Annotated in this window: 53 protein-coding genes and 2 pseudogenes (1 of these 55 only partly in view); 29 read left to right on the top strand and 26 right to left on the bottom strand. The window is 71.4% G+C overall.

Features of this window, described 5'->3' with window-relative positions:
• The first annotated feature begins 380 nt into the window (after nucleotides 1-380).
• A complete protein-coding gene (gene asnB, locus KHP12_RS01010; RefSeq protein WP_086881767.1) occupies nucleotides 381-2,213 on the top strand; it encodes an asparagine synthase (glutamine-hydrolyzing) in 1,833 nt (610 codons plus the stop codon).
• 52 nt (nucleotides 2,214-2,265) lie between these two features.
• On the opposite strand, the gene KHP12_RS01005 is transcribed toward asnB, so the two are convergent.
• The gene (locus KHP12_RS01005; protein ID WP_086881727.1) at nucleotides 2,266-2,961 is read right to left on the bottom strand and encodes a TetR/AcrR family transcriptional regulator; all 696 of its coding nucleotides are present in this window, start codon (nucleotides 2,959-2,961) and stop codon (nucleotides 2,266-2,268) included.
• Nucleotides 2,962-3,133: 172 nt separating this feature from the next.
• Between KHP12_RS01005 and KHP12_RS01000 the strand changes: the two genes are divergently transcribed.
• The 3 genes from KHP12_RS01000 to KHP12_RS00990 are packed head-to-tail and all read left to right on the top strand — an operon-like array spanning nucleotide 3,134 to nucleotide 5,539.
• Complete coding sequence (locus KHP12_RS01000; protein ID WP_086881726.1) at nucleotides 3,134-3,763, top strand: MSMEG_1061 family FMN-dependent PPOX-type flavoprotein; 630 nt, start codon at nucleotides 3,134-3,136, stop codon at nucleotides 3,761-3,763.
• A gap of 23 nt (nucleotides 3,764-3,786) precedes the next feature.
• The gene (locus KHP12_RS00995; RefSeq protein ID WP_086881725.1) at nucleotides 3,787-4,695 is read left to right on the top strand and encodes a PDR/VanB family oxidoreductase; all 909 of its coding nucleotides are present in this window, start codon (nucleotides 3,787-3,789) and stop codon (nucleotides 4,693-4,695) included.
• A gap of 52 nt (nucleotides 4,696-4,747) precedes the next feature.
• Entirely contained in the window at nucleotides 4,748-5,539 is a 792-nt protein-coding gene (locus KHP12_RS00990; RefSeq protein ID WP_244202771.1) for a siderophore-interacting protein, read from the top strand.
• A gap of 10 nt (nucleotides 5,540-5,549) precedes the next feature.
• On the opposite strand, the gene KHP12_RS00985 is transcribed toward KHP12_RS00990, so the two are convergent.
• From KHP12_RS00985 to KHP12_RS00975, 3 genes are all read right to left on the bottom strand, one after another.
• Nucleotides 5,550-6,152 (bottom strand): DJ-1/PfpI family protein, encoded by a 603-nt coding sequence (locus tag KHP12_RS00985; RefSeq protein WP_086881723.1) that lies wholly within the window; start codon nucleotides 6,150-6,152, stop codon nucleotides 5,550-5,552.
• A 103-nt stretch (nucleotides 6,153-6,255) separates the two neighbouring features.
• Nucleotides 6,256-6,678: a tautomerase family protein gene (locus tag KHP12_RS00980; protein WP_086881722.1), complete on the bottom strand. Its 423-nt coding sequence runs from the start codon at nucleotides 6,676-6,678 to the stop codon at nucleotides 6,256-6,258.
• A 64-nt stretch (nucleotides 6,679-6,742) separates the two neighbouring features.
• Complete coding sequence (locus tag KHP12_RS00975; protein ID WP_086881721.1) at nucleotides 6,743-7,444, bottom strand: SDR family oxidoreductase; 702 nt, start codon at nucleotides 7,442-7,444, stop codon at nucleotides 6,743-6,745.
• A gap of 191 nt (nucleotides 7,445-7,635) precedes the next feature.
• Here KHP12_RS00975 and KHP12_RS00970 point away from each other — a divergent pair, with 191 nt between their 5' ends.
• The gene (locus tag KHP12_RS00970; protein ID WP_086881720.1) at nucleotides 7,636-8,265 is read left to right on the top strand and encodes a TetR/AcrR family transcriptional regulator; all 630 of its coding nucleotides are present in this window, start codon (nucleotides 7,636-7,638) and stop codon (nucleotides 8,263-8,265) included.
• A gap of 65 nt (nucleotides 8,266-8,330) precedes the next feature.
• On the opposite strand, the gene KHP12_RS00965 is transcribed toward KHP12_RS00970, so the two are convergent.
• The 5 genes from KHP12_RS00965 to KHP12_RS00945 all read right to left on the bottom strand — a co-directional run bounded on the left by KHP12_RS00965 (nucleotide 8,331) and on the right by KHP12_RS00945 (nucleotide 13,316).
• Nucleotides 8,331-9,365: a PfkB family carbohydrate kinase gene (locus KHP12_RS00965; protein WP_211831249.1), complete on the bottom strand. Its 1,035-nt coding sequence runs from the start codon at nucleotides 9,363-9,365 to the stop codon at nucleotides 8,331-8,333.
• Nucleotides 9,362-10,855, bottom strand: coding sequence for a purine-cytosine permease family protein (locus KHP12_RS00960; protein ID WP_211831248.1), 1,494 nt, complete (start codon nucleotides 10,853-10,855; stop codon nucleotides 9,362-9,364). Before KHP12_RS00960 ends, KHP12_RS00965 begins: the two co-directional genes overlap by 4 nt.
• 61 nt (nucleotides 10,856-10,916) lie before the next feature.
• On the bottom strand, nucleotides 10,917-11,924 hold the full coding sequence (locus tag KHP12_RS00955) for an ADP-ribosylglycohydrolase family protein (RefSeq protein ID WP_086881717.1): 1,008 nt from the start codon (nucleotides 11,922-11,924) through the stop codon (nucleotides 10,917-10,919).
• A gap of 91 nt (nucleotides 11,925-12,015) precedes the next feature.
• On the bottom strand, nucleotides 12,016-12,783 hold the full coding sequence (locus KHP12_RS00950; RefSeq protein WP_086881716.1) for a GntR family transcriptional regulator: 768 nt from the start codon (nucleotides 12,781-12,783) through the stop codon (nucleotides 12,016-12,018).
• Nucleotides 12,784-12,932: 149 nt separating this feature from the next.
• Nucleotides 12,933-13,316 carry a hypothetical protein gene (locus tag KHP12_RS00945; RefSeq protein ID WP_246644221.1) on the bottom strand — a complete coding sequence of 128 codons (384 nt, stop codon included), beginning with the start codon at nucleotides 13,314-13,316 and terminating at the stop codon, nucleotides 12,933-12,935.
• On the opposite strand from KHP12_RS00945, the gene KHP12_RS00940 reads away from it, so the two are divergent.
• Nucleotides 13,309-13,761, top strand: coding sequence for a WYL domain-containing protein (locus KHP12_RS00940; RefSeq protein WP_308016622.1), 453 nt, complete (start codon nucleotides 13,309-13,311; stop codon nucleotides 13,759-13,761). The two genes, KHP12_RS00945 and KHP12_RS00940, sit on opposite strands and share 8 nt — an antisense overlap.
• A 38-nt stretch (nucleotides 13,762-13,799) precedes the next feature.
• Here KHP12_RS00940 and KHP12_RS00935 read toward each other — a convergent pair whose 3' ends face one another.
• Together KHP12_RS00935 and KHP12_RS00930 are read right to left on the bottom strand one after the other, a co-directional pair.
• A complete protein-coding gene (locus KHP12_RS00935; RefSeq protein ID WP_372455151.1) occupies nucleotides 13,800-14,843 on the bottom strand; it encodes a D-cysteine desulfhydrase family protein in 1,044 nt (347 codons plus the stop codon).
• Nucleotides 14,844-14,872: 29 nt separating this feature from the next.
• Complete coding sequence (locus tag KHP12_RS00930) at nucleotides 14,873-15,397, bottom strand: winged helix-turn-helix transcriptional regulator (RefSeq protein WP_086881714.1); 525 nt, start codon at nucleotides 15,395-15,397, stop codon at nucleotides 14,873-14,875.
• A 99-nt stretch (nucleotides 15,398-15,496) separates the two neighbouring features.
• Here KHP12_RS00930 and KHP12_RS00925 point away from each other — a divergent pair, with 99 nt between their 5' ends.
• Nucleotides 15,497-16,276: an SDR family oxidoreductase gene (locus tag KHP12_RS00925; RefSeq protein WP_086881713.1), complete on the top strand. Its 780-nt coding sequence runs from the start codon at nucleotides 15,497-15,499 to the stop codon at nucleotides 16,274-16,276.
• A 128-nt stretch (nucleotides 16,277-16,404) separates the two neighbouring features.
• On the opposite strand, the gene KHP12_RS00920 is transcribed toward KHP12_RS00925, so the two are convergent.
• Complete coding sequence (locus tag KHP12_RS00920; RefSeq protein ID WP_244202770.1) at nucleotides 16,405-17,454, bottom strand: 2-hydroxyacid dehydrogenase; 1,050 nt, start codon at nucleotides 17,452-17,454, stop codon at nucleotides 16,405-16,407.
• A 245-nt stretch (nucleotides 17,455-17,699) separates the two neighbouring features.
• On the opposite strand from KHP12_RS00920, the gene KHP12_RS00915 reads away from it, so the two are divergent.
• The 7 genes from KHP12_RS00915 to KHP12_RS00885 all read left to right on the top strand — a co-directional run bounded on the left by KHP12_RS00915 (nucleotide 17,700) and on the right by KHP12_RS00885 (nucleotide 25,075).
• Nucleotides 17,700-19,295: an ABC transporter substrate-binding protein gene (locus KHP12_RS00915; protein WP_211831247.1), complete on the top strand. Its 1,596-nt coding sequence runs from the start codon at nucleotides 17,700-17,702 to the stop codon at nucleotides 19,293-19,295.
• A 1-nt stretch (nucleotide 19,296) separates the two neighbouring features.
• On the top strand, nucleotides 19,297-20,226 hold the full coding sequence (locus KHP12_RS00910; RefSeq protein ID WP_086881711.1) for an ABC transporter permease: 930 nt from the start codon (nucleotides 19,297-19,299) through the stop codon (nucleotides 20,224-20,226).
• A 14-nt stretch (nucleotides 20,227-20,240) separates the two neighbouring features.
• Complete coding sequence (locus tag KHP12_RS00905; RefSeq protein ID WP_086881710.1) at nucleotides 20,241-21,200, top strand: ABC transporter permease; 960 nt, start codon at nucleotides 20,241-20,243, stop codon at nucleotides 21,198-21,200.
• Nucleotides 21,197-22,210, top strand: a complete 1,014-nt coding sequence (locus KHP12_RS00900) for an ABC transporter ATP-binding protein (protein WP_086881709.1) — start codon at nucleotides 21,197-21,199, stop codon at nucleotides 22,208-22,210. The genes KHP12_RS00905 and KHP12_RS00900 overlap by 4 nt, the downstream gene beginning before the upstream one ends.
• Entirely contained in the window at nucleotides 22,203-23,264 is a 1,062-nt protein-coding gene (locus tag KHP12_RS00895) for an ABC transporter ATP-binding protein (protein ID WP_211831246.1), read from the top strand. Before KHP12_RS00900 ends, KHP12_RS00895 begins: the two co-directional genes overlap by 8 nt.
• A complete protein-coding gene (locus tag KHP12_RS00890; RefSeq protein WP_086881707.1) occupies nucleotides 23,261-23,746 on the top strand; it encodes a TSUP family transporter in 486 nt (161 codons plus the stop codon). The genes KHP12_RS00895 and KHP12_RS00890 overlap by 4 nt, the downstream gene beginning before the upstream one ends.
• A 129-nt stretch (nucleotides 23,747-23,875) precedes the next feature.
• Nucleotides 23,876-25,075, top strand: a complete 1,200-nt coding sequence (locus KHP12_RS00885; protein WP_211831245.1) for an MBL fold metallo-hydrolase — start codon at nucleotides 23,876-23,878, stop codon at nucleotides 25,073-25,075.
• A 59-nt stretch (nucleotides 25,076-25,134) separates the two neighbouring features.
• On the opposite strand, the gene KHP12_RS00880 is transcribed toward KHP12_RS00885, so the two are convergent.
• From KHP12_RS00880 to KHP12_RS00870, 3 genes are all read right to left on the bottom strand, one after another.
• Nucleotides 25,135-25,467, bottom strand: a complete 333-nt coding sequence (locus KHP12_RS00880; RefSeq protein WP_086881706.1) for a hypothetical protein — start codon at nucleotides 25,465-25,467, stop codon at nucleotides 25,135-25,137.
• 53 nt (nucleotides 25,468-25,520) lie between these two features.
• A complete protein-coding gene (locus KHP12_RS00875; RefSeq protein ID WP_086881705.1) occupies nucleotides 25,521-26,216 on the bottom strand; it encodes a DJ-1/PfpI family protein in 696 nt (231 codons plus the stop codon).
• Between the two features lie 157 nt (nucleotides 26,217-26,373).
• Nucleotides 26,374-27,405, bottom strand: a complete 1,032-nt coding sequence (locus KHP12_RS00870; RefSeq protein WP_086881704.1) for a LacI family DNA-binding transcriptional regulator — start codon at nucleotides 27,403-27,405, stop codon at nucleotides 26,374-26,376.
• A 108-nt stretch (nucleotides 27,406-27,513) separates the two neighbouring features.
• On the opposite strand from KHP12_RS00870, the gene KHP12_RS00865 reads away from it, so the two are divergent.
• The 4 genes from KHP12_RS00865 to KHP12_RS00850 are packed head-to-tail and all read left to right on the top strand — an operon-like array spanning nucleotide 27,514 to nucleotide 31,566.
• On the top strand, nucleotides 27,514-28,692 hold the full coding sequence (locus KHP12_RS00865; protein WP_086881703.1) for a phytanoyl-CoA dioxygenase family protein: 1,179 nt from the start codon (nucleotides 27,514-27,516) through the stop codon (nucleotides 28,690-28,692).
• A 16-nt stretch (nucleotides 28,693-28,708) separates the two neighbouring features.
• Nucleotides 28,709-29,485: an SDR family oxidoreductase gene (locus tag KHP12_RS00860; RefSeq protein WP_086881702.1), complete on the top strand. Its 777-nt coding sequence runs from the start codon at nucleotides 28,709-28,711 to the stop codon at nucleotides 29,483-29,485.
• A gap of 57 nt (nucleotides 29,486-29,542) precedes the next feature.
• On the top strand, nucleotides 29,543-30,547 hold the full coding sequence (locus tag KHP12_RS00855) for a Gfo/Idh/MocA family protein (RefSeq protein WP_086881701.1): 1,005 nt from the start codon (nucleotides 29,543-29,545) through the stop codon (nucleotides 30,545-30,547).
• On the top strand, nucleotides 30,544-31,566 hold the full coding sequence (locus tag KHP12_RS00850; RefSeq protein WP_086881700.1) for a Gfo/Idh/MocA family protein: 1,023 nt from the start codon (nucleotides 30,544-30,546) through the stop codon (nucleotides 31,564-31,566). The genes KHP12_RS00855 and KHP12_RS00850 overlap by 4 nt, the downstream gene beginning before the upstream one ends.
• A gap of 83 nt (nucleotides 31,567-31,649) precedes the next feature.
• On the opposite strand, the gene KHP12_RS00845 is transcribed toward KHP12_RS00850, so the two are convergent.
• Nucleotides 31,650-32,252, bottom strand: coding sequence for a TetR/AcrR family transcriptional regulator (locus tag KHP12_RS00845; RefSeq protein ID WP_086881699.1), 603 nt, complete (start codon nucleotides 32,250-32,252; stop codon nucleotides 31,650-31,652).
• Nucleotides 32,253-32,503: 251 nt separating this feature from the next.
• Here KHP12_RS00845 and KHP12_RS00840 point away from each other — a divergent pair, with 251 nt between their 5' ends.
• From KHP12_RS00840 to KHP12_RS00815, 6 genes are all read left to right on the top strand, one after another.
• Nucleotides 32,504-33,061, top strand: coding sequence for a (2Fe-2S)-binding protein (locus KHP12_RS00840; RefSeq protein ID WP_037957040.1), 558 nt, complete (start codon nucleotides 32,504-32,506; stop codon nucleotides 33,059-33,061).
• Nucleotides 33,058-34,050 (top strand): FAD binding domain-containing protein, encoded by a 993-nt coding sequence (locus KHP12_RS00835; protein WP_086881698.1) that lies wholly within the window; start codon nucleotides 33,058-33,060, stop codon nucleotides 34,048-34,050. The genes KHP12_RS00840 and KHP12_RS00835 overlap by 4 nt, the downstream gene beginning before the upstream one ends.
• On the top strand, nucleotides 34,047-36,197 hold the full coding sequence (locus KHP12_RS00830; protein ID WP_086881697.1) for a xanthine dehydrogenase family protein molybdopterin-binding subunit: 2,151 nt from the start codon (nucleotides 34,047-34,049) through the stop codon (nucleotides 36,195-36,197). The genes KHP12_RS00835 and KHP12_RS00830 overlap by 4 nt, the downstream gene beginning before the upstream one ends.
• Before the next feature lie 206 nt (nucleotides 36,198-36,403).
• On the top strand, nucleotides 36,404-37,288 hold the full coding sequence (locus KHP12_RS00825) for a DNA/RNA non-specific endonuclease (protein ID WP_086881765.1): 885 nt from the start codon (nucleotides 36,404-36,406) through the stop codon (nucleotides 37,286-37,288).
• A gap of 159 nt (nucleotides 37,289-37,447) precedes the next feature.
• Entirely contained in the window at nucleotides 37,448-37,981 is a 534-nt protein-coding gene (locus KHP12_RS00820) for a ferritin-like domain-containing protein (protein WP_086881696.1), read from the top strand.
• A 20-nt stretch (nucleotides 37,982-38,001) separates the two neighbouring features.
• A complete protein-coding gene (locus KHP12_RS00815) occupies nucleotides 38,002-38,709 on the top strand; it encodes a pentapeptide repeat-containing protein (protein WP_211831244.1) in 708 nt (235 codons plus the stop codon).
• Here KHP12_RS00815 and KHP12_RS00810 read toward each other — a convergent pair.
• Complete coding sequence (locus KHP12_RS00810) at nucleotides 38,667-39,011, bottom strand: hypothetical protein (protein WP_211831243.1); 345 nt, start codon at nucleotides 39,009-39,011, stop codon at nucleotides 38,667-38,669. The two genes, KHP12_RS00815 and KHP12_RS00810, sit on opposite strands and share 43 nt — an antisense overlap.
• A 252-nt stretch (nucleotides 39,012-39,263) precedes the next feature.
• On the opposite strand from KHP12_RS00810, the gene KHP12_RS00805 reads away from it, so the two are divergent.
• Nucleotides 39,264-40,130, top strand: coding sequence for an AraC family transcriptional regulator (locus KHP12_RS00805; RefSeq protein ID WP_086881693.1), 867 nt, complete (start codon nucleotides 39,264-39,266; stop codon nucleotides 40,128-40,130).
• A gap of 63 nt (nucleotides 40,131-40,193) precedes the next feature.
• Here the strand turns inward: KHP12_RS00805 and KHP12_RS00800 are convergent, their stop codons facing one another.
• Together KHP12_RS00800 and KHP12_RS00795 are read right to left on the bottom strand one after the other, a co-directional pair.
• Nucleotides 40,194-41,630, bottom strand: coding sequence for an APC family permease (locus KHP12_RS00800; protein WP_211831242.1), 1,437 nt, complete (start codon nucleotides 41,628-41,630; stop codon nucleotides 40,194-40,196).
• Complete coding sequence (locus KHP12_RS00795) at nucleotides 41,624-42,427, bottom strand: carbon-nitrogen hydrolase family protein (RefSeq protein WP_086881691.1); 804 nt, start codon at nucleotides 42,425-42,427, stop codon at nucleotides 41,624-41,626. The genes KHP12_RS00800 and KHP12_RS00795 overlap by 7 nt, the downstream gene beginning before the upstream one ends.
• Nucleotides 42,428-42,586: 159 nt before the next feature.
• Here KHP12_RS00795 and KHP12_RS00790 point away from each other — a divergent pair, with 159 nt between their 5' ends.
• The 3 genes from KHP12_RS00790 (at nucleotide 42,587) to KHP12_RS00780 (ending at nucleotide 46,512) form a co-directional block, all read left to right on the top strand.
• Complete coding sequence (locus KHP12_RS00790; RefSeq protein ID WP_208652983.1) at nucleotides 42,587-43,348, top strand: FadR/GntR family transcriptional regulator; 762 nt, start codon at nucleotides 42,587-42,589, stop codon at nucleotides 43,346-43,348.
• A gap of 298 nt (nucleotides 43,349-43,646) precedes the next feature.
• A complete protein-coding gene (locus tag KHP12_RS00785) occupies nucleotides 43,647-44,927 on the top strand; it encodes a YeeE/YedE family protein (protein WP_086881689.1) in 1,281 nt (426 codons plus the stop codon).
• A 154-nt stretch (nucleotides 44,928-45,081) separates the two neighbouring features.
• A complete protein-coding gene (locus KHP12_RS00780) occupies nucleotides 45,082-46,512 on the top strand; it encodes a DUF3616 domain-containing protein (RefSeq protein WP_211831241.1) in 1,431 nt (476 codons plus the stop codon).
• 50 nt (nucleotides 46,513-46,562) lie between these two features.
• On the opposite strand, the gene KHP12_RS00775 is transcribed toward KHP12_RS00780, so the two are convergent.
• Nucleotides 46,563-47,351 carry a hydrolase gene (locus KHP12_RS00775; protein ID WP_211831240.1) on the bottom strand — a complete coding sequence of 263 codons (789 nt, stop codon included), beginning with the start codon at nucleotides 47,349-47,351 and terminating at the stop codon, nucleotides 46,563-46,565.
• Nucleotides 47,352-47,669: 318 nt separating this feature from the next.
• On the opposite strand from KHP12_RS00775, the gene KHP12_RS00770 reads away from it, so the two are divergent.
• A complete protein-coding gene (locus KHP12_RS00770; protein WP_086883291.1) occupies nucleotides 47,670-48,077 on the top strand; it encodes a RidA family protein in 408 nt (135 codons plus the stop codon).
• A gap of 67 nt (nucleotides 48,078-48,144) precedes the next feature.
• On the opposite strand, the gene KHP12_RS00765 is transcribed toward KHP12_RS00770, so the two are convergent.
• From KHP12_RS00765 to KHP12_RS00740, 6 genes and pseudogenes are all read right to left on the bottom strand, one after another.
• Complete coding sequence (locus KHP12_RS00765; RefSeq protein WP_086883290.1) at nucleotides 48,145-48,525, bottom strand: winged helix-turn-helix transcriptional regulator; 381 nt, start codon at nucleotides 48,523-48,525, stop codon at nucleotides 48,145-48,147.
• Between the two features lie 65 nt (nucleotides 48,526-48,590).
• Nucleotides 48,591-49,353 (bottom strand): annotated as a pseudogene (locus KHP12_RS00760) (alpha/beta fold hydrolase).
• 211 nt (nucleotides 49,354-49,564) lie between these two features.
• Nucleotides 49,565-49,630 (bottom strand): annotated as a pseudogene (locus tag KHP12_RS53125) (TetR/AcrR family transcriptional regulator); the annotation flags it as partial.
• A 118-nt stretch (nucleotides 49,631-49,748) separates the two neighbouring features.
• The gene (locus tag KHP12_RS00750) at nucleotides 49,749-50,753 is read right to left on the bottom strand and encodes an ACP S-malonyltransferase (protein ID WP_086883289.1); all 1,005 of its coding nucleotides are present in this window, start codon (nucleotides 50,751-50,753) and stop codon (nucleotides 49,749-49,751) included.
• Complete coding sequence (locus KHP12_RS00745; RefSeq protein ID WP_086883288.1) at nucleotides 50,750-52,186, bottom strand: class I adenylate-forming enzyme family protein; 1,437 nt, start codon at nucleotides 52,184-52,186, stop codon at nucleotides 50,750-50,752. The genes KHP12_RS00750 and KHP12_RS00745 overlap by 4 nt, the downstream gene beginning before the upstream one ends.
• Before the next feature lie 130 nt (nucleotides 52,187-52,316).
• Nucleotides 52,317-55,110, bottom strand: the 3' portion of a protein-coding gene (locus KHP12_RS00740) for an SDR family NAD(P)-dependent oxidoreductase (protein ID WP_372455150.1). Its footprint extends 4,118 nt past the window's final position; only the last 2,794 of its 6,912 coding nucleotides appear in the window; its start codon lies beyond the right edge, outside the window; its stop codon occupies nucleotides 52,317-52,319.

Genomic DNA, 55,110 nt, shown 5'->3' with positions numbered 1-55,110 from the left:
CCCCCGGCCATCCGCACCACGCGGGCCCCCGGCACGGCTTCCGCATGCTCGCCGAACAACACGCAGGCTCATGGCCCCCGCCGCCGCCCATGCGCCGCGACCCATCGCGGAGAGCCGGGGCCGCCACGGAGCCGTTCCTTCTCTTTCGTATACCGCCGGTCATTCCTTGATGAATTACGACGCGGATATGAGACGTAAAATAGCGACTTAGTGGGCGTCGTTTTTCGGACAGCGTTCATGATGAAACTCACTATTAACAGGAATTTACCAGTGAGAAATACCACCCACCCGGAGATCAGCGCCCGGTAGCGATCCCCCTCCGGAGAGGTAGATGGTTTTCACAGGCAACCATCTCCCGCTGAGTGAAAGGGATGATCACTGTGTGCGGCATCACCGGCTGGGTCTCCTACCGTCGCGATCTGACCTCCCACCGCCAGGTCCTCGACACCATGACGGAGACGATGGCCTGCCGCGGCCCGGACGCGGCAGGAGCGTGGGTGACCGGCAGGGCGGCGCTCGGGCACCGGAGGCTGGCCGTCATCGACCTGCCCGGCGGGGCGCAGCCCATGGCCGTCGACACGGCCGACGGCCCCGTGAGCATGGTCTACTCCGGTGAGGCGTACAACTTCACCGAGCTGCGCGACGAACTGCGCCGCAGGGGCCACAGCTTCACCACCGACTCCGACACCGAGGTCGTGCTGCGCGGCTATGTCGAGTGGGGCGAATCCCTCACCGAGAAGTTGAACGGCATGTACGCCTTCGCCATCTGGGACTCCCGCACCGAGAAGCTGGTGATGATCCGGGACCGGATGGGCATCAAGCCGTTCTACTACTACGAGACCGACGACGGCGTCCTCTTCGGATCCGAGCCCAAGGCCATTCTCGCCAATCCGCTCGCCGCCCCCGAGGTCGGCCTGGACGGGCTGCGGGAGATCTTCTCCTTCGCCAAGACCCCGGGCCACGCGATCTGGAAGGGCATGAAGGAGCTGCGCCCCGGCCACATCGCCGTCGTCGACCGCAATGGGCTTCGCGAGCAGGCGTACTGGCGTCTGGAGGTCTCCGAGCACACCGATGACCAGGAGACGACCGTCGCCCATGTGCGGGAGCTGCTGGAGGACATCATCGCCCGTCAGCTCGTCGCCGATGTGCCCCGCTGCACCTTGCTCTCCGGGGGGCTCGACTCCTCGGCCATGACCTCGCTCGCCGCCCGCAAGCTCGGCGAACACGGCGAGACCGTCCGCAGCTTCGCCGTGGACTTCCCCGGGCAGGCGGAGAACTTCCGCGCGATCGACGTGGCGCCCAGCGTCGACACGCCGTATGTGCACGCCGTGGCCGAGCATGTGAAGTGCGACCACCGGGACATCATCCTCGACGGCTCCGCCCTGTCCGACCCGGCCGTCAGGCAGGCGGCCATCGCGGCGAGGGATCTGCCCATCGGGCTCGGCGACCGGGACAACTCGCTCTATCTGCTGTTCAAGGCCGTTCGCGAACAGTCGACCGTGGCCCTGTCGGGCGAGTCGGCCGATGAGGTCTTCGGTGGCTACCCGTGGTTCCACGACGAGCGGCGCGAGGCCGACACCTTCCCGTGGCTCGCCGGAGGACTGACGCTCGGCGACACCAAGGGCCTGCTGTCCGAGGACCTCACCGAGAAGCTCGACCTGGACACCTACCTGCACGACCAGTACCTCAGCGCCCTGGACGAAGTCCCACTCAAGGACGGCGAGACCGGTCTGGAGAAGCGCATGCGGCAGGTCTGCTATCTGCACCTCACCCGCATGGTCAACACCCTGCTCGACCGCAAGGACCGGATGAGCATGGCCGTCGGGCTGGAGGTCAGGGTGCCGTTCTGCGACCACCGCCTCGTCTCCTACGTCTTCAACACGCCCTGGTCGCTGAAGACGTTCGACGGGCGGGAGAAGAGCATTCTGCGCGAGGCCACCCGTGATGTGCTGCCCGAGTCCGTGGCCAACCGCAAGAAGAGCGGTTACCCCGGCAGCTTCGACCCCGCCTACCTCGCCGCCATCAGGCGCCAGGCGGGCGACCTCATCACCTCCGGACACCCGGCCCTCGAACTGTGCCGCACCGAGACGCTGAGGGAGGCGCTCGACGCACCGGCGGAGGTCATCACCACTCAGCAGCGCGCCACCATCGAACGCGCCCTCGACCTGGCGACATGGTTCGACCTGCGCAAGCCCATCATCACGATCGACTGACGCCCGCGGTCCGCATCACGCGATTCACACCTCACACCTCACACCTCACGCATCACGAGGGGCGGGCACCTGGGTCACCGGGTGCCCGTCCCTCGTTCCGTGGCCGCTCAACCGCGCCTCCCCCGCCCGGCGCGGCCGTGAGATAGCTGGTGATCATCGCGACCAGTTCGTTCTCCAGCCGGGTGGTGTCGACGGAGTCCGGCGCCGCGATGAGATGGTGGACGACGAGCTCGACCGTGGACACCACGAGCCGGGCGGCGACGTAGGTGTCCTCGACCCGGACCTCGGGATGGCGCTCGAGCAACTCCTGGGTATAGGCGATCCGTTCGCGCTCGTGCCGGGCGATCTTCTCGAGCAACTCGGGCGACCGTGGCCCGTGTTCCATCATGACGCGGAGCAGCTGCGGGTCGTCGAGATGGTTCGCGATCACGGGGCGCGCGAAGCCGCGGATGATCTCTTCCAGGGAGTCGGGTTCGTCCTCGTCCTGGCGGCTCCTGATGGCGTCGCCCCCGGTGTCGAGGTGACGGATCAGCAACTCGGCCAGGATCGCATCCTTGTTCGGATAGTACTGATACAGCGAGCCGATCGAGATCCGGGCGCGCTCGGCGATGCGATTGGTGGTCCCGGCGGCATACCCGTACTCGGCGAAAACGTGAGCAGCGGCGGTGAGGATGCGCTGCCTGGTGAGCTCGGCCCGGGCCTGGCGTGGCTGTTTACGTGGCTGAAGTCCGCGACGGCCGGTCGTCATGACACCTCCTGCACAGCGCCTCGAAAGCGAGTGGCGCAAGACCTGAGTAATTGCTCACAATAGTGCCATGAACTGCGGCGGAGCGGTGAACCACCGTCGTCGGCCGAGGCGCGGGAGGCAACCGGAACGGGTCTCCGCGACCGCTGCTTCGCCCCTCCCGGAAGGAGTCCTCATGACGCAGACCAGCGCCCGCCCCCGGCGGTTGTCGCCGGCCGAGGTCCACGCCCTGCTCGGGGAGCCCGAAGCCATGGTCAAGGGCAAGATCCAGGACCGTATCGACAAATACTTCCGCCTCTTCATCGCGCACTCCCCCTTCCTGTCCATGGCCACGGCGGACGCGGAGGGGCGCGCCGACTGCTCCCCCCGTGGTGACTACCCGGGGTTCGTGAAGGTCCTCGACGACCACACGCTCGCGATTCCCGACCGCCCCGGCAACAAGATCGCCGACTCCTTCCGCAACCTCGCCGAGAACGACGGGATCGGGCTGCTCTTCCTCATCCCCGGGCTGCGGGAGACCTTGCGGGTCAACGGCCGCGCCTACCCCACGGACGACCCCGATGTGCTCGCCAGGATGCAGACCGAGGCCAAGGACCCGGTGCTGGCGATCGTCGTCGAGGTGGCGGAGGCGTACTTCCACTGTGGTCGCGCGCTCATCCGCTCCCGGCTGTGGGATCCCGCGAGCCAGGCCCTCGCCGACGAGATCCCGTCGGTCGGCGAGATCGCCGCCACCCAATTCGGGATGGACATCGACCCGATGGCGCTCACCCACGCCCTCGAAGAGGGCTACCGGAAACTCTACTGACCACGGCACAAGGTGAATCAACGATGCAACAGACCGTCGTCGACCACATCGAGCGGGTCGCCGAAGACGTCGTCTCCCTCGTCCTGCGGGGCGCCACCGGCCCGCTGGCGCCCTGGGAGCCGGGCGCCCATATCGACCTGGCGCTGCCGAACTGGCTGACCCGGCAGTATTCGCTGTGCGGAGACCCGGCGGACCGGGAGTCCTACCGCGTCGCGGTACGGTACGACCGCCTCAGCCGGGGTGGTTCGGAGTACATCCACCGGTTCCTGCGCCAGGGCCGCGCCCTCGATGTGTCGCTGCCGCGGAACCACTTCCCGCTGCTCCCCGCGCCGGAGTACCTCTTCCTCGCCGGTGGGATCGGCATCACCCCCATCCTGCCGATGCTGCGGGCGGCGGCCGCGTCGGACGTCCCGGCGTCGCTCGTGTACCTGGGGCCGTCGGTGGAATCCATGCCCTTCGTCGACGAACTGCGCTCCTGCTACGGCGATCGGGTGCGGATCGTCGCCACGCGGCAGCAGGGCAGGCCGGACTTCGCGGCCCTGGCATCCGCGCTGAGCCCCGGTGCCGTGGTGTACGCCTGCGGCCCCGCGCCGATGCTCGCCGCGGCGGAGGAGGCGTTCCCCTCGGGGCGGCTGTACGCGGAGCGGTTCCGCCCGGCTCCCAGGTCGTTCGCGCCCAACACGGCGTTCGAGGCGGTGTGTGCCCGGTCGGGGCGGACGGTCCAGGTGCCTGACGACGAGTCGCTGCTGGACGCCCTGACCCACGCCGGATTCCCCGTGGCGTCCGGATGCCGCGAAGGCGTCTGCGGCAGCTGCGAAGTGGCCGTGCTCGACGGCGAACCCGAGCACCGGGACGACATCGGCGCCCCCGCGGGCCGGATGTACACCTGTGTGTCCCGCGCCCTGTCCCCGCGGCTCGTCGTGGACCTGTGACCAGGCGGCGAGCGGCCCCCAACGCAACGCGAGGAACGACATGTTGCCCAAGATGCGCACGCCCGAATCACGGCAAATGATCACGCTGGAGGTGCGCCGGAACACTCGGCTGACACCCGCCTTCTCGACCATCACACTCGGCGGACCCGAACTGGAGCATCTGAAGCCGATGGGCTTCGACCAGATGGTACGGCTGTTCTTCCCCCGCGAGGGGCAGGACGGGCTGAGGATGCCGAAGCTCTCCAGCGACGCGTGGATGGCGGAATTACTCCTGCTGCCGAAGTCACGCCGACCGTGGGTGCGCAACTTCACCATCCGGCGCGCCCGGCCCGAACTCGGCGAGGTGGACATCGAGTTCGCGCTGCACGGCGACACCCCGGCCTCCACCTGGGCCCGGCACGCCCGGCCCGGAGACCCGGCGGGCATCTTCGACATGGGCATGAGCTATCTGCCACCGGCCCATGCCGAATGGCAGCTGCTCGTCGGGGACGAGAGCGCCGTGCCGGCGATCCTCGCCATCCTCGAGGACGCTCCGGCGTCGCTGGTGGCGGAGGTCTTCCTGGAGGTGCCCGGGACCGTCGACATCCGTGACGACATCACCGCCCCCGAGGGCGTACGAGTGCGGTGGCTGGCCCGGGACGGGGCGGACACCCTGCCCGGCGGGCTGGCCCTCGACACGGTCCGGACGTCGTCCCTGCGACCGGGCCGGTTCTACACCTGGGTCGCCGGGGAGGCCGGACTGGCCACCGGGCTGCGCCGCCATCTGGTGCGCGACCGCGGTGTGCCCAAGCCGGACATCGCGTTCTTCGGATACTGGCGGCACGGCCGCTCCAGCCCCGGCTGAGAGCCTGTGCTCACACCGGTGGCCGCGGGTCGTACTGGATGCCACGCCGCACCTGACGTGCGCGCTCGGGGGAGGTCAGCCTGGCGACCAGGTGAAGGGCCATGTCGATACCGGCCGAGACCCCCGCGGAGGTGATCAGGTCACCGTCGTCGACGAACCGCTCTTCGGGCCGTACGTCGATCGTCGGGTCGAGCTCGGCGAGCCGGTCCAGCGACGCCCAGTGCGTGGTCGCGGGGCGCCCGGCCAGCAGTCCGGCCGCCGCGTAGACCAGCGAGCCCGTGCACACGCTCGTCATCAGGGGAACGGATCGCCGCTGGGCCCGGACCCACTCCAGGTGCTGGTCGTCCCCGAGCTGCGGCCGGGTCCCCTGGCCGCCGGGGTGCAGCAGCACATCCAGCGCGGGCAGATCGGCCATCGCGTGATGGGCCGCGACGGTGAGCCCCTTCGCGCAGGTCACGGGGTTTCCATCGGCGGAGAAGCAGAACACCTGCCATCCGTCCTCCGCGAAATTGCGGGTCCAGTAGGACAGCACCTCCCATGGTCCGATGGCGTCGAGCTCCTCCACGTCCGGGAACAGCAGGATTCCGATCTTCCGCGTGTCTTCCTGGGCCATGCCGCGATCCAATCAGACCCCTCCCCCGCCCGCCACGGATTTCGCCGGGGGCGAGGCCGCCGACCGATGCCGACGGCCTCGCCGTGCCGCGATGCGGCCGCGGTCAGTACGCCACCGGGCGGTTCTCCCGGGCCCAGAGCTGTTCGGCTTCGCTGCGCGCGGGAGGCGGCCACATCCCGTCGATCATCCAGAGATCCCGGGGAGTCTCGTCGACATGGAACTCGCAGTGCAGCCCGCGGTCCCGGGTGTGCGGGGCGAGCAGGCGGTTGAGCCCCTCGGTGCCCTTCTTCCGCGCCTCGGGGTCCGTCAGGTGGCGGGCGATGTGCTCGACCACGACCCGGACGGTGTTGTCCGACGGCTCCCCGCCGACCAGGAACGAGGACTCGGGGACCTCGTGGAAAAGGGTGACGACGTAGAACTTCGGCAGACCGACCCGGGTGTAGTACGCCGTGACGTCCGCGGCGAACTGCCGCTTCTGCTCCGCGGAGTAGGCGCCGACCGGATGGTAGACGTGCCACAGGGGCATTGCTCTCTCCTTCAGGACGAGTGAAGTCGAACGGTGGTGACGAGCGGGTGTCCGCGGCGGGCGGTCAGCGTCCGAGGAGCAGGGTGAGGCCCTCCACCGGCCCGGCGAGCGCCGCCTTCATCTGCCGGGTCACGTCGTCGACGAGCACCTCGTCGGCGCCGCTCTCGACGCCGTCCAGGACCGCCTCCACGACCTCGGCCGGGGAGATCTTCTGACTCGGTATCCCGGCGACCATCTCGGTGTCGGCGAGTCCGAGGTGCACCCCGACCACCTGGGTCCCCTGCTCCGCCAGCTCGATGCGGAGAGAGTTCGTGATCGACCACAGGGCGGCCTTCGAGGCGCCGTAGGCGGCCGCGCCGGCGCCCCAGGACAGCACGGAGTGCATGTCGACCAGCGCACCGCCACCCCGCGCGGCGAGGACCGGGGCGAACGCACGGGCCACCCGGAGGGGTCCGAAGACGTTCGTCTCGAACGTGGCCACCACATCGGCCATGTCCGCCGTCAGCAGCGGCGAGGGCAGGAGGACTCCCGCGTTGTTGATGACGATGTCCACATCCGTGGCCCGGGCGGCGAGGGCGGCCACCGCGTCCGCGTCGTTGACATCGAGGGAAACGGCCTCGACCCGCGGGTCCTCGCTGGGGGCGGGCTTCCGCGCCGTCGCGTAGACCTTCGCCGCTCCCCGCCGGAGCAGTGCCTCCACATACGCCTTCCCGATGCCGCGTTGGCCTCCGGTCACCAGCACCACGGAACCATCGATCGCAACCATGCCGGGCCTCCCTGTCGAACGTGTCGAATCGCGCACACCAACCGGCGGGGACGGCGGCCCATGAGGCCGTCGCCCCGCGGTGCGCTGGAATAGATTATTAGCATCATCTAAAATGGGCCGCAAATATCATCGACGCGGTACCGGCGTCCGGTACCCCAGTCCGGCACCACACGCAGAAGGAAGTACCGACCATGCCCCGAGCATCCCGAGCCGAGGCCGAACGCCACCGCGAGCAGGTGATCGCGGCCACCGCGAAGCTGGTGCGCACCCACGGCGCCGACAAGGTGAGCGTGGAGCAGGCGATGGCGGCGGCAGGTCTGACCCACGGCGGCTTCTACCGCCACTTCGCCTCGAAGGACGACCTGGTCGCCCAGGCGTGCTCGGCCGCGTTCGCCGAACGCCTCGCCGACATGACGGAAACCCCCGAGGGCGGGGACACGAGCGGCGCCCGGGCCGCCTTCCTGGCCACCTATCTGTCCGCCCGGCACCGCGACAACCCCGGGCTGGGGTGCGCCGCCGCGGCACTGGCGGTGGACGCCGCGCACGCGGAGCCCGGCGACCCGCTCAAGGGGGCCTACATCGAGGGTGTGCGCAATCTGATCGACGGGATGGAACGCAACGCGAGGGCGTCCGGGAGCACGGCGGCCGACGAGGAATCCGTTCTCGTCGAACTGTCCACCATGGTCGGGGCGTTGGTGCTGTCACGGGCCTGCGCGGGCGACGATCTGTCGGACCGCATCCTGACCGCGGTGCGCGACCACGTCCTCGCCGCGTATGAGCACACCCCTGACGGGAAGGACGGGTCCGAAGCCGCCGAGTGAGGCGTGCTCCCGTCAGGGGTTCGGACTCACCTGGGCCCGCCGCCGGCGGCGGGCCCAGGAGCGGACTACCGCCCGAGCGCCGAGGACAGCCGCGCCGCGAGCGGCTCGCCGTCGAGGAGATCCAGCAGCTCGCCGACGGTCGGCCCGGTGGCGGGGCCGTGGCGGGTGACCGCGAAGGCGGCCGCCGCGTTGGCACCCTCTACGGCGCTGCTCAGGTCCAGCCCGTGGCCGAGGAGGGCCAGGAACGCTCCCGTATGGGCGTCGCCGGCGCCGTTGCTGTCGACCGCGGTCACCCGGCGGCCGGGGATGTGCGCGGGCTCTCCGCCGGGCGGGACCAGCCAGCAGCCGTCCGCGTCGGCCCGCAGCAGCACACCGGTGCGCGGGCCCAGCCGGGCGGCGAGCGCGGCCGCGGCCTCCCGGGCGTCGTCCCGGCCGGTCAGCAGCCGCCCCTCGCGCTGGTTGCAGCTGACCCAGTCGCAGCGCGCCAGAACGGCCTCCAGCACCTCCTCCGGGATCTGGTCGGCCAGCGGGCCCGGGTCGAGGAAGACCCGGGTGTGCTCCGGCAGCCGCGCCACGAGCGAGGCCAGGACCGGGCCGTTCACCGGATAGGCGAGGCCGTATCCGGAGATCTGCACCAGGTCGCCGGGGCGCAACGCCGCGAGCACGGCCCTCGCGTGGGCCTCCGTCAGCCGGGCCTCGGCGCCGAGGCTGGTGGCGAAGGTGCGCTCGCCACCGCCGTCGACGAAGGCCACACAGAACCCGGTGTCCTCCTCCGCGACCGGATCCAGCGGCACCTCGATGCCCTCCCGGGCGAGGTCCGCCCGCACCCGGTCGCCGAACGGCCCGGTGCCATGGGCACCCGCGTACACGGCCGGAAGCCCCAGGCGGTGGGCGGCGGTGAGGACGTTGAATCCGCCGCCCGTGGTGAGGGTGGTGTCCTGGGAGATGATGTCGCCGCCGCGCTCGGGCAGTGCGGGCACCCGCATCACCAGGTCGACGATGGCGTTGCCGAGCAGGACCAGCCGACCGCCCGTGGCCTCGCCGGAGGCGCCGGGGACAGCGCCGTGGGAGGCGCCGGGGGCGCCGTCGTGGCCGCTCATGAGAGCTCCCGCGCGGCCGGGGCGGGCAGCACCTGCTGCTGGGGCGGCTGCGCGGACGCCTCCTCGCGGACGGTGCCGTCGAGCCGGCGCAGCAGGGCGTGGACGACGGCCGCGAGCACCAGGGTCACCACCCAGCCCAGCCCGTTGGACCCGATCCAGCTGTGGGCGAGCGGCCCGGAGAACCACACGTCGGTGGCGCTGGTGCTGGCCTCGGTGAACAGCAGGCCCACCACGATGGCCGCCGCCCAGGCGATCATCGCGGCCCAGGCGACCCCGCCCCGGAACCAGTAGCGGCTGGAGCGGCCGACGTCCATCAGGGCCGCGCCGTCGTAGGACCGGCGGAGTATCAGGTCGACCGCGAAGACGCCCACCCAGGCGGTGATGGGGACGGCGAGGAGGGTGAGGAAGGTGATGAACGGGCCGTAGAAGTCCTTGGCGATCAGGATGAAGTAGATCCCGCCCGCGAAGGTGACGACCACGTCCAGGCCGACGGCGAGGGTGCGCCGGACCCGTATCCCCAGGGTGATCATGGTGAGTCCGGCCGAGTAGACGGACAGGTGGTTGGAGAGCAGCAGTCCGCCGAACGCGGCGATCAGATACGGGATGGACATCCACGACGGCAGCATCGTGTTGATCGCCGAGACGGGGTCGGAGGCGGAGGCCAGGTCGGGTTCACCCGCCGCGAGGAGCGAGCCCAGCGAGATCAGCACCACCAGCGGGATACCGGCACCGAAGGCGGAGGCGGCCACCAGCCTGCCGCCGGGGATCCGGCGGGGCAGGTAACGGGCGTAGTCGGCCCCGGTGTTGGCCCAGCCGATACCGGTACCGGCGGCGATCATGCCGACGCCCACGACCATCGAGCTCACCGGCCCGACCGGGGCGTGGAAGACCTTGCCCCAGTCCACGGTGGTGGCGAGAAAACCGATCACGACGAGGTTGAGCAGACCGAAGACATAGCTGGCCCACCTGTTGATCCACATGATGGTGGCGTGGCCCAGGCCACTGATCAGCAGGGTGCAGCCGATGAAGACCAGCAGGCACACCACCGTGAGGACGGTGTTCCGCCGGATGCCGAAGGCGGCGTCGAGCAGCGCCAGCAGGGCGAAGGCGGCCGTGGTGGTGTTGATGGTCTCCCAGCCGAGCCGGCTCATCCAGGTGACCAGCGTGGGACCGGCGTTGCCACGGACCCCGAACACCGCGCGGGAGAGGGTGAGGGCGGGCGCTCCGCCCCGCTTCCCGGCGATGCTGAGGGCGCCCACCAGGGCGAAGGAGCCGAAGGACCCGAGGATGGCCACGACGGCCGCCTGCCAGATGTTCAGGCCACGGAAGCTGACCAGCGCCGCGCCGAGCGGCAGACCGAGGATGCTGATGTTCGCGGCGAACCAGGTCCAGAACATCTGGCTCGCGTGGCCGTGGCGCTCGGCGTCGGGAACCGGTTCGATGCCTCTGGTCTCGACGGAGCCGACGCGGTCGTTCTCTGAAGCCGCCATGGTGGTACCTGTCTTTCTGTCCGGGGGCGCTCCGGTGCGGATGTGGGGGCGGAGGTGTGTGTCATTCGGCCGTGTCGGCGCGCAGCGCGAGGAGGGCCTTGGCCAGCGGTTCCAGGTCGAGGTCGTTGACCGAGCGCAGGGTGGCGAGGGCGTCGTCGGGCAGGGCGGAGGCCCCGCTGACGGCACCGGCTATCGCTCCGGCTATGGCGCCGATGGTGTCGCAGTCGCCGCCGAGGTTGGCCGCCAGCAGGCAGGCCCGCCATGGCTCGCCCTCGGCGAGGGCCAGCACGGCGAAGGCGGCGGGGACCGACTCCTGGCTGGCGACGCTGGTGCCGACCAGGTCGCAGACGCGGTCCAGGGCCTGCCGCTCGGGAGTTGCGCGGACCAGGTCCACGGCCCAGCCGATGCGGGCGGCGATATCGGCCCCGGCGACCCAGTGGCCGCGCTCGGCGCCGGCCGCGGCCGCCGTGATCGCCGCGCCGAAGGCGTCCTCCAGATTCCCGCCGCCGATGCCACGGCTCACCGCGGCGGCCACGGCGGCGGCGGAGGCGATGCCGATGGTGGTGTCATGGGTGACCTGGCACGCCTCAGCGACCCGGTCGAGGAAGGGCTCCAGCGGTGTGTCCGGGAAGGCGACCCCGACGGGGGTGATCCGCATGGCCGCGCCGTTGGTGGCACCGGCCTTGCCCGCCTCCTCCGGCGGCACGCCCGCCGACACCGCCTCCAGTGCGGCCTTGGTGGAGGGGCCGAGCAGGTCGAAGGAGCCCTTGGCCTTCATGGCGCGCTCCCACTCCAGGAGCTCGTGCGCGAGCCGCAGCGGATCGATCCGGCCGCCGGACCCGGTCAGCAGCCGGCCGACGATGACGGCCTGATCGGTGTCGTCCGTGACCGAACCGGCGGGCATTCCGGCGCTCACCGGGTTGTCCTCCGGGCCGGGTTGGAAATCGGTGACGGTGCCGAACCGGGCGACGATGGATCGCCGGGACATGATCTGGGTGGGCATACCGAGGGCGTCGCCCATCGCCAGGCCGTAGAGGGCGCCGAGCGCGCGGTCGTGCTGGTGGTTCATCGGGACTTCCTGTCAGTGCGCGAAGGCGGTACGTCGGGCGGGGGCGGGCTGCCCGTCGCGGGGCACGGTGTGCGGTCTCATCGGGGCTGCCTCATCGGGGCTGCTTCCTCACGGCGGCCTCATCGCCGCTGCCCAGGGCCGTCTCGTCGGGGCTCTCGCCGAAGCCGAGGTGCAGCTGGAAGCGGGCGGGGTCCAGGAGGCTGGTCACCTGCTCGACGATCCGGCCATCGGCCCCGCGGCTGACCCGGCGGGTGTTGAGCCAGACCTCTCCCACCTGGCGGCGGAGCAGGGTCGCCTCGTCGGTGGCCAGTTGGCGCACGGACGCCCACTCGTCCCCGTGCGTGGCCCGGATGCCGACCGCGGCGAGGGTCTTGGTCAGCGAGCCGTCGAGGAGCCCGCCTACGGGGATGTCGGCCAGCGCCGGGACCATCGGAACCCGGCTGCGCTCCAGCGCGACCGGAGTGCCCTCCGGCAGCACCCGCAACCGGTCGAGCGCCATGAACTCGGCCCCCTCGATGCCGAGTTCACCGGCCAGCCGGGCGTCGCGCACCGCTTCGAGGCGGAGCACCTCGGTGGTGACCTGGGCTCCCTGGTCGGCCAGCGCCCTGGTCCACCCCAGCCGGTTGTCCAGCAGTCCGCCGTCGAAGGTGACGAACGAGCCGACGCCCGCGTGGGTGGAGATCAGCCCCTGCTTGCTGAGCTCGTCCAGCGCCTGGCGGACGGTGGCCCTGCTGACCGCGAAGCGCCGGGTGAGCGCGTGTTCGCCGGGCAGCCTGCTGCCCGGCTCCAGGGCGCCGCTGTGGATCTCACGGGCCAGGACGCGGGCGATGCGCTGATGCTTGAGGACCTGTCTAGGCATGTCCGGACGTTAGCCATACATGTTCAGTCCTGTCTAGAGTCGCAAGCACTCGAATCCTGGTCCGGGAAAGCCGAGGCAGCGGGAAGGCCAATGGCACGGCCCGCCGCGCAGCGGGCCGTGCCATCAGCGAGCGACAGCCAGGGGATTCGTCAGGCCATGTCGTGCAGGATCGCCGCCAGCTCGCCGGACCGGTCGAACATCGGCCAGTGCCGGCCGGGCAGCTCCCGGTACGCCCCGCCCTCGGTCGCCATATGGCGGAAGGCCGGAACGACCCCGACCCGCGCCCGGACCTCCGCCACCGGGAAGCTGCACAGCACATGCAGCCGCGGCAGCTTCTCCCATGCCTCGGTCAGCCGGACCGGTGCGGTGGCGGTGGCCCACGGCTGCGGGGCCGACAGCCGCACCAGCCGTTCGAGCGTGTCGTCCGGCAGCCCGGGCACCTCGGCGGCCAGCTGCCGCCACGGCGGGGGCGTCGCGCACTCCGGGCGCTGGTAGGTGACGGGGGCGGGCTCGGCCAGCGGCGAGGTGCGCACGTTCCGGCTGGACCGGATCGAGACGGCGTCGGTGCTCCCGGGGTCGTTCGATGTGCCCGAGGGGTTCGATCCGGCCGCGCGGGTGCTGTCCGGGCCGGCCGGGGTGCCGTATCCGCACGAGGTGTCGCTGCGGGTCCGGGGCACGGCCGACCAGGTCCGCCACCGGCTCCCGCCCGGGCTCGCCACCGTACGGGAACTCCCCGCCGAACCGGCGCGGGACGCCGCCGTCTCCGGGGAGGGGGAAGGCGGCGCGTGGGTGCGGGTCGAGCTGCGGGCCGAGCGGCTGGAGTGGGTGCCCTCCGTACTCGCCTGGCTGGACCTCCCGTTCGTGATCGAGTGTCCGGACGCCCTGCGCGACCATGTGCGCGCCCTGGCCGGCCGGCTCGCCACGTGCGCCGACGCGGTCGTCGATGCCGCCGAGGGAGCGGAGCCCCGCGCGGAGTGACACCGGATCGTGCGGGCACGGTCGTGCCGGTGCGACGCTCAGCCGCGGGGCCACCGTACGGCGGTGTCGGCCACGGCGGAACGCGCCCGCTCCAGGGTCTCGGGGTGTCCGAACAGACCCGGCAGTCCGCCGGTGTGCACGAAGACCGTGCGCTGCCCGGGGCGCACCTGGCCGTCGTGGACGGCCGCGATGAGACCGGCCAGGGCGCGGCCGGTGTAGATGGGGTCGAGGACGATGCCTTCGGTGCGGGCCGCCGTGGTGATGGCGTCCATGACCGGTTCGGTGAGCGCGGAGTAGCCGGGCCCGACCTGATCGAGGCGCAGCCGCAGGGAGGTGGCCGCGGGCTGTCCGGCCAGCCCCTCGACCAGGTCGCCGACGGTGTGCTCGGGATCGGCGACGGCTCCGCAGTGCACCCCCAGCACCCGCTCGGCGCCGAGGGCGTGGACGAGACCGGCCATGGTGCCGCCCGATCCGACCGCCACCACCGCCGTGGTCAGGTCCGGGTCCTGCACCAGGAGTTCGGTCCCCGCCGCGACATAGCCCAGGGCGCCCAGCGCACTGGACCCGCCGAAGGGGATCATCGCGGGCCGGGCGCCCCGCTCGCGCAGGTCGCGGGCCACGTCCTGCACCGCCGCCGCGAGTTCCGCCTCGCTCACCTCGCCCGCCCATACGACGCGGGCGCCGAAGAGACCGTCGAGCGCGATGTTGCCCGTCATGCCCTCGGTCGGCGCACCGGCGAGGACCAGGACCACGTCCATGCCCAGCCGGGCACCGGCCGCGGCCGTCAGACGGGCGTGGTTGCTCTGGGCGGCCCCGCTGGTCACCAGGGTGGTGGCGCCCTCGGCGCGGGCGGCACCGGCCGTCCACTCCAGCTTGCGGACCTTGTTGCCGCCGCCGCCAAGGCCGATCAGATCGTCACGCTTGACCCACAGATCCTCGGGCTCCAGCCCGATGGCACGGGCCAGGCGGGGCGCGGGCTCCAGCGGTGTGGGCCGACTCATCAACTCGGCCCGCGTGATGTCCTGACCCCCCGTCTCATCCTGGCCCTGATCCTGTGTGGTGTCCTGACGCTCTTCTGACACGATCGCCGCCTTCCAGCCAGCCTGTTTCTCTACTCGGACGCGGAAGTGCCGGGCGCGGGCCGCTGCCGCTCGAGTTCGACATAGCGGGCGCGCATCGCCTCGCTCGCGGCCGGGCCCGCGGTGAACACGTATATCTCGCTGTCGTCGAGGCTTCGGCCGGTGCGCGCGTCCACCACGACGGGTTCGGCCTCCTCGCCGGTGCGGGCGTCGACCAGGATCATGGCACGCTCCTCCGGCGCGAGGTGCTGATTGCCCCAGGCGGCCAGCGCGACGACGACAGGCCGCAGCGAACGGCCGCGCTCGGTCAGCACGTACTCATGGCGCACCGGGTTCTTCTGGTAGGGGCGCCGCTCCAGCAGGCCGTCCGCCACCAGGCTCTTCAGCCGCGTGGTGAGCATGCTGGTGGAGATGTTCAGGCTCTGCTGGAACTGGTCGAAGCGGGTATAGCCGTCGAAGGCGTCGTGCAGGATCAGCAGCGTCCACCACTCCCCCACGTGCTGAACCGTGGTCGACAGCGGGCACTCACGGTCCTCCAGCCTGATCCGGCTTGCCATTGCGACACCCTCCCGAGTTACTGCTAATGTGAAAGTCACTTGCTTCTATTTTAGCAGTCACAAGGAGTGTGCCCTGCGCACATTCCGGAACGGACAGCCTTGCCCACACTCAATGACTCTCTCTCCGGCCGTCGGGCCCTCGTCACCGGTGGCACCAAGGGCACCGGGGCGGCGATCGCGGCCCGGCTGCGGACGGCCGGTGCGACCGTACTGGTCACCGCCCGCTCCCAGCCCGAGGACGTCCGCGACGACGACTTCGTCGGCGCCGACCTGACCACACCGGAAGGCGCGGAACACATCGCGCGGGAGGCGCAGCGGCGGCTGGGCGGCACGGACATCCTGGTCCATACGCTCGGCGGCTCGGCAGCGCCCGCCGGTGGCTTCGAGGCGATGTCCGAGGAGATCTGGCAGCAGGAGCTCAACCACAATCTGCTCGGCGCCGTCCGCCTGGACCGCGCCCTGATCCCGGGCATGATCGAACGGGGCGGGGGCGCGGTGGTCCATGTCTCCTCGATCCAGCGGCGGATGCCACTGTGGAACGGCACGCTCGCCTACGCCGCCGCCAAGGCCGCGCTCACCACCTACAGCAAGGGCCTGGCCAACCAGGTGGCACCGCTCGGGGTGCGGGTGAACACGGTGTCCCCCGGGTTCATCCAGACCAGCGCGGCCGACGCGCTCATCGACCGTATCGCCGAGCAGACCGGTGACCGGGAGTCCGCTCTGGCGTCGCTCATGGACTCCCTCGGCGGCATCCCCCTCGGGCGCCCCAACCGGCCCGAAGAGGTCGCCGAGCTCGTCGCCTTCCTCGTCTCCGACCGGGCCTCCGCCATCGTCGGCGCCGAGCACGTCATCGACGGCGGCACCGTACCCACCGTCTGAGAGCCGTCCCCACCGAGAACCGACCGGGAATCCCCATCCGACAGACCATCAGCGAGGCGGCCATCCCCACCATCGAGCGGTGGCTGGACCGCGCCACCTCCGAGTTCACCATCGCCCCCTGAGCCGCTTCAGACGCTCTCCACCGCGGGGCCGTCGGGCACGGCCCGCGCCCGTCCGGCGCGCACCACATTGCCGAGCGGGGTCCCCGCCGCCAGACGGTTGATGTTGGCCGCGATCTCCGTGGCGCGGGCGGCGAACGTCTCCTCCGTGTGTCCCGAGTTGTGCGGTGTCATCACCACATTGGGCAACGCGTGGAACGGCAGACGGCTCGGCGCGTGGGGCGGGGCGGCCCACCACACATCGAGGGCGGCCCCGGCGATGGTGCCCGCCGACAGCGCCTCGTACAGCGCCTCCTCCTGCACGACCGGGCCACGGGCGACATTGACGAGGAGCGCCTGAGGGCCCATCGCGGCGAGTTCGGCGGCGCCGATCAGTCCGCGGGTCGCGGGGCTCAGCGGAACGGTCACCACGACGATGTCGGAGTCGGCCAGCAGTTCCGGGAGCCGGTCCGTGCCGCCCACCCAGTCGGGGCGCAAACCGTCCGGCAGCGGGGCCGATGGATCGCGGCGCACGGCCCGTACCCCCAGGCCGACCGCCTGGCACAGCCGGCCGATCTCCCGCCCCGTCTCGCCGAAGCCGATGACGCCGACCCGGCGGCCCCGCAGGGTGTCCCCGAAGGGGAGCGTGGCATCGACGGCCACGTTCCGCCACCGCCCGGCCCGCAGCTCCCGGTCGGCCGCGAGCACCCGCCGGGACAGCGTCAGCACGCACATCAGGACGTGTTCGGCGATCGACGCGCCGTGGTGAAAGGTGTTCGCCACGGTCACATCGGGCCCCAGCGCCTCCAGGGGGATGCCGTCGTAGCCCGCGCCGACGACATGGACGAGGCGGAGGCGCTGGGCCCGGCGCGCGTGGTCCTCGCTGAGCTGTGAGCCCACGTACACATCGACGGAGGCGATGGCGTCGGCGATCCGTGCCGCGTCCCAGTCGCAGACGTCCAGCCACTCGTGCCGGTCCTCGGTCCGTGCCCTCAGCCGCTCGCCGAACCTGCTCAGAATCCGGTGGTTGAGCATGATGCGCATCCCCCGGTCACCACCGAGGACAGCCGTGCCGACCATGACCACCGTCCTCATATATAGGCGCTGTCTTCATTTGTGCATGAGGCTCATGAGGCTGTCAATGAGCGGGAGGCCTCGGCCAAGGACCGCTCCACCTGCGCCTGTTGTCAGATCCCTTGACGCTCAGGCACCTCCGGTTTAGCTTCGGCGTCCACAAATGCAGACCGGGTACGTAAGTGTAGACAGCCATGTCGACTGTCGTTCTCGGGCGGCACCCCGCCAGCACCCACGGAGATACGCCGACGATGAAGTCCTCCGTACCCTCCGGCCCGCACCGGGAACGGGGCCGGGCCCATACAGTTCTCGCCCTTCTCACAACCGGCACGCTGCTGCTGACCAGCGCGTGCGCCGTGGCGAACAGTGACGCGGCGGGTGACGCCGGAAGCGCGGACGGCCGCACCCTGCGGGTGGTCCTCACCCAGGAGCCCCCGACGCTGGAGCCCTGCGAGTCATCGCTGACCGCGACCGGTGTCGTCGTCCGCTCCAACATCACCGAGCCGCTGGTGGAACGCGACCCCACCTCGGGGAAGCTGGATCCGCTGCTGGCGACCGGGTGGCGGCAGACGAAGCCCATGACGTGGACCTTCGATATGCGCCCCGGTGTGACCTTCCAGAACGGGCAGCCGTTCACGGCGAAGGACGCCGCCTTCTCCATCGACCGCGCCGTCAACTCCGATCTCGCCTGCAACGTGGACGGGTACGTCTTCGGCGACGAGAAGCTCGAAGTACACGCCGTCAGCCCCACCCGGCTGACCGTCACCACCGAGAAGAACGACCCCATCCTCCCCCTGCGGCTCAGCTTCGTCGAGATCGTGCCGCGCACCACCAGCACCAAGGCCAAGGTGCGGATACCGATCGGGACCGGCCCCTACGCCGTCACGTCATGGCAGACCGGTGTCTCCATCTCGCTCGCCCGCAACGAGAACTACTGGGGGAAGGCGCCCGCCTACCCCCGGGCCCGGTATGTCTGGCGCAGTGACGCCAGCGTCCGCGCCGCGATGATCGACAAGGGCGAGGCCGATATCGCGACGGCGCTGGACCACACCAGCGCCGACAAGGGCAACACCGTGGCCTACCCCAACAACGAGACCACCGCCCTGCGCCTGGACGGCCGCGAGGCGCCGCTCGACGACATCCGGGTGCGCAAGGCGATCGGCATGGCCGTCGACCGCAAGGGCATCATCGACGCGCTCCTCGGCGGACTGGCCAAGCCCGCCGCCCAACTCGTCCCGCCCGGTGTGGTGGGCCACAACGACGACCTCGCCCCCGTCCCGTACCAGGTGGCCGCCGCACGCGCGCTGGTGAAACAGGCCGCCGCCGACGGCGTCCCGGTGCACCGGCAGATCACCCTCGTGGCGCGCAACGGCATGTTCGCCGGGATCTCGGAAGTGGCCGAGGCCCTCCAGTACGAGATGGCACGGGTGGGGCTGAACGTGAGGATTCGCATGGCGGACACCGCCACCCACCTTCAGTACCAGCTGCGTCCGCTCCCCCGTGACGTCGGGCCGGTGGCGCTGCTGATCATGCACGGCAACCAGGCCGGGGACGCGGCGTTCACCACCAGTCAGTACCTGGTGAGCGACGGCCCGCAGTCCACCTTCGGCACCAAGGAGCTCGACCGGCGCATCGCCGCGGCGGACGCGCTGTCCGGCAAGGCCCGCGAGAAGGCGTTCGCCGAGGTGCTCGAGTACCAGAACGACACGGTCGTGCAGTACGCCTGTCTGGCCCATATGCGCGGGCTGCTGGGGCTGTCGCCGAGGGTGCGGTACCGGCCGGATTCCGCCACCGGGGACGAGATGCGGCTGGCCGAGGTCAGCGCCGCGAAGCCGGGGAGGCACTGAGATGACGTCCTTCCTGCGCAAGCGCGTCATCTCCAGCGCGATCCCCCTGGTGTTCGTGGTGCTGGGCGTGTTCTGCCTGGCCCGGCTGACCGGGAATCCCGTCGATCTCTACCTCCCGCTGAGCGCCACGCCCCAGCAACGCGCCGAGTTCTCCGCCGCCCACGGCTTCGACGACTCCATCCCGGTGCAGCTGTGGGACTACCTCACCAATGCCGCGCGACTCGACTTCGGGACGTCGCTGCGCACCGGGGAGTCGGCCGGTTCGATGGTGCTCACGGCGTTTCCCGTCACGCTCCAACTGGCCGGGATGACGATGCTCCTGGCGATCCTCGGGGCGCTGCTGGTCGGAAGCCTCGCCGCGTACCGGCCCAACTCGCTCATCGACCGGATCGCCGGTCTGCTGTCGATGACGGCGGCCAGCATCCCCGACTTCTGGTTCGCGATCGTGGGGGTGCTGGTCTTCGGAGTGGGTCTTGACTGGCTGCCGACCTCCGGCACCCTGGGCGGCCCGGAGATCTGGGTGCTGCCCATCGCCACCCTGCTGATCCGCCCGTTCGGGGTGCTGGTGCAGGTGGTCCGCGGCAGCATGGTCGGCGCGCTGTCCGCGCCGTATGTGAAGGTCGCGCGCAGCAAGGGAGCCGGCCCCCAGCGCGTGGTGTTCGGACACGCGCTGCGCAACTCCATCACGCCCGTGCTGACCGTGGCCGGGGATCTCACCGTCGGTCTGGTCAACGGCGCGGTGGTGGTGGAGACGATCTTCGGCTGGCCCGGGATCGGCAAGCTCATGATCGACTCGATTCTCCAGCGCGACTTCGCGGTGTTGCAGGCCGCCGTCCTGCTCACGGCGGTGACGATCTTCGCGCTGAACATCCTCGTGGACGTCTGCCACGCCCTGATCGACCCCCGAGTGCGCCAGGCGGTGCCGGCGTGAGCGAAGGAGCCACCATGACCGACCCGGCCGACCGTCCCGCTGGGGAGACCGCCCCGTCGCGCGCCCGTCCACCCCGCTGGTGGCTGCTGCTCGGCCGGGACCGGGCCGCGGCCGTCGCGGCCGTCATCCTCGCCGGGGTGTTCCTGGTCGCGCTGTTCGGCCAGGTGTTCATCGGGGACCGGGCCGTACGGCAGGATCTGCGCGCCTCACTGCGCCCGCCCTCCCTCGACCACGGCTTCTACGGGCTGCTCGGCACCGATGTGCTGGGCCGCAGCGTGCTGGCCCGGCTGGTGGACGCCGCGGGGACGACGCTGTCCGTCGCGGTGCCCGCGGTGCTGTGCTCGCTGCTGATCGGCTCGGCACTGGGGCTGTGGGCCGGTTACCACGGGGGCCTGCGCGAGAACGTCGCGATGCGGGTGGCCGATGTCATCCTCAGCTTCCCTTCCCTGCTGATCGCGGTGGTCGTGCTGTATGTCTTCGCGCCCAGCGCGATGAACATCGTGCTGATCCTGGCCATCGCGCGCGTCCCGGTCTATCTGCGCACCGCCCGCGCGGAGTCGGCCGAGCTGAGGAGCCGTCTGTTCGTGGACGCGGCCCGGACCTTCGGCACCCCGAGCCGGAACATCATCTACCGGCACGTTCTCCCGATCGCGCTGCCCACGCTGCTGACCGTGGCCACGCTCGACTTCTGTTTCGTCATGCTGACCGAGTCCAGCCTGAGCTTCCTCGGCATCGGCATCCAGCCCCCCGAGGTGAGCTGGGGGCTGATGGTGGCGCAGGGGCGCCAGTACCTTCAGACGGCCTGGTGGATCGCCGTGCTGCCGGGTGTCGCGATCGTGCTCACCACGGTGTCGGCCACGGTGCTCGCCGCCTGGGTCCGGCTGGCCACCGACCCGGCCCAGCGCTGGCGTCTGACGTTGCCCAGGAAGCGGCGCGGCAACCGGGCCGCTGTTCCCTCGGAGATGATCGCGTGAAGTCCTCCACCCTGCCCGCGCCCACCGGGACCGGCGGCCCCGCGCTCGAAGTCGAGGGGCTCTGTGTCGACTTGCGCACCCCCTCGGGCACCGTCCGGGCGGTGAACGACGTCGGCTTCCGGGTGCGCAAGGGGCGCACGCTGGCGCTGCTGGGCGAGTCCGGCTGTGGGAAGTCGATGACCGCGCTGTCCATCGTCGGGCTGCTCGATCCGACCGCCGAGGTGACGGGCGGAGCCGTGAAGGTGTCCGGTACCGATGTGCTGCGGCTGGGCCAGGCGGGGCGCAGGAAGCTCGCCGGTCCCGTGCTGTCGATCGTCTTCCAGGACGCGCTGACCGCGCTCAACCCCGTACAGCCGGTCGGCAGGCAGCTCGCCGAGCCGTTCCGCATCCATCGCGGGATGTCGCGCCGCGATGCCCGGGAGCAGGCGGTCGAGCTGATGACCCGCGTCGGTATCCCCGAGCCCCGGCTGCGGGCCCGCGCGTATCCGCATCAGTTCTCCGGCGGTATGCGCCAGCGGCTGCTGATCGCGATGGCCGTCGCGCTGGACCCCGATGTGCTCATCGCCGACGAGCCCACGACCGCGCTCGATGTCACCGTACAGGCGCAGATCATGCGGCTGCTGCGGGATCTCCAGACCGAGCGGGACATGGCGCTGGTGCTGATCACCCACGATCTGGCGGTGGTGGCCCAGCGAGCGGACGAGGTCGTGGTGATGTACGCGGGCAATGTGGTGGAGACCGGCCCGGTGGCGGAGGTGTTCTCCCGCCCCCGCCACCCCTACACCAAGGGCCTGCTCGACTCGGTTCCCGAACACGCCGTCAGGGGCCGCCCGTTGCCCGCCGTACCGGGCAGCCCGCCCGAGCTCAGCGCGGTCCCGTCCGGCTGTGTCTTCCAGGCCAGATGTCCACTGGCCCAGGAGCGCTGCGCCCAGGAGCGCCCCCGTCTGATGTCCGTCGGGGCCGCGCGTTCGGCCGCCTGCCACTTCTCCGAGGAGCTCGACCGTGCCTGAGACGCCCCTCACCGACGCCACCGCAACCGGTCCCCGGGCCGATGGCTCCGCCACTCCCCCGCCACTGCTCGAAGTCAGCGGCGTGACCAAGTCGTTCGGCCATGGCCGCCGGCGCCTGACCGCGCTCGACGGCGTCGATGTGCGGGTCGAGCGCGGGCAGACGCTCGGGCTGGTGGGCGAGTCCGGATGTGGTAAGTCGACCCTGGCCAGAGTGGTGCTCGGTCTTGAGCGGCCGGACTCGGGCACCGTGCGCTTCGAGGGCACCGATCCGTTCACCCTCAGGGGCAGGGAACTGCTGGCCTGGCGGCGCCGGGTGCAGATGGTTTTCCAGGACCCCTTCGCCTCGCTCAACGCCCGGATGTCCGCGGCCGACCTCATCGGCGAGCCGTGGCGCACCCACCGCGACATCGTGCCCACGGCACAGGCACGGGAGCGGCGGGTCCGTGAGCTGCTGTCCCTCGTCGGGCTGCGGGAGAGCGACGCCCACCGCTACCCCAACGAGTTCTCCGGCGGGCAGCGGCAGCGCATCGGCATCGCCCGCGCGCTGGCGCTCGACCCCGATCTCATCGTGTGCGACGAGCCGGTGTCCGCGCTCGATCTGTCGGTGCAGGCCCAAGTGCTCAATGTGCTCTCCGAGTTGCGGGAACGGCTCGGTGTCTCCTACGTCTTCATCTCCCATGACCTGTCCGTGGTCAGGCATGTCTCCGACCGGGTGACGGTGATGTACCTGGGCAAGGTCATCGAGCACGGCCCCACCGAGGACGTCTTCGACCGGCCCGTACACCCCTACGCCGCCGCCCTGATGTCCGCCGCGCCCACCCTCGACGTCTCCGGGCAGGCCCGGGACGACGAGATCCAGCTGCGCGGGGAGATTCCGTCCCCGTACGACATCCCGTCGGGCTGCCGGTTCCGCACCCGCTGCTGGAAGAGTGAGGCCCGGTGTGCCGAGCTCGCTCCACCTGTCGTGATCCGCGACGGCACGGCGGACACCGGGCGGGAGCCGCATGCGGGCCTGTGCCACTTCCCGCTGGACGCCGGGCCGATGGAAGCATGAGCTCGCCGGAGTTCACCCTGCTCTTCATCACGGTGGCGGTCGGGGCGCTGCTCCAGGTCGCCATCGGCTTCGGGCTCGGCCTGCTGGCCGCCCCGGTGATCGCGGTATTCGACCCGTCGCTCACCCCGGTGGCGGTCCTGCTGCTCGCCACCGGGGTCACGGCCGCGGTGCTGGTGCTGGAGGGCGGCCACCTGGACCTGCGAGGCGCGGGGTGGGCGCTGGCCGGCCGGGTGCCGGGGGTGCTGGGCGGCGCGGCGCTGGTGGCCGTGCTGCCCGCCCGGTACCTCGCCCTCCTGGTGGCCGCGGTCGTCGTCACGGGCGTGGCGGTGAGCCTGCGCGGCTTCGTGCCCGCGCCGCGGCGGCGGTCGGTGCTGCTGGCCCGCCCGATGTCGAGCCGGCTGGACATGCGCCGCACCAGGGCCGTGGCCATGGTGCTCGCGGTGGCGAGCGCGACGGTGCTGGTGGTCCAGCAGTTCGTCTGAGCCGGGCGGCACTTTTCCGTTGAAAGTTGGCACTGCCGCTTCTTCTTGCGCCCGAACAGCCCGTCTAGCCTCGATTTTGCTCATCTCCCCGACGCCACAAGCGCGTTCGCCAGCGAAAGGTATTTCCCCATGCCCGAGGCTCCGCCGGAAAATGTCGGCAGCGACGGAATTCCGCAACCCGAGCATCACCTTGGCGGTTTCGCGCACGCCAATCGGCGCCGTGTCCTGTCCCTCCTGGCCGGGGCCTCGGCCACGGCCGCCCTGTCGACGAGCGGGGCGCCGACCGCCGCCGCGGCGACGCCGCGCGAGGAGGGCCGGACCCGTGTCGTCCTGCTCGGCACCGCCGGTGGTCCGTCCGTGTTCGATCCCGGTCGTGCGGGTGTGTCCACGGCCGTGGTCCACGAGGACCGGGTCTATGTCGTGGACCTCGGCGTGGGGTCATACCGGCGGCTGGGGCAGGCCGGTCTCGACCCTGCGGGGCCCGGAAATCTGCTGGCCAATGTGCGCGGAATTTTCTTCACCCATCTACACAGCGACCATATGGTCGACTGGCCTTCGCTGTACGCCACGGCCGCCTTCAATTCCATCGGGCGTACGCAACCGCCGATCCGCGTATTCGGCCCGGGCCGGCGTTCGGAATTGCCGCGGGTATTCCCGCCCGGGTCCCCCGAGCCCCCGATCGTGAACCCCGATGACCCCATGCCCGGAATCTCCGCCATGACGTCGTATCTGCGCCAGGCGTTCGCGGCGGACCTGAACGACCGGGCGCGTGACAGCGCCACCCCCGATCCCTCGGGCGTGTTCGAACCGCGGGACATCGACCTGACCGGGGTGTGGGACGTCGACGCCGCCGGAAAGCCACCGCGGCTGAGTGGACCGATTCCGGTGTGGGAGGACGGCGAGGTCCGGATCACCGCGACCCTGGTCGACCACCACCCCACGGCCCCGGCCTTCGCCTACCGGTTCGACACCCCCGATGGATCCGTGGTGGTCTCCGGCGACACCACGGTCACCCCGAACCTCATCGACCTCGCACACGGGACCGACTACCTCGTGCACGAAGTGATCGATAAGCGATATGTCGACCGGACGGTCTCGCAATTGCCGCCCGAACAGGCGAACGCGCTGCGCGAACACCTCCTCGCCTCGCACACCACCATCGAACAGGTGGGCCGGGACGTGGCCGAGGCGGCCTGCGCCCGGAACCTCGTGCTCACCCATCTCGTCCCCGCCGACAACGAGGTCGGCCGCTGGCGGCTGGCCCAGAAGGGCTACTCGGGCCGCCTGATCGTGGGGGCCGATCTCATGAGCCTCGCGGTGCGCCACTGACCGGGGGAACGCGTAAGGGAACCGGGCCATCGGCCCGGTTCCCTCATAGGCGTATTCGGTCAGCCCTCCGCCGCCACGGGGACGGCGCGGCGCTGTCCGGTGACCTTGGAGGAGGGCAGCCGCCCGGCCTTGGAGGTGCCGGTCATCGTCTCGCCCCCGACGGTCATCGTGAACGCGAGGTTCAGGCGCATCGGCTTGGTGATGGCCTGACGCCAGAAGAGCTGGTCACCGTCGAGCGCCACATCGGCCAGCGGGACCTCCTCGCCCGCACCGTGGGCCGTGCCGGTCAGGGTGCCGCCCTCGTCGCGGAGTTCGATCACGGCCTGGATCCGGCCGATGGGTGTGGAGATGGACAGATCCCAGGTGCCTTCGACGGAGTCTGCGACGGACATGGTGATGTGTTTCCTTACGGTGGGTCGGGACGGATGGCGGTGGGGCGGTGTGGTCACACGGCGACGGGCGACGGCCCGTGGTGGCGCCAGGGGGTGCCACGGCGCTCGTAGGCGAACAGCTCCTCGACGGCGTGGGCGATCTGCGGCCCCAGTTCGCGCTCCAGCAGGTACAGGCCCAGATCGAGCCCGGAGGTGACACCGGCACCGGTGACGAGGTCGCCGTCGTCGACGACGCGGGCCCTGACGGCGTTGACGCCCGTGGCATCCAGCATGTCCAGGCCCATGTGGTGGGTGGTGGCGTAGCGGCCCTCCAGCAGACCGGCCATGGCCAGGACGAGCGAGCCGCCGCACACCGTGGCGACGGTCGCCTCCGGGCGGTCCATGGCGGCCTTCAGCAGCCCCGGCAGGTCGGTGTTCAGGGTGCGGCCCAGCAGGACGGGGATGAACTCGTCCTCCCGCCACTCGCCCGTATCCGCGTCCGCGTCGTGGTCGGGGACCTCGCCGGGCTCTCCGACACGGCCGGCGGCACCGGGGACCACCACCAGGTCCGCCCTCGCGGGATCCAGGGCGGCCGTGGCGCGCAGTGGTACGCCGCCGACCCCGCTCACCACCTCACGCGGCCCCTCGGCGGACACCAGCTCCACGCGCAGCGCTCCTCCGGAAGCCATGCCACCGGCGTACAGCACTTCGTAGGGGGCGAGCACATCGAGGAGGTCGAAGCCGTCGAACAGGACGATCTGGGCGAGCATGAAAACGCTCCCTCACATGCGGTGATGGCCAGTCCGTCTGGCCCCGTTCCGACGCTATGCGAGGGCGGAAACGGCTCCCAGTGGCACGAGTGACATGGTTCAACGGGATCTCGCCAAGCGGGCCGGGGCATGCGGGAGGGTGCCGCGATCAGGCGTCTCAGGCCACGTCGGGCGGCATGTTGTACGGCGTGACGACCTGGATGGGCGAGGGCAGGGAGGGGCCGTCGTCGGGCAGGGCGCCGTGGGCCCGCATGATGATCTGGCAGGCGCGGCGCATGTCCTGGCGCAGGTCGTGGTGGAGCACCGCGGACAGCCGGCGCTCGCGCAGCAGCCGGGTGTTGTCGTGGTCGAGGTCGTGGGCGATGAACACCTCGTAGCCGCGGCCGAGCTCCTCGAAGGCCTGGATCGTCGCGGTGTTGCCACCACCGATCGAGTAGACCGCCCGGATGTCCGGGTCGCGCCGCAGCACCCGCAGGACCAGGTCGCGCTGGGTGGCGTCCAGGCCGTCGCTGTCGGTGACCTCGACGAGCGTGCGCCCGGGGTGTGCGTTGCGCAGGGCGCTGCGGAAGCCCATCTCGCGTTCCTCCTCACCGCGGAAGAACCCCCGGCTGACGGTGGTGAGCACATTGCCGGGGCGGTCGCCGAGCCACTGGCCCACGAGGTACGCGGCGGTGGCGCCGGCGGCGCGGTTGTCGATGCCGACGTAGGACCGGCGGGCGCTGCTGGGCAGATCGGTCACCAGGGTGACCACCGGTATGCCCACAGCCGCCAGTCGGCCGACGGCCGCGGTGACCTCGGGTACGTCGGGCGCCTTCAGGACGATCCCCTGGCAGCCGCCGCGTTGGGCGACGCGGTCCAGCGTGGCGATCAGCTCCTCCACCGGACCGGTCTCGCGGAAGTGGAAGCGCGACCGCATCACCGCCGGGCGCAGCGAGGGCAGCTCCGCCTCCAGTGCGGCGCGGACCGCCGAGGAGAAGCGCTCAGGGGCCTGCATCACGATATCGATCATGAAGGTGCGGCCGCCGATGCGGACCTGGGTGCGCTGCCGGTCCAGGTCCTTGATCGCCTGATGGACCTCCCGGGTGGTGCTCTCGCGCACCCCGCCCCGGTTGTTCAGCACCCGGTCGACGGTGGCCTCGCTCAGACCGGCCTGCCGGGCGATCTCCCGGATGGGATACGGATGGGCCATCGGCACGCCTCCCTGAGGGGTTTTTGATGGGCTGCTGAGGATTGCCCGATGCTCGGCCGATCACAACACTGACAGAAAGCCGCAGCCCACGGGAAGGATCGGACAGCAATGCCCCTCATCGCTCCGAGGTCTCATGCCTGGCTCAGTGAGGCCGACTGTTCCCTCGATGCCTTCCGTACCCTGGTCGAGCGGACCACCGACCCCGGCGACCACCCCGGCGCCGACGCCGTGGAGCAGAACATCCCCGTCTACGACGGCGACCGCCTGCGGACCCGGGCCGCCACGGCTTCCGGCCGCCGGGAGGCGCAGGCGGAACTGGTCCACGCCCTGCTGGACGGCCCCGGCATCGTGGTGTTCAAGGGTGCCTTCCCCGACGTGTCGGTCCTGGACCGGGCCACCGAGGCGTTCACGGCGCTGATCGAGCGGGAACGGGCGGCGGGCGGCGCCCGCGGTGACCACTTCGCCAGGCCCGGCGCCAACGACCGGGTGTGGAACGCGCTGGAGAAGCTGGCCCTGAGCGCACCGGAGGTCTTCGCCGACTACTACGCCAACGACCTCATCGCCCTCGTGGCCACCGCCTGGCTCGGCCCCGGCTACCAGGTCACCTCGCAGATCAACCAGGTCAACCCGGGCGGCGCGGCCCAGAGCGTGCACCGCGACTACCACCTCGGTTTCCTCTCCGAGGCGCGGGCCGCGGCCTATCCCGCCCATGTCCACCGGCTCTCCCCCGTGCTGACCTTGCAGGGCGCGGTCGCCCACTGCGCCATGCCGGTCGAGTCCGGCCCGACGCTCTATCTGCCCTACTCGCAGGCGTACGAGCCCGGCTATCTGGCCTGGCGCCGCCCGGAGTTCATGGCCTACTTCGCCGAGCACCACGTCCAGCTGCCCCTGGAGGCGGGCGACGCGGTCTTCTTCAACCCCGCGCTGTTCCACGCCGCCGGGCACAACCGCTCGGCGGACATCCGGCGGATGGCCAACCTGCTCCAGATCTCCTCCGCGTTCGGCCGCGCCATGGAGACCGTCGACCGTGAGGCGGTGGCCAACGCCGTCTTCCCCGTACTGCGGCGGCGCAAGGCCGAAGGCGCCACCGAGGACTGGCTGCACAACGTGGTCGCGGCCTGCGCCGAAGGCTACCCGTTCCCCACCAACCTCGACCTCGACCCGCCGGTCGGCGGCCTCGCCCCGGACTCCCAGGCCGACACCCTCCGGCGGGCCCTGGAGCGGGACTGGAGCCCGGAGACCCTCCGTACGGAACTGCGGGCCGGCGCCGAGCGCCGCCAGAGCTGAAGGAGACGGACCGCTCATGGGACTGCTTCAGGACAAGATCGTCCTGGTCAACGGGGGCAGCCAGGGGATCGGCGCGGGCATCGTCCGCGCCGCCGCCCGCGAGGGGGCCACGGTGGCGTTCACCGGACGCCGCCCCGACGCCGGTGAGTCGCTGGCCGGGGAGCTGGCCGCCCAGGGCGCCACGGCCTCCTTCCTCCGCGCCGACCTGGCCGATCCCGCGCAGGCACGCGGCAGCGTGGAACAGGTGGTGGCGGCCCACGGCAGGATCGACTGCCTGGTCAACTCCGCCGGGCTCACCTCGCGCGGCACGCTGCTGGACACCACGCCCGAGCTCTTCGACGCGCATATCGCGATCAATCTGCGCGCCCCGTTCTTCGCCATGCAGGCCGCCGTCGCCGACATGGTGGCAAGGAAGGCCCCGGGCACCATCGTCAACATCATCTCCAACTGCGCACACGGCGGATATCCGTTCCTGGCGCCGTACGCCGCCGCGAAGGCCGGGCTCGCGGGCCTGACCCGCAACGCCGCCCACGCCCACCGCTGGGACCGCGTCCGCGTCAACGGCCTCAACCTGGGCTGGACCGACACCGAGGGCGAGGACGCCATCCAGCGCGCCTTCCACGGCGCGGGCGACGACTGGCGCGAGGAGGCGGCCCGCGCCCAGCCGATGGGCAAGCTGGGCCAGGTGGACGAGATCGCCGATTTCGTCGTCCTCCTCCTCTCCGACCGCAGCGGGGTCGTCACCGGCTCGGTCATCGACTGGGACCAGAACGTCCTCGGCGGACTCGGCTGACCCGCCGCGTCACCAGAGGCAACACCACCGTCCAGACAGAAAGGGACACGACTCCCCATGCGTATCGGCATCATGGGCCTGGGCCGGATCGGCGCCTTCCACGCCGAGACCCTGGCCACGCTCGACGCGGTGGACTCCCTCGTGGTCACCGACCCGGTCGCCGCGGCCGCCACCGCCGCCGCCGAGCGCTTCGGCGCCCACGCGGTCGACTCGCCGGAGGCCGTACTCGCGGCCGGAGTGGACGGCGTCGTGATCGCCGCGGCCACCGACGCCCACCCGGAACTCATCCTCGCCGCCGTGCGGGCGGGCGTACCGGTCTTCTGCGAGAAGCCCGTGGCGCGCACGATCGAGGAGAGCCTCGATGTCCTCCGCGCGGTGGAGGGCGGTGGGGTGGAGGTCCAGATCGGCTACAACCGGCGCTTCGACCCCGGTTACGCGGCCGCGCGGGCGGCGGTGGTCAGCGGTGAGCTCGGGCCGTTGCACACCGTACGGTCCACCACCTTGGACCCCGAGCCGCCCCCGGCCGCCTACGTGGCCGTCTCCGGTGGCATCTTCCGCGACTGCGCCGTGCACGACTTCGACACCGTCCGCTGGATCACCGGCCGCGAGGTCGCCGAGGTCTACGCGACCGGCGCCAACCGCGGCGCCGAGTACATCGCGGCCGCCGGAGACGTGGACACCGCCTCCGCCCTCCTCACCCTGGACGACGGCACCCTCGCCGTGGTCTCCAACACCCGCCACAACCCCCGGGGTTACGATGCCCGCCTGGAGCTCCACGGCATGACGGACAGCGTGGCCGCGGGCCTGGAGGACAGGCTGCCGCTGCGCTCCGTCGAACCGGGCGCCACCTTCCCCGGCGGCACACCGCACCACTTCTTCATGGACCGCTTCGCCGCCGCCTACCGGGCCGAGCTCACCGCCTTCACCGAGGTCGTGGCGGGTCTGCGGTCCTCCCCCTGCACCGTCGCCGACGCCGTCGAGGCCGGCTGGATCGCCGAGGCCTGCACGCTTTCGTTGCGCGAACACCGCCCCGTGACCATGGAAGAGGTACGCAAGGCATGACGACAGCCGAGCCGCTGCGCATCGGGGTCCTGGGCGCCGCCCGGATCTCCGAGCTCTCCCTCGTCGGCCCCGCCCGTGCGGGCGGCCACCGCCTCGTCGCCGTGGCCGCCCGCACCCGTGACCGGGCCGATGCCTTCGCCGCCGAGCACGGCGTCGAGCGCGTCCTGGACACCTACGCCGACGTGATCGCCGACCCCGAGGTGGAGGTCGTCTACAACCCGCTGGCCAACAGCCTGCACGGGCCGTGGAACCTCGCCGCGCTCGCCGCGGGCAAGCATGTGCTGACCGAGAAGCCCTCGGCGAGCAACGCGGAGGAGGCCACCGAGGTGCGCGACGCCGCCGCCAAGGCGGGCACCGTGTTCATGGAGGGCTTCCACTACCTCTTCCACCCCGTCACCCGCCGCCTCCACGAACTGCTCGACTCCGGGGAGCTCGGGGAGCCGCGGCACATCGAGACGACGATGACCATGCCCGCCCCGCCCGGGTCCGACCCCCGCTGGTCCCTGCCCCTGGCCGGGGGCGCCCTGATGGACCTGGGCTGCTACAGCCTGCACGCGCAAGCCACCCTCGCCCCCTGGGCCGGTGGTCCCCCGCGCCTGGTCACCGCCCGGGGCGGCGCCCGGCACGGCGCACCGGACGTGGACGAGTGGCTGGACGCGGACCTGGCCTTCCCCGGCGGTGCCACCGGATCCGCCCGCTGCCACATGGCACATGAGGAGTGGCGGATGAGTTTCAGGGTCATCGGCTCACGGGGCGAGGCGACGGCCATGAACTTCGTCCAGCCTCATCTGGACGACCGGGTCGTGGTGCGTACGCCCGCGGGTGAACGGACGGAGGAGCTGGGCAAGCGGTCCTCGTACACCTACCAACTGGACGCGTACGCCGCGCACGTGCGGCACGGCACACCGCTTCCGCTGGACGCGGAGGACGCGCTGACCACCATGTCCCTGATCGACGCGTGCTACCGCGCCGCCGGGTTCCCGCCCCGGCCGCGCACCGCGCTCCCGGTCCCGGGCTGATCCGCGGGACAGCCCGCGCCACGGAGGCCCCCGCCCGCCGCCGGGCGGGACCCCTGCCGCCGGGCGGGGGCCTCCGGCCGGGCTCAGCTCGCCCCGTCGGCTGCCGCCTCCGCCCCGGGCGCGCCCGTGCGCAGCCCGTCCATGACGAGGTCCAGCAGCCGTCTGGCGCGTGCCTGCCCGTTCTCGCCGGGGCCGATCTGCCACAGGCCGGCGATGGCGAGCAGGAAGTCGTCGGTGGTGACGCCCGGGCGGATGGTGCCGACCTCCTCGTTGGCCCGCAGCAGGAGCGCCACTGCCTCGGTCATCTGGCCGTGCCCCGGTTTCTCCTGGCCGCAGGACGCGCTGATGGCCTTGTGCAGCGCGTCGGCGAGACCGGCCTTGGCCATGGCGAACCGGGCCAGGTGCCCCATCCACTCCCGCAGCGCCTGATCCGGCGCTCGGGTGCGCAGCAGCTCGGCCGCGGTGTCGGCCACCTGCCGCATCTCATGGCGGTAGATCTCCAGGACGAGGGCCTCGCGGCTGGGGAAGTGGCGGTACAGCGTGCCCTGCCCGACGCCCGCCTTCTTCGCGATGGTGCTCAGCGGGACCTCCGCCGAGCGCGTCAGCTCCGCCAGCGCCACTTCCAGGATGCGCTCGCGGTTCGCAGCCGCGTCCGAGCGCAGACGCGCGTCCCTCTCTGCCCGCACTCGCCCTCCTCCGGACCCCGCCGTAGCCCCAACCTTGCTCACCGGACAGCTGTCCGCTAAGTTTCTTACCCAGCGGACACTTGTCCGCTTAGGTCCACCTTACCGGCTGAAACGGCCGGTGTGGATGGCCGAAACCGAGCGCCGACCGGCATTGTCCCGCATCCCATATCCTCGGGACTCCCTCCCTAGGCCCCGGGCCCCCTCCATCGGACGACTTCAGCGCGCACCACACCCGCGAAAGAAGGCTGATCATGGCCCCATCGACGTCCAGCGTCATCACGCTGACCATCAACGGCGAGAAACACACGCTGCCCGTCGACCACCGCACCACCCTGCTCGACGCCCTGCGGGAGCAGCTCGACCTCACCGGCACCAAGAAGGGCTGCGACCAGGGCCAGTGCGGTGCCTGCACCGTGCTGATGGACGGCCGCCGGGCCGTCTCCTGTCTCCAGCTCGCGGTGGCGGCCGAGGGCCGTGAGGTCACCACGATCGAGGGCGTGGCCGAGGGCGACGAGCTGCACCCGGTGCAGCAGGCGTTCCTCGACCTCGACGGCTACCAGTGCGGTTACTGCACCCCGGGGCAGATCTGTTCCGCCCTCGCCGTGATCGAGGAGCACGCGGCGGGCTGGCCGAGCGCCGCCACCGCCGACGTCCGCCCCGAAGCGGGGCCCCCGCCCCTCACCCCGGACGAGATCCGGGAGCGGATGAGCGGCAACCTGTGCCGCTGCGGCGCCTATGTGTCGATCGTCCAGGCGGTCGCGCGGGCGGCCGAGGCGCGCACGGCCGGGACCGAGGAGGCCCTCGCATGAAGGAGTTCGGCTACCAGCGGGTCCTCGAGGTCTCCGAGGCGGTCTCCGTGCTCGGCGCCGACCCCGACGCGCGTTTCCTCGGCGGCGGCACCAATCTGGTCGATCTGATGAAGACCGGCGTCGAGCGGCCGGGACGCCTGGTCGACGTGCGCGAACTGCCCCTGGACCACGTCGAGGTGACGCCGGACGGGGACGTGCGCATCGGGGCCACCGTCACCAACAGCGATCTCGCCGCCCACCCCGAGGTGCGGCGCCGCTACCCGGCCCTCGCCCAGGCCGTCCTGGCCGGTGCGTCCGGGCAGCTGCGGAACATGGCCACCGTCGGCGGCAACCTCCTCCAGCGCACCCGCTGCGGCTACTTCACCGATGTGGCCGGGCCCTGCAACAAGCGCCTCCCCGGCAGCGGCTGCCCGGCCATCGAGGGCGAGCACCACAACCACGCGATCCTCGGCGCCTCCGAGCACTGCGTGGCCACCCACCCCTCGGACATGGGGGTCGCGCTCGCCGCCTTCGACGCCGTCGTACGGTACGAAACCGCCGACGGGCCGGGCGAGTTGCCGCTCGCGGACTTCTATCTGCCCGTGGGCGACACCCCACACCTGGAGACCGCGCTGCCGTCCGGCGCGCTGATCACCGGTATCACCCTGCCCCCGGCCCCGGTGGCCGCCCACTCCCGCTACCGCAAGGTCCGCGAGCGCGCGTCCTACGCCTTCGCGATCGGTTCGATCGCCGCCGCCCTCGAGGTCCGGGACGGGATCGTCCAGGAGGTCCGCCTCGCCTTCGGGGCGGTCGCCTCCCGGCCGTGGCGGGCGCTGGCGGCCGAGCGGGCGCTGACCGGGGGCCCGGCGACCGCCGAGGCGTTCGCCGCCGCCGCGGACGCGGAGCTGGCCGCCGCCGATCCACTGCCCCACAACGGATACAAGGTGCCGCTGATGCGCAACCTCGTCGTGGCCCTGCTGACCGAACTCACCGAGGAGGCCGCCCGATGACCACGACGACCGGAACCACCACGACGACGGGCGCCTTCGGCACCGCGCGCACCCGCGTGGAGGGCCGGGAGAAGGTCACCGGAGCGGCCCGCTACGCGGGCGACATCCCCCTGCCCGACCTCGCCCACGGCTGGATGGTGCTGTCCACCGTGGCCCGCGGCCGCGTCAGCGCGGTCGAGTCCGAGCCGGTGCTCGCCATGCCCGGTGTCCTCGCGGTCATCCACCACGAAAACGCCCCGCGGGTCAACCTGGACTACATGGGCATGATCGGGAAGCCCGACCCGATCCTCGGGGTCTTCCAGCACGACCGTGTCCCCTTCATGGGCTGGCCGGTGGCGCTGGTCCTCGCCGAGCGGCCCGAGCAGGCCAGGGAGGCCGCGGAAGCGCTGGTCGTCCGGTACGAGCAGGAGCCGCACGACATCGGCTTCGCCGCCGGACACCCGGACATGTACACCCCTGCGGATTCGCCCTTCGGGCCGGCGGTGACGTCGAAGGGGGACGTCGAGGCCGAACTGGCCGCGTCCGCCTTCGTCGTGGACTCCGAGTACACCACCCCGGAAGAGCACCACAACCCCATGGAGCCGCACGCGGCGACGGCCCACTGGGACGGCGGCCGGCTGGAGGTCTTCGACTCCAACCAGGGCAGCACGATGGTGGCCGCCGAGCTCGCGCAGATCTTCTCCCTCGACGCGGAGTCGGTGCGGGTGCGGTCCGAGCACGTCGGCGGCGGCTTCGGCTCCAAGACCACCCGCCCGCACCAGGTGGCCGCCGCCATGGCCGCGACCGTTCTCCAGCGCCCGGTGCGCGTCGTCATGACCCGCCGCCAGATGTTCTCGACGATCGGCTACCGCAGCCCCACCGCGCAGCGGGTCAGGCTCGGCGCCGATGAGTCGGGGCGGCTGCGGGTGCTGGACCACCGGTCCGAGTGCGTCACGTCGACCGTCCACGAGTTCATCGAGCGGAGCGCCACGGTGGCCCGCGTGATGTACGACGCCGACGCGCACTACACCAGCGACCGCGTCGTACGGCTCGATGTGCCGAGCCCGACCTTCATGCGCGCGCCCGGCGAGGCACCGGGCTCGTTCGCGCTGGAGTGCGCCATGGACGAGCTCGCCGAGAAGACCGGCATCGACCCGATCGAGCTGCGCGTCCGCAACGAGCCCGACCGGGGCCCGGTCTCGGGCCTGCCGTTCAGCAGCCGCAATCTGGTCGCCTGCTACGAGGAGGGCGCCCGCAGGTTCGGCTGGGCCGACCGAGACCCCCGTCCGGGGGTGCGCCGCGAGGGGCGGTGGCTGCTCGGGACCGGTATGGCGGCGGCCAGCTTCCACTCCGGCGCCGGACCGTCCACGGCGGCCGTGACGGCGGAGGCGGACGGCACCTTCACCGTGCGCATCAACGCGGCGGACATCGGCACCGGCGCCCGGACCGCCATCAACCTGGTCGCCGCGGACGCGCTGGCGGTGGATCCGGAGCGGGTCCGGGTGGTCATGGCGGACAGTGACCTCGGCCCGGCGATGCTCGCCGGTGGCTCGATGGGCACGCGCTCCTGGGCGTGGGCGGTGGCGATCGCGGTGAGCGAACTGCGCGAGCGGCTGGCCCTGGGCGGCGACATCCCGCCCGAGGGGATCACCGCGCGGTCCGACACCACCGAGGCCATCGGCGCCCTGGCCCAGAAGGAACGGCACTCCTTCGGAGCGCAGTTCGCCGAGGTGGCCGTGGACGTCACCAGCGGAGAGGTCCGGGTGCGGCGGATGCTCGGCATCTTCGCGGCAGGCCGGATCGTCAACCCGCTGACCGCGCGCAACCAGCTCGTCGGCGGAATGATCTGGGGCATTTCCATGGCGCTGCACGAGGAGGCGGTCAGGGACCGGGCCTCGGGCGGCCTCGTCTCCCCCGACCTCGCGGGCTATCACTTCGCCGCCAACGCCGATGTGCCGGTCGTCGAGGCGGACTGGGTGGACGACCCGGACCCGGACGACCCGGTCGGCATCAAGGGCGTCGGCGAGGTCGGCATCGTGGGGGCCGCGGCGGCGATCTCCAACGCGGTGTGGCACGCCACCGGCGTCCGCCACCACAACCTGCCGATCCGCCCGGACCGGGTCCTGTCGGCGGGGACGAACGCGCCGGAGCCCGGCCACGCGGGCTGACCCTCTCACCGTCGAGTGCTCGGCGTCGGCCAGGTTTCCCACCTGGCCGGCGCCGAGCTCGTAGGGGCGCTGTTCGGCCGCGCCTTGGCAGGGGCGCGGTCCTGCCGCCGTGATGCGGCCTGGTGGAGCGAGTCCGCTCGACCATACGGGCGGGATGAGAGGTCCAGTCCGATTATGTGATCGGGCGGCACGGTACCGACAACGGCATGGCCACTCCCCCCGATCCCCCGCAGAACGCGGAGACCGCGAGCCCGGCGTCCCTGGTGGACCGCAAGGGCTACGACGAGCGCTTCCTGGGCCCCTCCCTGCCGCTGCCCCGGCCGACCGGCCCCGATACCGAGACGACCGTCCTGCCCTACACCAACTTCAGCGTCGTCTTCCGCCCGGACCGCCGGCTGGCCGCGGCGACGGCCGTCACGATCGACGGCGCGCACCTGGTCGATGTGGAGCGCAAGGACGAATGGCGCTTCGACCCCCGCCTGCCCGAGGCCCAGCAGGCCGGTGCCCCCGTCTACCGGGACAACCCGCTGGACAAGGGACATCTGGTCCGCCGCCTCGATCCCGTATGGGGTCCGAACGCGTCCATGGCGAACGACGACACCTTCCACTACACCAACGCCGCTCCCCAGATGAACGTCTTCAACCAGGGCAAGCAGCTCTGGCAGGGGCTGGAGAACTTCCTGCTGGACCACGCCGAGGAGTTCCACAGGAAGCTGACGGTGTTCACCGGGCCCGTGCTCGAGAACTCCGATCCGCCCTACCGGGGCATCCAGGTGCCGCTCCGGTTCTGGAAGGTCGCCGCGTTCCTCCAGGACGGGGAGCTGGCGTCCACCGCCTATGTGCTCGACCAGAGCCCCGACCTCAGCCGGGACGCCGCCGCCCGGGTCATGGCGGAGGCCGCGCGGGCCGGAGACCCTCCCCCGCTCGGGGCGTTCCGCACCTTCCAGGTGCCGGTCTCCGACATCGCCCGCCTCACCGCCCTGGACCTGGGCCCGCTCCCGGCGGCCGACCGGCTGACCGCCGGAAGGCGCGCCGCACCCCGCTGGACCCGCCTGGAGTCCTACGACGACATCACCGTGGACGCCGCATGACCTCGTCCGCCAAACGCGTCTGACGCCGCACCGGCACCGGATACCGCCGATCGGCTGGCGCTGTGCGGCGATCCAGTCATCTTCCCGTTCCGCCCGCTCCCCTCCGGGCCCCGGCGGGGAACCACTCGCCCAAAGCCGAGGAGAGCAGAGAGGGCACCGATGAGCGACGACTTCGTACTGGACGTGACCAGGATCCGCGACGACGCCCGCCGGAAGATGGCGGCGGGCCCGGTGACGGACGCCTACGGTCTGGACAAGAACCGGGTCATCGGCATCCTCAACGACGTCATCGCGACCGAGGTGGTGTGCTGGCTGCGCTACACCCGCCACGCCATCTCGGCCAGCGGCATCGACCGCGCCCAAGTGTCCTCGGAGTTCACCGAGCACGCGAAGGAGGAGATGCAGCACGCGCTGCGCGCCGCGGAACGCGTCTCGCAGCTCGGCGGCGACCCCGACTTCGACCCCGCCTCGCTGACCCAGCGCGCCCACACCGACTACACCACCCCGGCCGACAATGACCTCAAGGCGATGCTGGAGCACAATCTGCTCGCCGAGCGCATCGTGATCATCAGCTATCAGGAGATCATCCGCTGGCTGGGCGAACACGACCCGACCACCCGCCGGCTGATGGAGTCGATCCTGGAGGAAGAGGAGGAGCACGCCGACGATCTGGTGGATCTGATCGGCGTCTGACATCCGTGATGGGTCGGCCCATGACCACGCGGTGGCCCCGCTCGCTCTCCTGCCTCCTCGTGACCGCCCTGTCCTCGGCCCTGCTCGCCGGGTGCGGGAAGGACGACGCCCATGGCCGGAGCTGTTCCGGCCGCACGGGCAGGGATCTCTCCAGTCGCACCGTGGCCGGTGGCGACCTGTGGCAGAAGAAGCTGCGGTGCGTGAATCTCGAACGGTCCACGCTGACCGGACTGGTGTCCGAGGCCAATCTGCGGCGCGGCAATCTCTACGCGGCACGGCTGGCCGCGGTGTCGCTGGAGAACGTCGATCTGCGCGGCGCCGACCTCCGGCGGGCGGACCTCACCTCCGCCACCCTCTCGCAGGTCGATCTGCGCGGCGCCGATCTGCGCGGCGCCAGGCTCGGCAGGGGTCTGCTCACCGATGTCAGCTTCGAGGGCGCACGGCTGGACGACGTGTATCTGCGGGCGGCCTCCCTCACCCATGTCGGCCTCAACGGAGCGGATCTGAGCAGCGCCGATCTGGCCGGAGCCACGGTGTCCGACTCCGATCTCCGCGGCGCGCGGCTGCGGGATGCCGATATCTCGACCACGAGTTGGGAGAACGTCCTCTGCCCGGACGGCTCCCGGTCGAGCGCACGGGTCTCCTGCGCCGACCATCTGGACCGGGCGGCGGACCGGGCCTCGGGTCAGCTTCCCCCGCCGTCGGCCGCCTTGCCGGTCTCCCCCTGAGAGGTCTTCCGGGCGGCGCTGTGCGCCTGCTCGAGGCCCTTCATATAGGCGTCCAGATAGTCGGCGTCCGACAGCCGGGCGCAGGGTGCGGGGGCGGGGTGGGAGCGGACGGCTCCGCCCTTGTGGGCGGCGGCCCGGTCGGCGATGGCATCGACACAGGCCCGGGTGGTCTCGGCCTTCTCGGCGGCGGCCGGGGTGCCGCTCGGGGTGCTCTTGTCACGCACGTCACCGCCGGTGGAACAGCCGGTCAGGAGCAGGGTGATGGCGATGACTGCCGCGGCTTGGACGGTGCGGGTGCCCATGTTTCTCCCAGGTGCGTGGATGGTGGGGTGCATCATGCGGCGTGGCGGCGGCGAAGTGGGAGAGTCGTGTATGCGTTGTGATGAAACGGTGACCGAACGGACCTACGGATGAACCCCAGCCGGATCCCGGGCAAAGCGATGGCCGGCACGGTCGGTGACGGACCGCCATACCCGACCGGACCGGGCACAGGATGTCGGGTCCGGCAGGGCGCCGGCTTCCTAACGTGATCAGCGTCAAGGAAGGAGACCGAGGTGCTGGAGCGGCTGAACGAGGCCCTGGACCACATCGATTCGCGGCTGGACCAGCGGATCCAGGTGTCCGAGCTGGCGCGGATCGCGATGACGTCGGAGTACCACTTCCGGCGGCTGTTCTCCGCGCTGGCGGGGATCTCGCTGTCGGAGTACATCCGGCGCAGACGGCTCACCCTCGCGGGGGCCGAGGTGCTCGCCGGGGAACGGACGCTCCTGGAGATCGCGGTGCGCTACGGCTACGGCTCGGGGGAGGCGTTCGCACGGGCGTTCCGGGCCATGCACGGGGTGGGCCCGGGTGAGGCCCGGCGGGCGGGTGCCTCGCTGAGCTCCCAGCCGCGGATGTCCTTCCGCCTCATCGTCGAAGGGAGCAGCAGTATGCGATACCGGGTCGTGGAGAAGGAGCGGTTCCAGGTGGTCGGCAAGAAGGTCCGTGTTCCGCTCGTGCACGAGGGGGTGAATCCGGCGATCGCGGAGTTCATCCGGGGGCTCGGCCAGGAGACGATACGGCGGATCGCCGCTCTGTCCGATCAGGAGCCGGAGGGGATTCTGGGGGTGAGCGACAACCTCGACCCGAGCCGGGCCGAGGGAACCGAACTCGACTACTACCACGGGGTGGTGACCGGGGCCGCCGCCCCGGAGGACCTGGACGCGCTCACCGTCCCGGCGGGGGCATGGGCCGTCTTCGAGAACTCCGGGCCGTTCCCGCAGGCGCTCCAGTACCTGTGGCGGGACGTCTTCACGCAGTGGTTCCCGTCCAACCCGTACCAGAGCAGGCCGGGTCCGGAGATCCTGCGCACCCGGCTGTCGCAGGACGGGGCGCGGGCGGACGCGGAGCTGTGGATCCCCGTGGAGCGGACCGCGGTCTGACGGACCGTACCGTGGTCCGGTCCGGCCGCCCGTGCCTCGCCCGGGCGGCCGGACCAGGGGGCCTCACATGCGCTCCCGCGCGCCGCGGTCCCCTCGGACCAGGCCCGCGACGAGCGCGAGGAGGGGAATGACACCGAGGACGACGCTCGCGCCCACACCGACGCCGGTGACGAGGGTGAAGTTGGAGAACACCAGCCACAGCGCGGTCAGCAGTCCGGCGACGGCCAGCACCGGCGCGATCCGGGTCTGCCAGGCCCTGCCCGCGGCGAGCCGGGGGTCGCGCGCGAAGAAGGCGACCACGGCGATGGACGTGATGAGCATGAGCAGGATCATGCCGACCGTCGCCACCCCCGCCATGGAGCCGAAGACGCCCACCAGCGGATCCAGTCCGGCGACCGCGCAGCACACGACCAGGACCAGCGCGGTGACGGTCTGGACGACCGAGGAGACCGACGGCGAGTGGTGGCGCGGATGGACGACGCCCAGCCGCGCGGGGAGGAGGTCCTTGCGGGCGAGGGTGAAGGTGTAGCGGGCGATGACGTTGTGGAAGGAGAGCACACAGGCGAAGAGGCTGCTGAGCAGCAGCACCTGCATCACGTCCCGCAGCGCGGTGCCGACGTAGGCCTGGGCGGTGTCCATGAGCATGTTGCCCTGCCCGTCCAGGGTCTTCTGGGCCACGGCCGGGGCGTCATCGGTGCCCGCCGCCAGGACCAGCGCCCAGCAGGACAGCGTGTAGAACCCACCGATGATCAGGACGGCGAGGTAGGTGGCCCGGGGGATGGTCCGCTCCGGGTCGCGGGCCTCGTCCCGGAAGACGGCGGTGGCCTCGAAGCCGATGAATCCGGTGATGGCGAAGAGCACGGCCACGCCCAGCGGTCCGGAGAGGGCCGCGTGCGGGGTGAACGACTCGGCGTTGACACGGTGGGCGCCGCCCCGGGTGAAGATCCCGGCGTCCAGGACGAGCACCACCGCGATCTCCAGGACGAGTGCCACACCGAGGACCTTGGAGCTGAGGTCGATATGGCGGTAGCCGAGGAGGGCCACGATGCCGAGCGCCGCCAGCGCCCACACCCACCAGGGCAGGGACGGCCCGCCGAAGGTGTGGAGGACATCGTTCACGGCCCATCCCAGATAGCCGTAGACGCCGACCTGGATCGCCGTGTACGCGACGAGCGCGACGGCGGCCGTGCCCACTCCGACCCGGTCCCCCAGGCCGCGGGTGGCGTACGCGTAGAAGGCCCCGGCCTGCGGAACGTGGGGCGTCATGGTGACGAAGCCGACCGCGAACACCAGCAGGATCAGCGAGGCGAGGGCGAAGCCGACGGGGGCTCCGGCGCCGGGGCCGCCGGCGATGGCGAGCGGGACGTTGCCACCGACCACCGTGAGGGGCGCGGCGGCGGCGATCACCATGAAGACGATGGCACCGGTGCCGAGCCGCCCCGAGAGATTCGTCGTGGTCTGTTGCGGGGTGGATGCGTGCACTTCGGGGTCGGTCAGCATGACGGGTCCTTGGTGGCGCGGGCGGACGGGGTGAAGAGGTCTGGCCGGAGGTCGGCCAGATACGGATTGGCCTTGCGCGCTTTCCGGACCGTGTGCGGTTCCACGGTGGCGAAGAGCAGCCGGTTGCCGTGTTCGACGCTGTCCAGCACGGTCGCCGACGGGCTCACGATGGAGCTGCGGCCGACGTAGCGCAGTGAACCCTCGTCGCCGTCATGATTGACGTAGGCGATGTAGATCTGGTTTTCCCAGGCGCGCACCCTCAGCAGGTGCTCGGCGATGAACTCGTACGGTTGCATCTGGGCGGTCGGGACCGCGACGAGGTCCGCGCCGGCGAGGGCGGCGGCCCGTACGTTCTCGGGGAACTCCACGTCGTAGCAGATCAGCATCGCGATCCGGACGCCCGCGTAGTCGATGACGGGAGCGGTCCGGTCGCCCGGTGTGAAGCACCTGCGGTCGAGATCGCCGAAGAGATGGGTCTTGCGGTGGCGGCCGAGGATCGCTCCGGCCGGGTCGATGAAGAAGGCGCTGTTGTAGCAGGCGCCGTCGTCGTGCTCGGGGGCTCCGAGGACGAGCGCGATGCCGTGGGCGGCGGCGATCTCCTGGGCCGGGGAGAGCAGATCGGTGCGGGCCAGGTCCCGAACGGCGTCGCCGATGTCGTAGCCGGTGATGAACAGCTCGGTGGTGATCAGGAGTTCGGCGCCTTCGGCACGGGCCCGGCGGCACGCCGCGTCCAGTTCGCGGAGGTTGGCGGCGACATCGCCGGGCGTTCCCGCCGTCTGGAGTCCGGAGATCTTCATCAGTGCCTTCGACAGTGGGTGTCCTGGGGGTGAATTCGAGCCATGAAAACATGCTCACTTTGATCAGGTAAACCCCCGGAGGTCACGGTTCCGCAAAGCGCCGGGCTCCGTACGAGGACCGTGGGGAGGGCCCTTGGGCAGGATGCCTACGCTGAGGGAATGGCGACCCAGGAACCGTCCGGCGCACCGAGCGCCCTGACCAGCAGCGCCCTCGCCGCGATCCGCCGCACCAGCGCCGTCGACACCGTACGGGCCCGGATCTCGCTGGCGGTGGACCTGGGCCTGCTGGCGCCCGGCGAGCGGCTGCCCAACGTGCAGGCCACGGCCGCGGCGCTCGGGGTCGGCGAGATCACCGTCCGCCGGGCCCTCGGCGCCCTGGAGCGCGAGGGAGTCGTCCAGCGGCGCCCGGGGCGTACGGGCGGCACCTTCATCGTGGAGCGGCCCCGCCGCCGCACCGTGGCGCAGGTCGCCGCGTACCGGGAGGACAGCGATCGGGTGCACCGGCTGATCGACGAGCGCATCGTGCTGGAGGCCGGTTTCGCGCAGCTGGCCGCCGAGCGCATCGGCCGGCCGGGGCTCGACCGGCTGGACGAGTGCATCCGGGAGATGGACGCGGCCGAGAGCTGGGCCGAGTTCCACGCCGGCGACAGGCGGTTCCACCTGGCCCTGGCCGAGGGCGCCGGGCTGCCCTCCGCGCTGGGGATGTACGAGCGGGTCACCGGAGAGCTGTACGCGTACTTCCTGCCGTATCCGCTGGACTACCTCCGCCGCAGCAACGAGCAGCACAAGGCCATCAGGGCCGCCCTCGCCGCGCGGGACGCCGCCTCGGCGGCCGCCCTCCTCCGGGACCATGTGGCGGAGCTGCACCACTCGATGTACGTCGGCCTCGCGGACACCGCCGAGCGGGGCGAGGACGGCTGACCCGAGGCCATCGGTGTCCGTGGCCGAATCTGTGGCTGACTCCACAGATCACATGGTGAGACCGGGGTCCAATTCCTGAAACCCGGACCATATCCTGGAGTGCATGTCCGCACCCGCCCGTCTGCTCAGTCTCGCGCTGTTCGCGAGCTCGGCGTGGTGCGTCGACGACGGCCTCTGTCGCCGCTGAGCCGGAACCGGCCGGTTTCCCCCACCGCGCGCCGCCGCCTCGGCGCCGCGCCGTCCGGCCGGGCCCTCCCGCCCAGCGTCATCCCTCTCTCCTCATCTCCGGAGTCCGCACGTGACCACCGCCCCGCCCGCCGATGCGGCGAAGACCGCCGCACTGCTGTCCCCCTCCCCCACCTCCGTGCCGCGGCCGGAGGCACCCGCCGCGCCACCGGTGCGGCCGGTGCCGCTCGCCGTGTCCGGACTGCTCGCCGCGGCGCTGACCGCGTACGTATGGTCCGCCCACGGGGCCAAGCCCGGCGTCCTGCTGCTGCTCGGCCTCGCCCTGGGCGTCGCCCTCTTCCACTCCCGCTTCGGCTTCACCTCCGCCTGGCGGCAGCTGGTGGCCGTCGGCAACGGCACCGGGCTGCGCGCCCACGCCCTGCTACTGGGCACGACGGCCACGCTGTTCGCCCTGCTCATCGGGACGAAGACCGGACTGTTCGGCTCCGTGCCGGCGCCCTCGGGCGGACCGCTGGGGCTCGGGCTGCTGATCGGCTCGTTCCTCTTCGCCGTCGGCATGCAGCTCGGTGGGGCCTGCGCCTCCGGCACCCTCTTCGCGGTCGGCTCGGGGCAGACGTCGATCGTGCTCACACTGGGCGGCTTCATCGCCGGCGCCACCCTGGCCGCCTGGCAGTTCGACCTGTGGAAGGACCTGCCCTCGCTGGAGCCGGTGGTCATGGCGGACCACATCGGCTGGTTCGGCTCGTGGGCGGTGACCATCCTCGTGCTCGTCGCCATCGTCCTGGTCAGCCGGCGCGTCCAGGCCCGCCGCAACCCGCCGCCGATCGGTCCGGTGCCCTCCGCGCGCGGTGCCGCCGCGCGTGTGCTGCGCGGCTCCTGGCCGCTGGCGGTCGGCGCGCTGGCGCTGGCCGTGCTGGGCGCCGGTGTGCTGCTGGTCTCCGGTGGCGCGTGGGGCGTCACCAGCGCCTTCAGCCTGTGGGGCGCGGAGCTGGTGCGCGCGCTCGGCGGCCATCCGGAGAGCTGGAGCTGGTGGCAGCAGCCCGGGAACAAGGAGATGCTCGCGGGGCCCGTGCTCGCCGACAAGACCAGCCTCACCGACATCGGCATCATGATCGGCGCGGCGGTCGCCGCGGCGCTCGGCGGCACCTGGACCCTGCACCGCGGGGTGCCGTGGCGCACGGCGACCGCGGCGGTGCTCGGCGGGGTGCTGATGGGCATCGGTGCCCGGTTCGCGGGCGGCTGCAACATCGGCGCCTACCTCGCGGGCATCGCCTCCGGCAGCCTGCACGGCTGGGTCTGGGGCGCCTTCGCCCTCCTCGGCACCTGGGCCGGGCTGAAGCTGCGGCCGCTCTTCGGACTCGGGAACCCGAAGCCGGGCGACGGCGTCTGCTGACGGCGGCGACCGGTGGGCGGGAGGCGAGGGAGTCCACGGGCCGTGAGCGGTACATGTTCGGTGATCGTTCATGCTCACGCCATATAGATGATCCATCGTCAGGGCGGTGCGCCGGTCCGCCGACCGGCCCCGCAGCCGACGAAGGGTACTCACGATGGTCCCGTCCCATGCCGCTCCCCCGCGCCGCACCCGCCGGGTCCTCCCCGCCGCCGCGCTGGCGCTCGCGGCCGGTGCCGTGACGCTGTCCGCGCTCCCGGGCTCCGCGGTGGCCGGGAGCGCGGGCTACGGCACGCCGACCATCAAGCTCGCCGCCTCGTACCTGTCCGGCGCCGTCGGCGCCACCGGCGACCCGACGGTGACCGTGAGGGTCGGTCAGAGCGGTGCCGACACGGGCGCGCTCACCGTGTCCGCCACCGCCACCACCCACGGCTCGGTCGCCCGGGCCGGGGACGTCACGGTGAGCGGCACCGGCGCCACCCGCGAGGTGGCCGTACGGGCGCGCGGCAAGGGCTACACCGACCTCACCCTCAAGGTGACCGGCCTCGGCGGCAAGAGCGCCACCACCACCCTGCACTACGCGGCCTCCGGCGCCGTGCGGAACGCCGCCGACACCCGCTACCTGACCGGCTCCAGCGACTCCTCCGCCGCCGTGGACGTCGGCGGCGGCTATATGGTCGTCGCCGACGACGAGTCCAACGTCCTGCGCCTGTACCGGCGCGACGCGTCCGGCGCGCCGGTGCGCACCTGGGACGTCGGCTCCGACCTGGACGTCGGCAAGGAGATCGACATCGAGGGCGCGGCCCGCGTCGGCGGCACCATCTACTGGACCGGCTCACTGGGCAACAACAAGGACGGTGAGCCGAAGGAGGACCGCTTCACCCTCTTCACCACCACCGTCTCCGGTTCGGGCGCCGACACGGACCTCGAGGTCGACGGCTCGTACCAGGGTCTGCGCGACGACCTGGTGGACTGGGACAAGGCCAACGGCGACCGGCTCGGCTTCGCCAAGGGCACCGCGGACGGCCAGGTGCCCAAGCAGATCGACGGATTCAACGTCGAGGGCCTGGAGTTCGCGCCCGGCTCCGGATCCACCGCGTACATCGGCTTCCGGGCCCCGCTGGTGCCGCCCGCCGACGGCGGCAAGGCGCTGCTGGTCCCGGTCACCAACGCCGACGAGCTGGCCCGGTCCGTCGGCGACAAGGACACCCACGCCACCTTCGGCGACCCGATCACCCTCGACCTCGGGGGCCTGAGCGTCCGCGACATCCGCCGCGACGACAAGGGCCAGTACCTGATCGTGGCCGGTTCCTGGGCGGCCGAGGACAACAGCGCCCCGTACGCGCTCTACTCCTGGGACGGCGTCCCCGGGCACCAGCCGGTCAAGCGGCTCGACCTGCCGACGGCCGACCCGGGCGGCTGGGAGATCGTGGTGGACGTGCCCGACCTCGCGGCGCCCGGCGCCCGCGCCCAGGTCATCACCGACGGGGGCTCGGCCGACCTGTACGGGGACGGCACCGAGGCCAAGGATCTGGAGCACGACGAGTGGAAGAAGTCCCGGTCGGTCAGCTTCCCCCTGAACCCCTGAACCCCTGAGCCCCTGAGCCGACCGGGAGCCCCCGCCCCCCTGACGGCTCTTCAGCAGCCGATCCGCGTGGTGCCCACGGCCACGTCGTCGTACCAGAGGGTGTCTTCGCCCTCGCCGTAGCTCTCCCAGCCCAGCCGCAGATCGGCCGGGGCGGGCCGCCACCCGCCCCGGTTCAGCCACTGCTGGTCGACGTCCTGGGTCGGGGTGCCGTCGACCACCAGGCCGGTGACGAGCCCGCCGTTCACCCAGGTGTCCAGGCGGCCCGCGGTGCGGTCGAGGCGGAACTCCAGACAGGTCCAGGTGTTGACGGGCAGAGGGGTACTGAGCGCGACGCCCGCCGGGCTCTGGGCGGGGAGGGTGGCGTCGTCCGACTCGCGGTTCCACTGGAGCGCCTTGTTCTGGCCGCCCATGCGCAGGTCCTTGCCGTTGTCGTTGGCGTCGCGCAGCGCGCCGAACGTGACGTGCTGGGCGGGCAGCGCGGTGGTGTGGCGGACCCAGAAGCGGGCGTAGAGATCGCCGCCGGACGGCACACCGGACAGCGAGGTGCCGGCGAAGGCGTGGTTGCAGTACCCCGCCTTGCCGGTGATCCGCACCGACTTGGTGCCGCCGTGAGCCATTGTGGTGTCCACGGTGGCGGTGCCGGTGCCCGAGCAGTTGGCGACGGCCGTGGTCCAGCGGCCCGCGGGAGTGGTCCCGGTCTGGGACTCGAAGTCCTCGCAGAAGCCGTTGGCGGCACAGGCCGCCGGTCGTGCCGAGGCCCGTGGCGCGGCCGGGGCGGCCAGCGCCACCGCCACGGCCACCGCGGCGACGGCCAGGGCGCGGTGTGGTGTGGAGGTCATGGGAGATCCTTCGGCTGGTCGGGAGGATCGGGAGCACTTGGAGCGAGCTTGGGAGCGCGAGAGCTTGGGAGCGCTCCCATATATCTCTCGCACTGTAGCCCGTACATGACAAGCCCGGAAGGCCGGATGTCCGCGCGACCGGCACCCCAGCCGCTTCGCCCGTCGGTCACCAAAAGGTTCCTCAGTCACCGAAAAGTGCGTTCTTCCCTGCCAGAGGCCACTCTCCTACGGTTTCCGAGTAACCACGAGAGAGCGCGGGCTCTTGGGTTCCGTGACAGCGAGCGAGCCCGTGGGCCCCATCACGAGAAGGCAGGCAGCATGGCCATCACCCTGGTAAACCCCAGCGGATTGCCGGAGATCGACGCGTACCGACAGGTGTCGATCGCGACCGGGTCGAGGCTGATCCACATCGCCGGGCAGGTGGCCTGGGACGCCGATGGGGTCACGGTCGGCGAAGGCGATCTCGCCGCTCAGGTCGAGCGGTGCTACCTCAACATCGCCACCGCCCTGGCCGAGGTCGGTGGCTCCTTCGACGACGTGGCGAAGCTGACCGTCTACGTCGTCGACTGGACCCCCGACAAGATGCCCCAGTTCCTGCAGGGCGCCGCTCGGGCGGCCGCGAAGCTGGGGGCCACCCCGGTCCCGCCGGGCACGCTGCTGGGCGTCGCGGCGCTGGACGTACCCGAGCACCTGGTCGAGATCGAGGCCACCGCGGTCCTCGACTGAGCGTGGCCGTGCGGTGGCCCCACCACTCGTGGGGCCACCGCGCGGCTCGGGTGAGTGCTCCGCTCGTTCAGGCGTCGAAGCGGCGGCGGGACTCCTCGATATGACCGAGGTACGTATGCGTCCAGCCGCACATCCCGTCGACCGTCGCACGCAGGGCCCGGCCCGCTTCGGTCAGGGTGTATTCGACCCGTGGCGGCACGGTGGGGTGCACCTTCCGCCCGACCAGGCCGTTGCGCTCCAGCATGCGCAGGTTCTGGGTGAGCATCTTGTGGCTGATGCCCTCGACCTCGTTCCGCAACTCGCTGAAGCGCAGGGTGCGTTCACCGAGGAACTCGATGATCAGGAACGCCCACTTGTTGGCGACATCCGCGAAGATCTCCCGCGCCAACGAGTCCGCGCGCATCAGATCGGCGTCCTCGGGCGAGCCCGTGTACTGCTTGGTCCCCATAAGGTCACTCTCCTACAGCTCCCGAGTCACCACAAGAGAGCGCAGACCCGGGGAGCCGACTCGGGTCAGGTGAGCCGGTCGTTCAGGAACGTCAGCAGTACGTCGGCCACCTCGTCCGGCACCTCCTCGGCGAGGTCGTGTCCGGCCTCGAAGACATGGCCGGTGACGTCGTGGGCGAGGAGCCGCATCTGGGCCTCGTTCCGGTCGCCGATGAACGCGTCGCCACCGAGCGCCAGCACCGGGATGTCCAGCTTGGTCCGCGCCGCCTCGCGGTTCTGTTCGGCGTCGACGAGCATCGCCCGACGGACCGCCAGCATCGAGCGGATGCCGCCGGGCATGGAGTAGCGGCTGGAAGTAGAAGCCCAGATGCCACAGGAACATCCCGCCCGAGACGTTCTCGCGGGTCAGGGCGGTGTGGTCCTCGAAGCCGAATCCGGGCAGCAACGCCTCGGCGAACACCAGGGCCTCGACGTGATCGCGGTGCCAGGCGGCGAGCTGATAGCCGACCACCGCTCCTCAGTCCTCGCCCATCACGGTGTAGGTGTCGTGCCCGAGGTGGGCCATCAGCGCGGCGATGTCGTCGCTCATCGTGGCGCAGTCGAAGCCGTCCGCGGGGCGGGCGGAGTCGCCCAGACCACGGAGGTCCGGTACGACGACGGTGTGCCGCGTCGTCAGCTTCGGGACCAGGTGCCGCCAGTGATAGCCGGTCTTGGGCACGCCGTGCAGCAGTACCACCACCGGGCCGGAGCCGGCCGTTCGGTAGTGCAGCTTCGTCCCGTTGACGGCGGCGCGGCCGGTGCGGACAGGTACTCCTCGATGGTCGGAAATTCGAGGTGCTGCGGTCGCGCTGGTCCGCGCCCGCGCATGACAGCACTTTCAGGCCACTGTTGGGCGAGGCCAGCATGGTGGCCGCGGACCTCGGATCGACGCCGGGGGCCAGCTCGCCCTCCGCGCGGGCCCGCAGCAGCGCACCGTAGAGCGCGGCCAGATACAGTCCGCGCTTGGACCCGAAGGTCCCGTACAGACTTGCCCGCGCGATGCCCAGCTCGTCCACCAGGTCGCTGGTGGACGTCCCCTCGTAGCCATTGCGCCAGAACAGCCGCATCGCGGCGTCCAGCGCGACCTCCGGATCGAATTCCTTCCTCCGTGCCATACCGGCACGCTAACCCTTTTGATCGATCAGTCGATGACCCAGAGGGCGCTGCCCGGGGGCAGCGCCTCCGTCACCGCCTCGCCCGGCGGGCACTCCTCTGCCGGACCCGCGGGCGCATCGCCTTGCGGGCGTCGATGGCCACGACCTCGAAGTTGTCCACGGTGCGGTTCACCCGGCCGAAGAGGTTGTCCGGACCCGAGATGCAGACCTTGGTGATGCCCTGCCCCTGCATCGTCTCCACCATGTCCGGCCAGCGGATGGGGCAGTTGAAGGTGTCGAGCAGCATGGTGCGCACCCCCTCCGCGTCGGTCAGCAGCGCGCCGTTCTGGTCCGCGACGACCGGGAGCTTGGGGTCGGCCACCTCGAAGGTGCCGAGGACCTCCTCCTCCGCCTTGCGACGCAGGGCGCCGAACGCCGGGGCGTGCACGGGCGGCCACATCGTGTACATGTTGTAGCCGCCGAGCTCGCCGATCCGCTTCTTGAACCGGTCGAGCACCGGCTCGCGCAGGGACACGAGGTAGAAGCCCTGGTCGATGTAGCCGGAGACGTCGTGCCACTCCCCCTCGGCGTCCAGTTCGGCCAGCGCCTCCCGAAGCCGCTCCTCGGGAGTGTGGATCACGCAGTGGGTGACCGCCTCACGGTGCTCCTGCCGGAAGTACTCCTCCTCGCAGCGCGCCAGTTCGGCGGTGAGCCGCACGGTCTCCTCGAACGGCAGGGCCCCCGCGTAGGTCACCGCGGCACGCTGGCCGAAGCTCGGGCCGGCGCACAGCTCGGGCCGCTCCCCCAGCGTCTCCTCCGCCCAGTCGGCGAGGGAGAGACACACCGTCAGGAAGGCGATCTGGGTGTGCGCGGCGTACTGCGCCTCCTCGTCGGCGTCCGACTGGCGGTACCGGTCGAACACGGAGTACCCCACCACCTCGTCGGCGATCGCGAGCCGGCGCCGGGCATGGGGGTTGGTCAGCAGGAACTCGCCCACGTCGGTGAAGCGGAAGGGCCCCATCCCAGGGAAGACCATCGCCGTACGGCCGGTCTGCGGCTCTGTCGCCTGCGGCTCGGTGGTCTGCTGCTCCGTCATGCCTTCGCTCCCGGCGCCAGGTCGAGGGCCAGCTGCTCGAGCTGTCGTTTGTCGGGCTTGCCGTTGCGGTTCAGGGGGAATCGCTCCAGGACGTGAATGCGGTTGGGGTGCTCGAAGTCGGGCAGCAGGGAGGTGATCGGCTCCCGCCAGTACCGCGGCTCGCGCTGCTGCTCGTCCTCGACGAAGAAGAGGAGCTGGCAGCCGCGCTGTTCGTCGGGGACGGGGACCACCTTGACGAGGCAGCCGCCCGCGGCCAGCTTGTGCTCGATGATCTCGGGGTAGAGCGTGTGGCCGTTGCGGTGCACCGCGGCCTTCCGGCCGAGGACGAAGAGGTTGTCCCCGCCGTCCAGATAGCCGAAGTCGCCGGTGGGGTACCAGTCGGTCTTGGCCGGGTCGACGGGGGCGACCGTGCCGTCCTCCGCGAGATAGCCCTCCATCAGGTCGGGCGAGTGGACCTGGATCTCCCCGACCTCGCCGGAGGCGAGCACGGCGCCCTCGTCGTCGACGATCCGCAGCTTCAGGCCCTCGACGGCCCGCCCACAGGCGACCACGTTGTCCTCGGTCGCGAAGGCCACGTTCCCGGCCTCGGTGCTGCCGTAGCTGTCCAGCAGGGGCAGTCCGAACCGCTTGACGTAGTCGGCGACCAGACCGGGGTCCAGCGGGGCCGCCCCGCTGCAGAACATGCGGACGCCGGACAGCTCGTCCGCCAGGGCGGGCTTGCGGCCGATCATGTTGAGCATGCTGCGGTAGCTGGCCGGGGTGGCGTCGACCACCGTGGCCCCGCAGGTGCCCGCCATGGTCATCGCCCGGTCCAGCCGCCGGTAGGGCGCGATGACCAGCGAGCACTTGACCAGCCAGGCGATGAGCACCATGGACAGCCCGTACTGGTGGGAGAAGGGCAGCAGCGGCAGCAGGACGTCATCGGGGCGGTGGCCCACCTGCTGGGCGTTGCGCTCCAGGTTCTTGAGGAACTTCGCCCCGGTCTTGACGACGCCCTTGGGCTCCCCGGTGGATCCGGAGGACCACATGATCAGGCCGTCGGGCAGCTCGCGCCAGGTGTCGAGGGACAGCCGCCGCTCGGCGGGGGTCTGCTCCATGGACGCCACGAGCAGCTCGTAGATGGTGACCCGGACCGGGCCGCTCTCGGGCATGGGGGTGTCGTCGTCGACCACGCAGATCTTGACCCCGGCCTGGTCGCAGATGCGCTGGGTGGCCTCCGCCCGCTCCTGGTGGTCGACCATGACGATCGACGCGCCGGTGTGCATCAGGGCGAGGAGGGCCCCGACATAGCCGGCGGAGTTGCCCGCCTTCAGCATGACCCGGGTGCCGTCGCTGACTCCGCGCTCGCGGAGCGCTTCGGCGATGGCCAGGGCCCTCTGTTCGAACTCGGGAAGCGAATACACCGCTTCCGTCGCAAAGACCTTTGCGGTCATCGGGTTTCACTGTGCCTTTCTTCTTCTTGAAGTCTCTTGGGGTGAGAAACACCCGCGCCGCCGGGGCCCTTCGAGACGTGGCCCTGGAGTGCGAGTCCCCCCGGAGGTCTCCGGGGGGACTCGGCCGTCGTCAGTTGTCGAGATCCTCGAGCATCATGTCGATCAGGTCGTCGTCGTCCATCGCGTCGATGGAGTCCGTCTCCTTCTCCTCGGTGTCTGTCTCGGCCTGGTCCTTGCCGCTCGCCAGCTCGGTGAGCGCGTCCAGCAGACCGGAGCGGCGCAGGCGTCCCAGCGGAATCGACGTCAGAAGGGCACGGATCCTGGCCTCTTCCGGATCCATGTCCGACTCGGCCGGGCTGTCCGTCGCCACCCGGCCGCGCAGATACTCGGCGAGCGCGGCGGGCGTGGGGTTGTCGAAGATCAGCGTGGAGGGAAGGCGGAGCCCGGTGGCCGAGTTCAGCCGGTTACGGAACTCCACGCCCGCCAGCGAGTCGAAACCGAGGCTCTGGAAGGAGCGGTCGGGCTTGATGGACTGGGCGCCGCTGTGGCCCAGCACCATCGCCGCGCTGCCACACACCAGGGCGAGCAGCGCATGGTCGAGTTCGGCTCCGGAGAGACCGGCCAGCTGCTCCTTTGCCGACTCGGCAGCGGTCGCCTTCCCGTCGGCCGCCGCCCTGCTCCGCACCCGGACCGCACCCCGCAGCAGGGTGGGGATGTCGGTCTGGCCGCTGAACGCCGAAGTCTCCAGCCGCATCGGCACGAGCAGGGCGTCCTCACTGGTCCGGCCGGCGTCCAGCAGACGCAGACCGCCCGCCATGGACAGGGCCGCCATGCCCTCGCGCGCCATGCGCACCATGTCCGCGTGGCTGAGCGTGCCGGTCATGCCGCCGGCCTGCTCCCACGGTCCCCAGGCCAGCGATACGGCGGGGAGGCCGAGCGCGCGCCGATGTGCGGCGAGCGCGTCCAGGAACGAGTTGGCCGCGGCGTAGTTGCCCTGTCCCGGGCTGCCGAACACACCGGCGGCGGACGAGAACATCACGAACTCCGCCAGGTCCAGATGGCGGGTCAGCTCGTGCAGGTTCCACGCCGCGTCGACCTTCGGCTCGAAAACCGTGTCGATCCGCTTCGGCGACAGAGTGTCGATGACACCGTCGTCGAGTACGCCCGCCGCGTGCACGACCGCGGTCAGCGGGTGCTCGGCGGGTATGCCGGACAGCACCCGCTCCAGCGAGGCGCGGTCGGCCACATCGCAGGCCGCCAGCGTCACCGACGCGCCCGCCTCGGCCAGTTCGGCCTTGAGGTCGGCGGCGCCCTCCGCGTCCGGCCCGCGCCGGGAGACCAGGACCAGGTTGCGCACTCCGCGCTCGGCCACCAGGTGGCGCGCCACCTGGCTGCCCAGGCCGCCGGTGCCACCGGTGATCAGCACCGAACCCTCGGGGTCCAGGGCGCTGGGCATGGTGAACACGTTCTTGCCGATGTGCCGGGCCTGGCTGATGTACCGCACCGCGTCCGGTGCCCGGCGCACGTCCCACGCCGTCACCGGGAGGGGGTGCAGTGCGCCACGGTCGAAGAGATCGACCAGGTCGGCCAGCATCCGCTGGACCCAGTCGTAGTCGGCCACGTCCAGGTCGTACGCGCTGTACTTCACCCCGGGGTGGTCCCGCGCGACGACCTCGCGGTCCCGCACGTCGATCTTGCCCATCTCCAGGAACCGCCCGCCCCTGGGCAGCAACCGCAGGGAGGCGTCGACGAACTCGCGGGCGAGCGAGTCCAGCACCATGTCCATGCCCCGGCCGTCGGTGGCCTCCGTGAAGCGCCGCTCGAACTCCAGGTCACGCGTCGAGGCGATGTGCTTCTCGTCGAATCCCATCGCCCGCAGGGTGTCCCACTTCCCGGGGCTGGCCGTGGCGTACACCTCGGCGCCGAGGTGGCGTGCGAGTTGCACGGCCGCCATGCCCACACCACCGGTGGCGGCGTGCACCAGGATGGTCTCGCCCTCCTGGAGCTCGCCGAGTTCCACCAGGCCCATGTAAGCCGTCAGGAAGACCAGCGGCACCGTCGCCGCCTGCGCGAACGTCCAGCCGCTCGGCATGGGGACGATCCGCCGCCGGTCGGTGACCGCGACGGGCCCGAACGATGCGTCGATCATGCCCATGACCCGGTCACCGGGTGCCAGGTCGGTGACTCCCGGGCCGACCTCCAGGACCACACCGGCGCCCTCGCCACCCATCGTGGCGTGGTCGTCGGGGTACATGCCGATGGCGATCAGCGCGTCACGGAAGTTCAGACCGGCGGCGCGCACCGCGATCCGCACGTATCCGGGTGCCAGCGGCTCCTCCGCCGCCGGATCGGGCAGCAGCGAGAGGCTGTCCAGGGTGCCGCCACCCGTGGTGCCGAGCTTCCATGCCGAGGTGCCGGCGGGGGCCTCGAGCACCCGCCCGGCGGCGTCCCTGGCGAGCCGGGGAATCAGCCCCCGGCCCACGCGGAGCGCCACCTCGCGCTCGCCCGCCGCGAACGCGGCCGTCACCACGCCGACGGCCGCGACGGCCGACTCGGCGTGGCGGTCGATGTCCACCAGCTGGATCCGGCCCGGGTTCTCCGTGGCCGCCGAACGCAGCAGTCCCCAGACCGCGGCGTTGGACAGTCCGGCGACGCCCTCACCCGGGCCCGTCGCGACCGCGTCGCTGGTCACCACGACCAGCCGGGACCCGTCGAACCGGTCCTCCGCCAGCCAGGACTGCACCAGGGCCAGCGCCCGGTGGGTCGCCTTCCGAGCGGCGTCGGCGAGGTTCCCGGCGTCCGGCCCGGCGAGCTCGCCGCCGCACCAGGCCCAGACCACATCCGGCACCGCGGCACCCTCGTCGACGGCGGCGACGAGCGCGTCCACCCCGGTGTACTCGGCGTACTCGACGGCGGAGGCGGTG

This window comes from Streptomyces asiaticus, from assembly GCF_018138715.1.
Taxonomy (GTDB): domain Bacteria; phylum Actinomycetota; class Actinomycetes; order Streptomycetales; family Streptomycetaceae; genus Streptomyces; species Streptomyces asiaticus.
The sequence above is the reverse complement of the archived record's forward strand: the minus strand, read 5'-3'. Positions and strand labels throughout refer to the sequence as shown.

Bases quoted from the DNA above. Each gene is read 5' to 3' on its own strand.
- KHP12_RS00915 (WP_211831247.1), top strand. From the start codon at position 17,700: ATGAAGTCCTCCGTACCCTCCGGCCCGCACCGGGAACGGGGCCGGGCC.
- KHP12_RS00905 (WP_086881710.1), top strand. From the start codon at position 20,241: ATGACCGACCCGGCCGACCGTCCCGCTGGGGAGACCGCCCCGTCGCGC.
- KHP12_RS00865 (WP_086881703.1), top strand. From the start codon at position 27,514: ATGCCCCTCATCGCTCCGAGGTCTCATGCCTGGCTCAGTGAGGCCGAC.
- KHP12_RS00875 (WP_086881705.1), bottom strand. From the start codon at position 26,216: ATGCTCGCCCAGATCGTCCTGTTCGACGGCTTCGACCTCCTCGATGTG.
- KHP12_RS00950 (WP_086881716.1), bottom strand. From the start codon at position 12,783: ATGCCTAGACAGGTCCTCAAGCATCAGCGCATCGCCCGCGTCCTGGCC.
- KHP12_RS00800 (WP_211831242.1), bottom strand. From the start codon at position 41,630: ATGCTGACCGACCCCGAAGTGCACGCATCCACCCCGCAACAGACCACG.
- KHP12_RS00790 (WP_208652983.1), top strand. From the start codon at position 42,587: ATGGCGACCCAGGAACCGTCCGGCGCACCGAGCGCCCTGACCAGCAGC.
- KHP12_RS00980 (WP_086881722.1), bottom strand. From the start codon at position 6,678: ATGCCCCTGTGGCACGTCTACCATCCGGTCGGCGCCTACTCCGCGGAG.
- KHP12_RS01000 (WP_086881726.1), top strand. From the start codon at position 3,134: ATGACGCAGACCAGCGCCCGCCCCCGGCGGTTGTCGCCGGCCGAGGTC.
- KHP12_RS00815 (WP_211831244.1), top strand. From the start codon at position 38,002: ATGACCACGCGGTGGCCCCGCTCGCTCTCCTGCCTCCTCGTGACCGCC.
- KHP12_RS00870 (WP_086881704.1), bottom strand. From the start codon at position 27,405: ATGGCCCATCCGTATCCCATCCGGGAGATCGCCCGGCAGGCCGGTCTG.
- KHP12_RS00750 (WP_086883289.1), bottom strand. From the start codon at position 50,753: ATGACGGAGCAGCAGACCACCGAGCCGCAGGCGACAGAGCCGCAGACC.
- KHP12_RS00990 (WP_244202771.1), top strand. From the start codon at position 4,748: ATGCGCACGCCCGAATCACGGCAAATGATCACGCTGGAGGTGCGCCGG.
- KHP12_RS01005 (WP_086881727.1), bottom strand. From the start codon at position 2,961: ATGACGACCGGCCGTCGCGGACTTCAGCCACGTAAACAGCCACGCCAG.
- KHP12_RS00920 (WP_244202770.1), bottom strand. From the start codon at position 17,454: ATGGTCGGCACGGCTGTCCTCGGTGGTGACCGGGGGATGCGCATCATG.
- KHP12_RS00910 (WP_086881711.1), top strand. From the start codon at position 19,297: ATGACGTCCTTCCTGCGCAAGCGCGTCATCTCCAGCGCGATCCCCCTG.
- KHP12_RS00795 (WP_086881691.1), bottom strand. From the start codon at position 42,427: ATGAAGATCTCCGGACTCCAGACGGCGGGAACGCCCGGCGATGTCGCC.
- KHP12_RS00880 (WP_086881706.1), bottom strand. From the start codon at position 25,467: ATGTCCGTCGCAGACTCCGTCGAAGGCACCTGGGATCTGTCCATCTCC.
- KHP12_RS00960 (WP_211831248.1), bottom strand. From the start codon at position 10,855: ATGGCGGCTTCAGAGAACGACCGCGTCGGCTCCGTCGAGACCAGAGGC.
- KHP12_RS00775 (WP_211831240.1), bottom strand. From the start codon at position 47,351: ATGACCTCCACACCACACCGCGCCCTGGCCGTCGCCGCGGTGGCCGTG.
- KHP12_RS00955 (WP_086881717.1), bottom strand. From the start codon at position 11,924: ATGAACCACCAGCACGACCGCGCGCTCGGCGCCCTCTACGGCCTGGCG.
- KHP12_RS00860 (WP_086881702.1), top strand. From the start codon at position 28,709: ATGGGACTGCTTCAGGACAAGATCGTCCTGGTCAACGGGGGCAGCCAG.
- KHP12_RS00985 (WP_086881723.1), bottom strand. From the start codon at position 6,152: ATGGCCCAGGAAGACACGCGGAAGATCGGAATCCTGCTGTTCCCGGAC.
- KHP12_RS00930 (WP_086881714.1), bottom strand. From the start codon at position 15,397: ATGGCAAGCCGGATCAGGCTGGAGGACCGTGAGTGCCCGCTGTCGACC.
- KHP12_RS00780 (WP_211831241.1), top strand. From the start codon at position 45,082: ATGGTCCCGTCCCATGCCGCTCCCCCGCGCCGCACCCGCCGGGTCCTC.
- KHP12_RS00820 (WP_086881696.1), top strand. From the start codon at position 37,448: ATGAGCGACGACTTCGTACTGGACGTGACCAGGATCCGCGACGACGCC.
- KHP12_RS00890 (WP_086881707.1), top strand. From the start codon at position 23,261: ATGAGCTCGCCGGAGTTCACCCTGCTCTTCATCACGGTGGCGGTCGGG.
- KHP12_RS00765 (WP_086883290.1), bottom strand. From the start codon at position 48,525: ATGGGGACCAAGCAGTACACGGGCTCGCCCGAGGACGCCGATCTGATG.
- KHP12_RS00970 (WP_086881720.1), top strand. From the start codon at position 7,636: ATGCCCCGAGCATCCCGAGCCGAGGCCGAACGCCACCGCGAGCAGGTG.
- KHP12_RS00855 (WP_086881701.1), top strand. From the start codon at position 29,543: ATGCGTATCGGCATCATGGGCCTGGGCCGGATCGGCGCCTTCCACGCC.
- KHP12_RS00770 (WP_086883291.1), top strand. From the start codon at position 47,670: ATGGCCATCACCCTGGTAAACCCCAGCGGATTGCCGGAGATCGACGCG.
- KHP12_RS00885 (WP_211831245.1), top strand. From the start codon at position 23,876: ATGCCCGAGGCTCCGCCGGAAAATGTCGGCAGCGACGGAATTCCGCAA.
- KHP12_RS00745 (WP_086883288.1), bottom strand. From the start codon at position 52,186: ATGACCGCAAAGGTCTTTGCGACGGAAGCGGTGTATTCGCTTCCCGAG.
- KHP12_RS00810 (WP_211831243.1), bottom strand. From the start codon at position 39,011: ATGGGCACCCGCACCGTCCAAGCCGCGGCAGTCATCGCCATCACCCTG.
- KHP12_RS00825 (WP_086881765.1), top strand. From the start codon at position 36,404: ATGGCCACTCCCCCCGATCCCCCGCAGAACGCGGAGACCGCGAGCCCG.
- KHP12_RS00840 (WP_037957040.1), top strand. From the start codon at position 32,504: ATGGCCCCATCGACGTCCAGCGTCATCACGCTGACCATCAACGGCGAG.
- KHP12_RS00850 (WP_086881700.1), top strand. From the start codon at position 30,544: ATGACGACAGCCGAGCCGCTGCGCATCGGGGTCCTGGGCGCCGCCCGG.
- KHP12_RS00835 (WP_086881698.1), top strand. From the start codon at position 33,058: ATGAAGGAGTTCGGCTACCAGCGGGTCCTCGAGGTCTCCGAGGCGGTC.
- KHP12_RS00995 (WP_086881725.1), top strand. From the start codon at position 3,787: ATGCAACAGACCGTCGTCGACCACATCGAGCGGGTCGCCGAAGACGTC.
- KHP12_RS00830 (WP_086881697.1), top strand. From the start codon at position 34,047: ATGACCACGACGACCGGAACCACCACGACGACGGGCGCCTTCGGCACC.
- KHP12_RS00965 (WP_211831249.1), bottom strand. From the start codon at position 9,365: ATGAGCGGCCACGACGGCGCCCCCGGCGCCTCCCACGGCGCTGTCCCC.
- KHP12_RS00975 (WP_086881721.1), bottom strand. From the start codon at position 7,444: ATGGTTGCGATCGATGGTTCCGTGGTGCTGGTGACCGGAGGCCAACGC.